This window comes from Bradyrhizobium jicamae (assembly GCF_001440395.1).
Lineage (GTDB): Bacteria > Pseudomonadota > Alphaproteobacteria > Rhizobiales > Xanthobacteraceae > Bradyrhizobium > Bradyrhizobium jicamae.
Map to the genome: position 1 here is coordinate 99,936 of NZ_LLXZ01000064.1, position 57,671 is coordinate 157,606.

The following is a 57,671-nucleotide window of genomic DNA, read 5'->3' on the forward strand; positions in this document are numbered from 1 at the left end:
TGGATACTCCGCTATTGGCAAAAGGTGACCCTCTAAGATACTTGCGAGCGATACGCGTCGCTCCGGGGCATGCAACCCCTGAACAAGCGGCCGGTGCCGCCGCTCTCTCCACCGAATCCTTGGCCATCATGGTCGGGGAGCCTGCGACGTATGTCCAGGTTCTCCGGAACTAAAGGTCGTAGGGGCCGGCTTCTTCGATTTTCCAACTCCCCGATCACCAGAGGTCAAGAGGCTTGGCCTGCGGGAGCGCACCGTGGGCAACCCTTCGGGAGTTGGATAGTGGACGCAACAGCATCAGCAATCACCGATAGAAGGAAGCATCGGGCCGGACCACCTCGCTACTTTGGCTCGCAATGACGACCGAGACGGCGTCTTTCCTATCGTGGCAGGTGGCCGTACTCTTCGCGGGCGGTCGCGGCGGCCCTCGTTTTTGGCGCCAAGGCCCGCAACGCGGACATTACTCATGAAGGCGCAGGTCGGCCTTTTAGAGTCTAAGCAGCAGTTCTCTGCTCAATCGAGCATTTTGCCGGTTTCGACTCTTAGCCGATGTCAGAGCTAGGCCTGTTAGGCCTGCAACTTCTTCAATACCATCTCAGCGTCGCCGCGAACCATGGCCGCTCGGATGTCAAAAGACGAGTCGAACACCTGCTCGTGAACAAGCGAGACGAAATCACCTAGGTCTTTCCAAAACTGCTCCCACTGTGACCAAGTTGCAGCTCCCAGCGGCTCGCCGGACATTATCGTTTCTCGGTCAGCGTGAGCAGTCAATTTGTGTCGGGCTTTTTCGATGCGGCTCCGATGTTCGTCCATACTGGACTGGAGCTGAGTCAGTTTTCGGTGCAACGGCGCAACCCTTACGAAAGCGTTCGTAAAAAGTTCAATCACGAAATTCTCACTACCGCGCCTGCCTGTCCAAGGATCAGTGACCCGGCAGGCGGCCAAGATCACAAACTCCGCAAAAACCTGCGCCAAATCTTCAAAAAAGTAGGGCGCAACAGACTTCATGGCTGCTCGTTCCGCCTCGTTACTCTGCGAGAACAGTCGGCGAGCATATTCATAAATGGACCGTATGTAGACACAGTGATTGGCGAAAAGCCTCACCTCGTCGGGTGAAACGAAGACGAACTTGATGCGCTCGACGCTGCTTCCAACGATGTCGCTTAGCAAAAAACCGACGAAGAGGATGGCAACGTTGTGGTTAGTGAAAATGAAGTCATGCCAATCGGTCGGCTGAGGCTTCCACCAAAACTGGCAACCATTGCTCGCGGCCAGATACGATGCCTTGACCCTCACACCCTCGAAATCGCTTCCCAGCGATCGAACTGAAATCGCGTACGTCGTGACCATTCTGAAAGTCCCGGATGATAGCGGCGATCTTCATAACATCATACGTTGCTATTGGCCGTTTCGGACCTCGTCCAATGTACACCTCAGCGCCGCTATTGGGAGAACAAGCGGACATCGCGCATTTGTCCTAGCTCCCGATACCGAGGGCCGGCGTTAGGCGTCGCTCAATGCCGCGTGCCTCGGGGTCTCCAGGATAGGGCCGTCGAGGGGAGCACGGGGCAGGTCCTCTAAGTGGGGCGGTGATCACTCACCCTCCCTCTAACGCCAACCACGAAGAGGCCCCCCTTCCCCCGGCCCCCCCCCAAGTCTCCCCCTCTACCGCTCCTCCTCCATTAGCGGAGGCATAAGAAACCAAGCCATTGTTTTCACGAGGGAAACTTGATGGAAACAATCGCGCACGGCGAGCGCGTCCATCGCTCAAAAACGTCCCGCATACCCTCCGCTGCAACGTTGGCTTTGGATTCTGCTACGAGCACAGCGTCATGGAGCGGCAACGCGGTGACTCCGACGCCTGCTAGATAGCTGACCACCTCGATCAGCATGTCGCTTTCAATACGCATCAGTTGAAAACCGAGGCCGGTCCCGAAGAGATGCGCGATGGGTGCGTGCTTTGCCGCCAACATCTCGATCGCTGCCCGCAACTTTGTGCCAGAGGGAAAATGCTGACGCGTGTCCTCGGGCCAGTTCCTTAGCGGCCCTTCCGAAAACAGCATCGCGTTCATCAGCTTTTTCCAACCATCACGGCCTGTGCCGTGCCAGCCCACGTTGTAGATATCGCCCTCGGGCTGCGTTTTGTTCGCCCGCACGTAGGCCAGACGCGGGAAGAGTTGGCGATAATCAACGTCCGCGACCCTTTCACCATCGATTCGTATGCGCTTGCGCTGAGCACGCTCCATTGACATCCAAAAGCCGCCCGCGAGACGACCGCCATGCTGCCATGTGCCATTGTTAAAGATGCGCCGCAGCGAACGGCGATAGCGCGCAATAATATGCCCATCCTTGCCTAAAGAGAGGCCCGTGTCCTGGCCCGTTACCTCGATGTCCGCCTCGCGTAGGAATTTGTTTATGCGTCGGACTTGGTTCGCAAACTTCTTGCTTTGAGGGCTCTCGGCATAAGGGATGGCGGCGGCGCGTCCGTCCGCGTCCTTGCCTTCCTTCAGAATGACCAACACAGGATCATGAGTTTGGTAGATGCTGCGCCAGTCTGGCGGTGCCAGTGGGAGATGCTCTGCCAGTCGGGTTGTCGGCCCAATGAGCGACGGCACCTTCAACTTGGTGGAGATCCTGTAGCCGCGCTGCTCTTTCGCAATGAAGTCGAGCGATGCCATCAACTCAATGGCCGTCAGGAAATGCTGACCGAACACCGGATTTGCACTAGGGGAGCCCTGCCAAATGAAGCCGTGTGACCGGGGCACGGCCAGCCGAGCATCGGTGCCGGTGGCCTTCAGCAGGATCAGGTTGCAGGCCAGCGCTTCAACCGCGAGGCCGAACTTTTCCCTGTCTTCTTCCTTCCGCCTTCGCCTGCGGAGGCCGTTCGCCCTCTCGTGCTCGCGCAGAGTGTCCGTCAGTCCCGTGATGGCGCTCCGAAGCTCAACGCTCTTGGCGCGTAGCTGCGGGTCGAACCACATCGGCTTGGGTTGGGCGATCATCGGCGGCTGCTTGTCGTCTTTGTTCAAAGTGACCGACTCAAACCTCGAATATGTACGCACCTTCGCGGTCCCACCTGATCTCTCGCGAGCGATGCCATAGCTGAGAATATCGCGGCGGGGAGACACCAGCCTAACGTGACCTTGGGCGCCGTCCGTAGCGCTGCTTATAGGCGAGCACGCCCGCGAGGTGCTTCTCGACGACCAATTCGCACGGTTCTTCCAGCATCCGGCCCATCAACCGCAGCACCGGCCCAGACGATCTAGGAAAGGCGTGGAGTTCGGTGCGCCGCTTCCGGCCCTGCCAGTCCTCGATCTCCCAAACTTTATGAGTGCCGCTCGAAAGCCGGTGGACGGCCTTGCAAATCTGGACCGTGCGAAACTCTTTCGTCCGGTGCGACTTGGGGTCGTCGTCGGTGAGTGCTGAGACGGCTAGGACGATTGAGATGATGCGCTCCGGCTTGACCTCCGCGACTCGAAGCCGAGCCAGCCCAATCTTCGCCCGCTTGCCCGCCGACATGCCCTTCAACCGCGTGGCAATCTCCACCGGCCCCGCTTCGTCCAACGTTGCTTGCACGGCGGCTCTCGCTGCGGCGATGAATCTGTCGGTCTCTGCCCAAAGCCGGACGTAAGAGGTCGCTGCCGAGAGATAAGGCTTCAACTCGGCGGCAGTGTACGTGCTGTGCCAGTAGCTGCCGTGCCGCGCCCGGTGTTCGACGTGCTTGCGGCAATGATGGGGAGCCAGTCCCTTTCTCGCAGCTTTCATGGTTGGCCGGCCGCAGCCAGGTATGGCGCACGTGGCAGCCGCGGTGAGCGGGCCAAGATCAATGCGCCGTCTTATCATCCGTCTCCGTCGCGAGCGGAGGGTCTGTGCTCCTAACAAGATCGGCCTCCCAAAGGCGGACTTTCTGAGACTGCCCGGCGAAGACAGCAAAGACAGCTACGGGCCCGCAAGCGCGGCAAGTGGCGCTGATAGGCGCAGTGCACATGGCGAAGAGCTTAGATCGAGCCGCTTGGATTTGGCCAATATGCTTGCGGATGCCCAAGTTCAAAAACCTATGCTGTCACTCCCGCATCGATCACGAAGCGTCCGCCCGACAGGCCTAAGCTTTCGCGCAAGGCTTTCAGTTCAGCCCGGCGCCTTGCGAAGATGTCTCGCTTGCTCGTGCGCAAATGTTTGACGAGAACGTTCTCGATCATCGCAAAGTTTGCGCCTCGAAAGGTCAAGAGGTACTGCGGCTGCACAGAGTGTCCGCTAGGCTTGCGCGGACCAGACGGGGCGCCTTCGTATCCAAGAGCACGGCAAATCTCGATCAACCTATCCAGATAAGCCGACTTGAACTCCATAACGAGAGTCGGAGTTTTATTGGTGCTTTCAATCTGAACCGCACCGAAACTTTCGAACAGCCCGACAAACCAGTGCAGGTCTTTCGACGTTATATTCTTCAGCATCGCTGACTTCCTTTCTCTTTGCCTTGATGGTCGCATCAGCGCTCCATCACTTCGCGATCTAATGCAGTAGATACATTTTTTCAATGATCAAAAAACAAAAAGTTGCAAAAAACACTATAAAACAAGGGGTCTCAGGGGATGTACTACCCCTCTTCGGGTAGGAGAAGATGATGTTGCCAGAGCAACTCCTAGACGAACTGGGGATGTCTCTCAGACGAACGCCACGGCTTTGATAGAGTAAGCCGTGGAGCAGCACATCGATGAATAGTGCAAGGGGGCGGCTGGAGCCGGAGTCTCTTCGGAGGAAGACCAGACCATGAGTGATACTTCACCGCCCTTGCCTGTTGAGGCGGCACCTGACGAAACGAGCAACAGCCATGTCCGATGAAGGAGCCATCGACCCCGGGAGAGGAATGACACCCCAACAAAACGAACGCCCCAGAACGGGTCCTCCAACCACCCCATCGAGCCGGGGGCAGAAAGCAAAGAAGCTCGGAAGCGCTCGCCTAACGTAGGCAGAGGCCCCACTAGGCACCGGTGGTGCTAACGGCCCCGAAGCCACCCAGCACACCAACCTCTTGGGTGGGACGCCAAGGGCGTGGGTGACCCGGTAAGGAATGCCAGAGGCACTGGGGAGCATCGGCGCCGGGGGGCGTCAATGCGGTCTCAGCAGCCGGACAGGGCTATATGCGCTGCTGCTCCAAGGCAGCTAAGCGACGCTGTAGGTTGATGACGGCCTTCGCGTCCCACTGGAAGCCGCGCGGCGTCAACACCCCTCGATCATTGAGAGCAGCCGCGATGCTGCGAGCGGATTTTGGCCCCGCTTGCATAACAGCCTGAAGGCTCGCGCTCAGGCGCCTTGCCGTGTCGTCGGCCCTAGATTTCAGCGCTGAGACTGCGGCTCGATTGCCATACTGCTTTAGGTGGGCTGCACCGTTCGGGTTACCTAACCGCTTGACTTCAGGATGTCCTAGCTGCCCGGTCTTGCTGATCCTTTCCTTGGCGACTGCGAGAGCAGCCCTTGTGCGTTCCGCAATCATCTCGCGCTCGTGCTCAGCGACTGCGGCTAGAATTGTGATGGTCAACCTATTGGCGTTCGGCAGATCACACGCGATAAACTCGATGCCGGCCCGCTCTAGCCCAGTGAGAAAGTGAACGTCGCGAGAGAGCCGGTCGAGCTTAGCGATAACCAGTGTGGCCCGCGCATTGCGAGCGTGATCGATGCTCTTGATCAACTGCGGGCGTTCATCCCGCTTTCCGCTCTCGACCTCCACATACTCTGCTAGCAGCGCCCCGGTCGCAGCGACCCGCGAGAGATAATCCCTTACAGCTCGCCTTTGCGCTTCGATGCCCAACCCATGGAGGCCCTGGGACTCTCGCGATACGCGGAGATAGGAAATGAAACGAGGCGCATTTCGACCGTTCTGAGCTTGTTTCGCCATGTGATCCTCACTGTGCGGCGAATACGCTACTGAACGTTTGGCGATTGGCCATGCGATAAAACGACTCAGCTCCGCGGCCCGCGCGGTACCTCATTGTTATGAGGCGCCGAGAGCACGCGAGACGATCGCGGCTGCTTGGAAGCTAGCGGCGAGGTCCATTTCTTGCGGGGCCACGGGGGGAATGCACTCTGCCGCCGCCGCGAGGTCACCTCTCAGCTAAGCTACCCCAATCGAATTGCGGCCGGAGACGGCACCATCTGAATAGTCAAGGACAGACAACGATTGGATGCGCCCGCGGAAATGGCGTGCCGTTGTGAGCACTAAAAACAACCTTACTGCCCACCTTCGCGGGCGCTGCGCCGTAAAGGCTATCATTATGATAAAAGATTTTCGCTCCGCGCGACGAAGTGACAAAACCGGTTGACCATTTCACTTCGCTGACTACCCCAAATTCGCGTGGGGCAAAATGAAAGCACAGTTCTTCGCAGGAACGCACTACGTCCAGAGCAACAGGCCGCTGCGCCTTATCGTACACAAGGCACTTCTCAACGATGCCAATGATTGAATTTGAAAGTGGCGTGTACTGAGCCTTCCCAGTTAAGAACCGTGGCCAGCTGAGCGGCTGCCGCTTCTCGACATTCACCGGAACCATCATGCCCTCACCAAAAGGGTATGCGCCTGTCATTAAGCGAAACATGAGTGCACCTAGTGACCAAATATCAGCTTCGCACCCAACGAGGTCGCCGGGCTTCCGAAACATCATCTCGGGTGCCATATATGGCAATGCCCCCTTGACCGTTCCAGACGTTGAGCGCGTTAGGTCTCCGTTCTTCGCGATGATCTCTTCAAAAAGTTCATCGGCGAGCGTCGCGATCCCAAAATCGGTGATTTTGACCGCAGAGAAATTCGAGTCTACTAGTATGTTGCTCGGCTTCAAATCACGATGCGCCACTTGGGCTTGGTGTGATGCGGCCAATCCCTTTGCAATGCGAAGCATGAGGTATGCCGCTAGATGGGGGTCGATCTGAGGAATGACGTCTAGCGTCGCTGCCTCCAGCGTCGTCCCATCAACGTATTCCTCAATCAAATAGCAAGCATTACCCTCTTCAAAATAATCGAACGTCTTAGCGACATTGTAGTTGCTAATCCTTGCGGACAAAATCGCGCTTTGCTTGAACCGCTTATTTGTCTGACCGGCCTGGGGGGTTTTCAGGGCGACAACTTCACCTGTTAAACTATCGTTTGCCTTGTAGACGTCCTGCATCCCGCCAGAGGCAATGTAAGAGACTATCTCGTACCGCGAAGCAAGCTGAGTGCCCGGTGCAATCACGCCATCACCTCCGGATTGGAAATGTCAAAAGTAACGAAAGCTCGTGGAGCTGCTGAGCCAATAGTTATGACGCATGCGGACAACATAGTCATGCCTACTGAAGCCTTCGTGTTGTTCACATAAACGTTGCCAGTCAACGCGGTGATCTTGAAGTCGTACCCATCATATCTGATCGACAAGCTGCCCTGATTCTTGAAAGTAAGATTCACGGTCCTTTTGCTGGCGTTCAGCTCGTATGCCTGCTTCTGCGTGCCTACCCGAGCTCGGTGCTTGTCTCTCAACAGATCGCGACCCAATAATTTGGCAACCTCGAACATAGGAGGTCTAGCGGCGGGTGACATGTCAAGGCAGGCCTCCAAGGTCCTTGCGACCTCAGCATTTAGACCGGGCTGCGCAGCGATAACGGAACCAGCGACAATCGCCTTGGGCTTTTCGTTATGAGGCTGAACACCAAGGAGAGCCAAAGCAGTACGAGCGAAAGAAAACGTATCAATAGCAGCAGTGAATGAAATCGTCTTCGTGCCGAACAGCTCAGGAGCCATGTATCCTATGGTCCCGGTGATGCTCTTGGTCTTGTCGTCTTTGCCTGCCTCTCTCGCAAGCCCGAAGTCAAATATCTTTATGATTCCGTTTTGGTCGCGCCTAATGTTTTGGGGCTTAATATCGCGATGGATCACTCCCGCGGCATGTATCTCAGAGATGCCCGTCGCAATTTGCCATAAGGTTTTCTGGTAATCCTCGTCGGCCTTGAAGTTCAACTTGTCTAGGTCAGTCCCCTGTATGTGCTCTAGCACAAGACAGCGGATGTCCTGGTTGTTCCACTTAAAGGAAACGACATCCAACAACTGCACGACGTGCTTGGAGCGAAGACGTATGAGGGCTTTTTGTTCGTCCAAGAGCCGCGGCAAGTCGGACGGTTTAAACACACGTTTCAGCATCACCTTGCGGGACAGATTCCTATCCTCGCATTCGTTTAGCTCGCCCATCCCTCCCCAAGAAGCGTTTCCAGTCGGCTCATACCGATTAGCTATCAGCGGCATCCTCGCCCTCATCGGAAGAGATTTTAATTTCAAGCTGGCCGTCTTGTGCGGCCTTTTTTGAAGCCTTGCTCTTCCGTTTGGTCGCCGTCCGTTGCTTCTGGGCGGGTGGTCGGGCCTGCACGTCGGCCGGCTCGCTCGGCGGAGCATCAACATTCGCGATCTTGTCAGGGGTTCGCTGAAGGTGAAGCTGAGAGTGCCCGCTCCAGACCGTGGGTAGCGAGCCTTTCTTGTTAAGCGTATTCAAAAGGTGCGACACGCTGAACGCCGCGACGGACGCGTTGTCGGGACCACCAAGCCAACGAGCCAATGCCAGCAGTCTATCTGTTGCCCGAAGCGGCTCCGAAGCGGATAGCAACAGCTGCTCGAATATTTTTTCATCAAAATAGTGCGCTCCGTCGGACGTAATAAAAAACGAATCCAAGTCGGCGGAAACCTGTTGAACGTTAGGAACGAGCGACTTTCCTATACCGATGAACTGAACGAGACCTTTGTCAGCGCCACCGAATGCCTCTTTGAGATTGTCATCTACGGTTAAGCGGCTCAATTTTGTCCACCTGCCATCGAGCGCATAAACGCGACTATCTCCAACATTAGAAACATGAACAGATCGACTACCTTCAATCAGGACGGCCGAGAGCGTCGCACCACCACGCCCTTGCCAGATGTTGTAGACGGTCTCATTTGCCACATTGGTCGCGATATGAAGTTTTCGTTGGGGCTCTAGCTCTGACGTGGCGAGTAGTGCGGAAAAAAAAGAGGCAATGCCGACAGTCGCACACTGCCCTCCATCTTTCATTCCCCCCATGCCGTCGCTGAGCGCAAAGCAAAGAAAGGGCCTGGAACTGTCGTTGACCCGCAACACAGATACCCGATCTTGATTCTCTGTTCGCAAGACGCCTACGTCGCTCGCAATTATTGCTTGGTCATCAAGCAGCACTTGGCGTGACCGCTGAAGAACGGTCCCGGCCATCCACTCTGCTAGGAGGGCATATTGCTCAGTAATGACGGACTCCCGCTAGAGTTGTTGCAGAGACGATCACATCTTCCCTGCTTATTGCAATTGATATTTCGTCGGCTGTGGAAATTCAGCCGCCCGATGGAAGCTCTAATAGCATACATAATTTTGAGTGGAATCATATAGTTATCCCAAAGCTCGCGCCGTCAACAGAGATCGCCAAGAACGATTTTCGGAAAAACCCTCTCTTGTCGCTCCAAATGGGCCGCCAGAGTCCGGGCCTCACACCATCCCTGAAGATAGCCGATGACTTGATCTCCCGCGTGAGTTGCGGGAAGCTTCGGCCCGGTTCGGGGGAGCCTGATGCGCGGTCTGCTTTTTCTACTTTTTGGCATCGTCTTTTTTGCCTATGCCGTAACGCGACCGGCCGCCGATCCCACGTTGACCAAGTCTACGTTCGCGGAGTTGCCAACGGCGCACGTAGCGACTGGCTCATCAAAGGTCCAAGCACCCCTCCAGCCGTCCCTAACGGCGCGAGCGCCTAGCAGAGACAGCTATATTGAGCCCGCCCCAGCGAAAGCGAATGTTGCGGCCATCTCTTCCCAATCAACGCGAGCGTCAAACTCTGGTGTCGGGAGTGTTTTTGTCGCGAAACCCGAACCAGCGCCGTCGTCATCGACCAAGCAAGCGGCCGAAATCCTAACTGCGGCGGCAATCGCAGCTTTAATTGTCACAGAAAGTCGTCGCGCCTATCACGCCCGCGGGCCGCCCCTGTGCTTATCCAGATGACCGAATGCGCAACGGTCGGAGCTGCGGCAGCCGTAGCGCCTACAGCCGGCCAGGCGGGGCAGCCCCGCTTTGCTATCCGACCGACATCACGGCTGAGATGATCAAAAGCTATCGTGCTCGGATAGCTCAAAGATGAACTCGCCTCTCAAATCCAAGCACAAACCGCACAACTGATTTCCCTTCGACCAAGCCTCTTCAGTAGTATTCCCCCGCCGCTTTCACAAAGCCGATTGAAAAAACCATGACGATCCTCACGTTGACAGCACAACAAGATCACTTGGAGAAGGTCGCCAAGACACGCGATCCCGTAAAGGCGCTCTCGGAATTCGTTTGGAACGGCCTGGATGCCAATGCGACCAATGTTGATGTACGCTTCGGGTTCAATAGCCTTGGAGGAATTGAATCGATAAGTGTCACTGACAACGGTGATGGCATCACACCTCTACGCGCCAGTACGGACTTTTCTAACCTTGGAGATTCTTGGAAAAAAACTGCGTCTCGCACCCGATCACAGCGGGCGCTGCACGGAAAAGAAGGCCGCGGACGTCTGCGCTTTTTCTCGCTGGCCCAAAAGGCTATTTGGCACTCGACGTTCGCTGTCGAAAACAAACTCGTCGATTTGAGCATTGAGATTGAAGCCGCGTCACTCGGGAAGTCAACAGTGTCCGAGACGACTCCCTCGGCACACGACCACACCGGCACGCACCTACTGCTTTCGAATCTGAAGGAAACTTTCGATTGGCTTGCTTCGAGGAAAGCCTTTCTGGAATTGAGCGCGGTCTTTGCTCCGTACCTCTTACGCTATCCGTCCGTGTCCATCTCATACAACGGTGAAAGAATACGTCCCGCTGACACGATTTCCGTCTCGTACGATTTTCCCACTGAGCCAATAGTTTGCCCGCATCGCACCGTCAAAGATTTGGCGATCTCGGTAGTCGAATGGAATTCTCACGTTGAGAGCCGACGTATACACCTGGGTGGCGAGAACGGCATCGTCCTCGGCTCGCAGCCAGCAAATGTTGTGGCGCCGGGATTTGAATATTCGGCTTATGCATATTCCGCCTTTTTCCAAGAGATCGCTGACGCCAATCTTCTAGAACTGGACGACCTGACCGACCCAGACTTTTCTTACATTGTGGGCTACATCCGCGATGCCCTAACCGACTATTTTCGCCAGAGACACGCCGAGCGATCAAAAGGCCTGATCGAGGAGCTAAGAGCGGAAGGCGCGTACCCCTACGATGGAGAACCGCGAGACGAAATAGAGCGGAAGGAACGCCAAGTTTTCGAGATTGCCACTTATGCCGTCTCATCTTACTCGAAAGATTTTTCAAAAGCAGACGCCTCATTGCGAAAGATGACGCTGACGTTCCTAAAGGAAGCCATCAGACACAATCCCGATTCACTATCGACGATCTTGCGAGCGGTTGTGAACCTCCCAAAAACGAAGCAGGACGAATTTTCTTCACTGTTAGAGAAAACTAAGCTTGGGAGCATCATCACCGCGTCAAGTCTCATCGCTGAACGCGTCGTGGCCTTGGAAGTTCTGAAAGGAATGGTCTTCAATCCCGAATACCGACACAGCACACGAGAGCGTGGGGAGTTAGACGTCATAATCAGGGACAACACCTGGATGTTTGGCGAACGTTTTCATATCGCCCTTTCTGAAGTCGGGCTTACCCGAGTCATGGAGCGGGTCTCGCAGGAGCTTCGCAGCAAATCTCCTAAGAAGCGCATCATGAAAGTGGACGGTTCTTCAGCTAGGCTTGACAGTTTTCTGGGGCGGATCGTGCCGCACCCCGATCAAACCAAGCGTGAATTTATCGTGATCGAACTGAAGCGCCCCTCACTGAAAGTAGGCCGCAAGGAACTTGATCAATTAGAAGATTACGTGAATGCACTAATCACGCAGCCTGACTTTTCTCATACAGACACTCAGTGGACGTTTTTCCTTGTTACCGGAGAGTACGACGCTTCGATTGTCCCCAGAATAACGCAGAAGGATCGGCCTGTTGGATTGTTTTTGGAGACCGCGAACTCTGCTGTTTGGGTGAAGACGTGGGCCGAACTCACTCGGGACTGTGATGCACGGCTACATTTCATCCAGGACAAATTGAGGATTGAGGTATCTGCCGATGAAATCAACTCCAAGATTGCTGCGCTGCGAGCGTCGGTTCTGAAGGAAGATCGCACAGTGACGTCACGATTTGCGCGGCAGGCCCCATCGCGTGAGACTGACAAACATCCATAACGACCGCGAATACGAAACGTTCAGTGATGCGGACCTCATTCTTTTTGACACCGGGACGATACTCTATGAACGCAGCGCAGTCACTAGGCAAACACGTTGCCATCGTTGCCTTGGCTTTGGTCGGGCCCGCTGTATTGTTGAGCGCAATCCCAACTGATGCGCAGGAATTACCCTCCTTGGAGCAACTCCTTACAAAAGAGGAACAAGCGAAGCTCGGCGTCACATCGATGTCGCCAGAAAAGCGTGAAGTGATGCGGGGCGCACTGATTAGGACGTTTAGGCAGGGCTATCGGGCGGCGCAGAGTGCAGACCGTCCTGGCGGTGCGGGGACTGGAACGAGTGTTGTTGAGACGCAAGTAGATGGTGAATTCAACGGTTGGGAGGGCGAGACAATAATCAAGTTGATGAACGACCAAATTTGGCAACAGACTGAATATCACTATGAATACCGCTACGCCTACATGCCCAAGGTTCTGATTTATCCGTCGGGCGGTGGGCACAAGATGCGTGTTGACGGCACTTCCAAGCCTATTGGTGTGCAACGCTTGCGGTAATCTTCTTCATTTCCCCTTCGAGCCATCGATCCGCTAAAAGCTACTTTTGTTAACGGAAGCTATTAAAGGGGAAGTTTGACCGACTCCACGCAGGCCCTCTTCAGCCGCTTCAGCTGAGCATTAGAGTACAGCCCGAACGTAATTCCGACCTCGCTCTCGTGGCCCATGATGTCCGCCACGACGTTCTCCCGGTGACCTGCATCCTCAGCCTTCGTCGCGAACCAACGCCGAAAGCTATGGAAGTTGACCTTGGACCGACGTGCCCCCGGCCTCTTGTCATGGACGCCAAGCTTCTTGCGGTAGTAGGTAAACCGCTTAGAGAGGGCCATGGTGCGGTTACCATCCCAGCCGGTGTCCTGAAAGTCGGGAAACAGGTAGGCGGCTGTATCGCTCTTGCCTACGAGTTTAGCAATCATCGGCCGCAGCACTGAATGAATCGGAATGGTCCGCACGCCCGCCGCGGACTTGCTGCGAGTGACGCTGAATGTGTTGTCGCGGCAATCACCGACGCGAAGCTGACCGATCTCATCGAGGCGCATCCCCGACAGAGCAGAAATCCTCATAGCGTTGGCCATGTCGGTGTCTGCCGGGCCACCGAGCAGGATGCGGACCTCATCATCCGTAAACGGCCGCTCGGGACCCATCGGGCCGTCCGGGGCGATCCTGTGCGCCTTGGTCTTGGGGAGCGACTTGCGCATCCAAGGATTCGACTTCACGCCGAAGCTCTTCTCTAGCCACGTCCAGTATTGCCGTAAAGCGGATAGCTTTTTGTTGGCCGTCTTGAAATGCACGCCCGCCTTTACGAAAGCCTCGTCGCGAAAATCCGCGGCGACCCGATCGGTAGTGGTCTCGATGAAAAAGCCTTGGCTTGACCTTGTGCACCAGTCTTTGAACTGTGTGAGCGCCGTGCGGGCGTCGGCCTTAGTGCGCTCGCTATACGTTGAGGCAGCAAGCCACCGTTCAACGTAGAGGTCGGCGGGGGTGACCTTTGCGGACGCTAGTTGGACGAATTGGGAGGCCTGCTTGGTGGCTGCCCGGGGTTCTGCAAACGGCTCGTAGTCGTCCCGGGTCCCGCCAGCTGCCAGATCGATTTCTTCGGCCCGGTCCGTGATCTGATACATGAGGTCATTGCGCCGCGCGGCATCGGCCCGGACGAATTCCTCCCGGAGAGCCATGGCTTCCAAGAGAAGCGGGTCTTGATCCTCGGGTCCGGGCGTCCGGTGTTTGGCGATCTCGGACTTCAAATCCGCAACGGCATTCCAGCGAGCTATACGGGCCACCCGGAGGTCTGTGGTCTCAAGGGACTTCAGGAGCCGCTTCTTTCCGAGGGCCCGCCGTAGCGTCCTAGGGACCTCAGCGACGGCATACCAAGTCGTTCCTTCGCCCCGGGGCTGGGTCAGGTAGCGCCGATCACCGCCACCTTTTTCCGCTCGCAAAATAACGTTCACTCGGCCTGCCCCTAACGGTGCCCCCAACGGGTCGCCCCCAACGCAGGTGTTGATATAGGGCTGTTTTCGCAGTATTTCTAGGCCTTCCGACGCACTGGCGTAGGGTCCAGGTTCCCCAGCCAGACTCCGAAAAACCGCAACGATGCTGACAGCTTAGATCGACCGATCTGAAAGCCGGCAGACGATGGTCCAACGCCATGGTCCACGGGAGCCAGATCGTGCCGTCCTATCTGCGCCGCCGAGCCCATACATGGTTTTTCAGGTGGAAATGGCCCAAGCGCCTTGCGGCCAGCGGCTTCCCGGGCGAGCTTATTCGCAGCCTCAAGACGAGCGATGTCCGCATCGCCCGTCGCCAAGCTCTCATGCTTGCCCTCAAAATCGAGATGATGATCAGTTCAACCAGCAATCCGAGCCGAGCCGAATTGGAGAATGCGGTCCGCAACTGGATCGACGAGTGCATCTGGCGCCGGGAGGTCAGGCGGGCGGATCGCGGAGCCGGCGCCTTTCCCACGCGAGCTGGAGGCGAGTGGCTGCGAGGCTGCTCGCGCGGGTCGACTTGAGCGGAGTGAGCGTTTCCGGGATTCTAAGCCTTTGATTGAACTTTCGAATGCCTTCTTGCTTTCCTCTCGTTTGAGTCGAGCTGCGACGACACATGCAATCGAGCTCCGCTCACAACGATCGGGCGATCAAGAGCTTCATGATCTCATTGGTGCCGCCGTAGATCTTCTGGATGCGGGAATCGATGAACATCCGCGAGATCGGATATTCCTGCATGTAGCCATAGCCGCCGAACAATTGCAGGCATTCGTCGGCGGTCTGCACCTGCTTTTCGGAGCACCAGTATTTCGCCATCGACGCGGTGACGGTGTCGAGGTCCTTTGCGACGAGGCGCTCGACGCACCAGTCGACGAAGACACGCGCGATCATCGCTTCGGTCTTGCGCTCGGCGAGCTTGAAGGCGGTGTTCTGGAAATCCATCAGCGGCTTGCCGAACGCGGTGCGCTCCTTCGTGTAGTCCACGGTAAGCTTGACCGCGCGCTCCATCGAGGCGACGGCGCCGACCGCGAGCGCGAGGCGCTCCTGCGGCAATTGCTGCATCAACTGGACGAAACCCTGCCCTTCCTCGTTGCCGAGCAGGTTCTCGGGCGGCACGACGACATTGTCGAAAAATAGTTCGGATGTGTCGGACGCGTGCAGGCCGATCTTGTCGAGGTTGCGCCCGCGCCGATAGCCGTCCGCGCCTCCAGTCTCGACAACGATCAGCGAGAGGCCCTTGGCGCCGGCTTCGCCGGTGCGCGCGACCACGACGACGAGATCAGCGGCCTGCCCGTTGGTGATGAAGGTCTTCTGGCCGTTGATGACGTAGGAATTGCCCTGCTTCTTCGCGGTGGTCTTGACGCTCTGCAGGTCGGAGCCGGTTCCGGGCTCGGTCATGGCGATGGCGCCGACCATCTCGCCGGAAGCCATCTTCGGCAGCCAGAGCTTCTTCTGCTCCTCGGAGCCGTAGTTTAGAATGTAGTGGGCGACGATCGCGCTGTGCACGGAGACGCCGGTCGTGACCTCAGGCACCGTGCTTTCGATATCCTCAAGCACCGCGGCATCATAGGCGAAGGTCGCGCCTAACCCGCCATAGGCCTCCGGCACGCTCGGCAGCAGCGCGCCCATCTCGCCAAGCCCGCGCCAGGCAAAGCGATCGACCATCTTCTGCTCGCGCCATTTCTCGGCATGCGGCGCCAGATCCTTCGCGAGGTACTTCCGGAACTGGTGGCGGAAGACGTCGAGCTCCTCGGTCATCCAGCAGGAACGGTATTCCATGGAACCCTCGCTATCAGATGAGCAGACCGCCGCCGGCGACGATCACCTGGCCGCTGATATAGTTCGATTCCGGACTGCAGAACAGATAGACCGCGTCGGCCGCCTCCTCCGGCGTACCGCCGCGGCCGAGCGGGATCATCTGCCCCATCGCTTCCAGCATCTCCGGCCGCACGCCGACCTTGATATCGCGGCCGGCGACGTCAATGGTCTTCTGGCTCGCCTCGATCGGCTGGGTCAGGCGGGTGTTGATCAGACCGAAGGCCACGCAATTGACGTTGACCTTGTAGCGGCCCCACTCCTTGCACATCGTGCGGGTCAGCCCGACCAGCGAGGCCTTGGCGGAGGAATAGCTCGCCTGCCCCGCGTTGCCGTACAGGCCGGCGATCGAGGAGATGTTCACGACCTTGCGGAACACCTCGCGGCCGGCCTCGGCTTCCTTCTTCGCCATCACCCGGATCGGTTCGGCGGCCGCACGCATGATGCGGAACGGTGCGACGAGATGGACGTCGAGCATCGCCTGGAACTGCTCGTCCGTCATCTTCTGGATCGTGGAATCCCAGGTGTAGCCGGCATTGTTGACGATGATGTCGAGCCCGCCGAAGTGCTCGATCGCAGCACCGACGAAGCGATCGGCAAAGCCCGCTTCCGTGACGCTGCCGTTCACCGCCACCGCCTCGCCGCCCGCCGCCTTGATCTCTGCGACCACGGCGTCGCCCGGCCCCGCATCGAGATCGTTGACCACGACCCTGGCGCCCTCGCTCGCAAGCTTCAGTGCAATCGCACGGCCAATACCGCGGCCCGAGCCCGAAACGAGCGCGACCTTCCCCTTCAGTTTCGACATGATCTCTCCTAGATCGCGATGATGGCTTCACCGGCAAGCTTGATCTCGCCGTTCTGGTCTCTTGTGGTGAGCGCGAGCTTTGCGCGCTTCTCGCCTTCTTGCTCGAAAACCTCGGCGACCGTACCCTCGCAGGTCAGCTCCGCGCCGAGTTGCGTGATGGCAACGAAGCGGGTCGAGAACGAACGGACGCGCGACGGCGCCACGGCATCCGTCAGCGCCTGGCCGAGATAGGCCATCACGAGCATGCCGTGCGAGAACACATCCGGAAATCCGGCCTGCCTTGCGAAATCAAGGTCGACATGGATCGGGTTGTGGTCCCCGGAGGCGCCGCAATAGAGCGCCAGCCGGTGGCGCGTGATCGCCAGGAATTCCTTGTGGACGATGCGATCGCCGATCGAAGGCTGGTCGACGCTCATGACGGCCTCGCATTGCGTACCACGACCGTGCGCGAGAGGTCGGCGACGTGAACCCCGTCCTGGTTGGTGACCTCGGTTTCGACGACGATCAACGTCATCGCCCCGCCCTTCTTCTCGGTCACGCTGGACACGCGCGGCTTGAACGTCACGGTGTCGCCGACCACGACGGGTGCGCGGTAGTCAAAACGCTGCTCACCATGCAGCACGCGGGCGAGATCGATGTCGAGCGCCCTCAGGAATTCAAAGGGCTCGGTGGCATCCATCATCTCCAGGCAGAATAGGTAGGTCGGCGGCACTGCCGCCGCCGCATTTCCGGCCGCCTGCGCGGCCTTCTCGTCGCGATACAGCGGATTGGCCTCGCCGATCGTATCGAGGAAGAAGCGCAGGCGCCCCGGCTCGACGCGTGCGGTGACCGGCGTGAAGGCACGCCCGACGGCGGATTGATCGACCATCGCGGCCTCAGGCGCGTTCGTAGAGCGTGACGACGCAGGCGCCGCCGAGGCCGAGATTGTGCTGCAGACCGATCCGCGCGCCTTCGACCTGGGTCGCCTGCGCCGTGCCGCGCAACTGTCGCGTCAGCTCGTAGCACTGCGCCAGGCCGGTGGCGCCGAGCGGATGGCCCTTGGAGAGCAGGCCGCCGGACGGATTGGTCACGATCCGGCCGCCATAGGTGTTGTCGCCGTCATCGATGAAGCGCGCCGCGTCGCCCTCTCCGCACAGGCCAAGGCCTTCATAGGTGATCAGTTCGTTATGGGCGAAGCAGTCGTGCAGTTCGACGACGTCGAGATCTTCCGGGCCGATGCCGGCGGCCTCATAGACCTTCCTCGCGGCGTCGCGCGCCATGTCATAGCCGACGACCTGCATCATGTCGCCGGCACCGAAGGTCGAAGCGGTATCCGTCGTCATGGCCTGCGCCGCGATGCGGACGTTCTTGTTGAGGCCGTGCTGGTCGGCGAATTTCTCCGAAACCAGGATCGCACCCGCGCCGCCGCAGGTCGGCGGGCACGCCATCAGCCGGGTCATCACGCCCGGCCAGATCACCTGGTCGTTCATGACGTCATCGGCCGTGACTTCTTTCCTGAACAGCGCCAACGGATTGTTTTTTGCGTGGCGGCTGGCCTTCGCGCGCACCTTGGCAAAGGCCGAGAGCGGCGTGCCATGCTTCTTCATGTGGCTGAGGCCCGCGCCGCCGAAATAACGCAGCGCGAGTGGCACGCCGGGCGCTTCGACCAGCTTGTCGGCGGCCGCGTCGAAATCGTCGAATGCGCTGGGGCGATCGGTGAAGACGGCGCCAAGCGCGCCGGGCTTCATCTGCTCGAAGCCGAGCGCCATCACGCAATCGGCGGCACCCGACTCGATCGCTTGCCGCGCCAGGAACAGCGCGGTCGAACCGGTCGAGCAGTTGTTGTTAACGTTGACGATCGGGATCCCGGTCATGCCGACGCCATAGAGCGCGCGCTGGCCGCAGGTGGAGTCGCCGTAGACATAGCCGACATAGGCCTGCTGCACCTTGCCGTAGTCGAGACCGGCATCGGCGAGCGCGAGCTTCGCCGCCTCCGCGCCCATCACGTGATACGGCGCGTTGGCGCCCGGCTTGACGAACGGGATCATCCCGACCCCGGCAACATAGGCGCGTGACGTCATCGTCTCCTCCCGAAAATTACCCGCTGGACTATTTATTACCTATGGGTAATATATGTGGTGTTACGAGTCAACGCGGCAAAGCTTCACGACATAAAGCTTCAAGACATGGACGCCCGCTCCCCCTCTTCCAGCCGTCAGTCCCCGTGGCTGCCATTCGAAAGCCGGCGCCGCGCCCGCGACGAGAAGCGCGAGGCGGTGTTGCGCACGGCCGTGCAGCTCTTCCTCGAGCAGGGCTATCATCGCACCACGCTCAACGACGTCGCCGATCGGCTCAACATCACCAAGCCCGCGCTCTACAATTACTTCGGCGGCAAGGACGAGATCCTGTTCGAATGCTGGGCGATCGGCAATGAACGCGTCGACGATTGCATCAACGAGATCGCAGCCGGCGGCGGTACGGGGCTCGCCAAGCTGCGGAAGCTGATCGTCAGCTACGCCGAGGTGATGACCACCGACTACGGCAAGAGCCTGGTCCGCTTCGACGTCCGCGATCTCACCGAGCACAATCGCAGGGTCGTCAACACCGCCAAGAGGAAGATCGATCGCGCCTTCCGCGACTATATCGCCGAGGGCATCGCCGACGGCACGATCAAGCCGTGCGATCCAAAGCTGTCGGCGTTTGCGATTGCGGGTTCGCTGAACTGGATCGGCCACTGGTTCCAGCCGGGCGGACCGATGACGGCGGAAGCCATCGCCGAAGAGTTCGCAATCCGCCTCACCGCAGGCATTGCCACGACATCGACGCGCAAGAAGGCGGACAAGCCGCCCGGCAAGATCAAGACATCCAGGGAGGATCGAGATGAACATCACGCACGGACTGCGCCGCGCGCTGCAGGTCAATCCAAACGGACTCGCGATCGTCTGCGGTGAACGGCGACGCAACTGGCGCGAGGTCGGCGACCGCGTCGCTCGCCTCGCCGCCGCGATCCGTGGACTCGGCTCCAAGGATGGCGATCGCGTGGCGGTGCTGTCAATGAACTCCGACCGCTACCTCGAGCTCTATCTCGCGGTCGGCTGGGCCGGCGCCGTCATCGTGCCGCTGAACATCCGCTGGAGCCCGCTGGAGAACGAGGACGCAATGCGCGACTGCCGCGCGGAAATCCTGTTCGTCGACAAGGCATTTGCACCGGTCGGCGCCACGCTCGCGAAGGCCATCCCCGGCCTGAAACTGGTCTATGCCGATGACGGCGAAACGCCCACCGGCATGGAGAACTACGAAGCGTTGATCACGCAGAACCAGCCCATCGCGGACGCCATGCGCAAGCGCGACGATCTCGCCGGCATTTTCTACACCGGCGGCACCACCGGCCGTTCCAAGGGCGTGATGCTGAGCCATGGCAACCTGATGGCCAATGCGCTGAACGCGCTCGGCGAAGGCCTGTGGCCGAGCACGACGATCTATCTGCATGCGGCCCCGATGTTTCACCTCGCCAACGGGGCTGCGATGTATTCGGTGCTGCTGTCGGGAGGCTCCAATGTTGTGATCCAGGGTTTTACACCCGACGGCGTCGCGACCGCGATCCAAAAAGAACGCGTGACCGACGTGCTGCTGGTGCCGACCATGATCCAGATGTTCGTCGATCATCCGACGCTCGGCAAATTACGACCTGTCGTCTTTGAAGCGGATTGCCTACGGCGCCTCGGTGATCAGTGACGCTGTGCTGATGCGCGCCATGAAGGCCCTGCCGCATGTCGAGTTCACCCAGGCCTACGGCATGACCGAGCTGTCGCCGATCGCAACGTTGCTGCATTGGAAGGAGCATATCGGCGACGGCCGCGCCAAGGGCCGGCATCGCGGCGCCGGACGCGCCGCCTTCGGCTGTGAGGTCAAGATCGTCGATGCCGGCGACAAAATTGTCCCGTCAGGCACCGTCGGCGAGATCGCCGTGCGCGGCGATGTGGTCATGATGGGCTACTGGGAGCGTCCGGAAGAGACTGCACGCGCCGTGATCGACGGCTGGATGCACACCGGCGATGGCGGCTATATGGACGAAGACGGCTTTGTCTACGTGGTCGACCGGGTCAAGGACATGATCATCTCCGGCGGCGAGAACGTCTATTCCGCAGAGGTCGAGAACGCGCTGGCGCAGCACCCCGCCGTGGCGCAATGCGCTGTGATCGGCATTCCGAGCGAGCGCTGGGGCGAGCAGGTTCACGCCGTCGTCGTGCTGAAAGGCGGCGCCGGCGCGACAGCCGACGAGCTGATGGAATTCAGCAAGACGCTGATCGCCGGGTACAAATGCCCGCGCAGCGTCGACATTACATCGACACCGCTGCCGCTTTCCGGTGCCGGCAAGATCCTCAAGCGCGAGCTGCGCCGACCGTTCTGGGAAAACCAGACACGGCGCGTCAGCTAGGACTTAGGTGCGTGCGGAGGCGCCGGTCGCAAGGTGCCTTGACACCACGGGGCTTGCGATTCCGTACAGGAACTGATCGACGACCATGTCGGCAAATTCGGCAGGTCCTATTCCCCCTTTGGGATCGTACCAAGTGTGGCTGAAGTTGAGCGTGCCGAAAAGCATCATCGTGTAGACCTTCTTGGTTCGCTTGACGATCTTTCCCTTGCTGTCGAGCTGAAGAATGAGGCCAGTAATCAGATCTACGATCCGCCGCTCCAGCGATTTGATCGTCTGCTGGTCATCTTCGCCAAGGAAGGTCAGGTCGTTGAGGATCAGGCGCTGTTCCTGCGGCGAACGCGCATTGAGATCGACAATGGCACGGATCGCTGCGCGGAATTGATCGAGCGTCGAGGTGTGTTCTGCGATGGCCGCCTCCACGTCTGCGATCATCTGCCGCACATGCTGGTCGAGGATAGCGAACAGAATGGCTTCCTTGGAAACGAAGTAGTGATACAGCGCGCCGCGCGAGAGCTTGCAGGCTTCCGCAAGGTCGGCGATCGAGGCGCGCATGTAGCCCTGCTTGGCGAACAGGCCGCACGCCGCGGACAGGATTCCGCGCTGAATGTCATCGTAATTCTCTGAGCGCGTTCGCGCCATGCCGTGCCTCTCATGCAATGCTGCGCTGTCACCGGATCCGGCGACTCCCGACTCTCTATACTACCGGCGCGTGCGAAGCGCGCCGTTCGCGGACAGTCCTTTCCACCAGAACCGTTCGAGCCGCCGGTCCAAATTTGATCTGGATCAAAAAATAATTTGAACGGCCGGTCGGATTATAATATCCTCTAGCCAACTGGCAAGCAGATCACGCACGCGGGACCAACCCGGCGGCATCGAGGGAGGTTGTTCGTGAACAGTCGAAAGGTCGATGCCGTCGTAATCGGAGCTGGCGCCGGCGGGCTATGTGCTGCGGCGCGGCTCGCTCACGCCGGGCTCTACACGGTCCTGGTCGACGACCACGACCGGCTGGGCGGCCGCGCATCTACCGAGGAGATCGACGGCTTCAAGGTCAATATCGGCGCGATAGCGATCGAGTTCGGGGGCGTGTTCGAGGAGACGTTCCACACCGTCGGTGTGCCGCTCAATATCCGTGCGCCCGAGCCCGCGAGCTCCTTCTTTATCGACGGCAGGCTGATCGACGTCGGTCGCGGAGGCTGGTCGCTCCTGCTTGGACAACTGACCAAGCAGGCCTCCCGCATCCTGGAGAAATTCGCCGACGCACGCTCAGGCAACCTGCCCGACGGCCGGCAATCCACCGAGGACTGGTTGAAGGGCTACACCAGCAACGCCACCGTTCATGCACTCTTCCGAAATCTCTGCGCAGCGATCTTCGCCTGCAACGCGGCCGAGCTGCCTGCCCGCGCCTTCCTCACTTATTTCACCAGCAAGGGCGCCTTCAAGAAGTTCGGCTTCTGCCCGGAAGGGACGATCGGTGTTTGGAACAGCCTCGCGACCGCGGTCAGGCGCAACGGCGACGTCTGGCTCGGCACACCGGCTACCGAAATCCACACGACAAACGGGCGCGTGAGCGGCGTGACCCTGCTGCGGGACGGTAAGCCGGCGCGGATCGACACCGATCTAATCGTCAGCAATGCCGGGCCGAAGGCAACGGTCGCGCTCGCCGGCGAAACCGCTTTCCCTGCCGATTATGTGGCAAAGGTCAGGAATGATCTTCGTCCGGCCGCCAACATCGTCGTCAATGTGGCCAGCCGGGAGCCGCTGGTGAACCATCCGGGGATCGTGACCTTCGGCAGGACGCGCAGGCTCTGCAACATGGCGAACCTCTCAGCCACCTGCCCCGAGCTCGCGCCGCCCGACTGGCATCTTTACGTCGCCTATGCCGTCCCGGTCCCGGCACTCGGCGAATTCGACTCCGACGCCGAGATCGCGCTCGCGCTCGCGGACCTCCGCGAACAATTCAGCAATTTCGATCAGGCCAAAATCCTCTCCATCCGCGTTATGCGCGATGATTGGCCGGCGCAACGCAGTTGCGCTGGATACGACCTGCCGCGCGAGACCGGCATCGAAGGCCTTTGGTGCGTCGGCGACGCGGTCAAGCAGTATGGCAATGGCGGCACGCAGGCCTGCGCGGAGACGGCGAAAATCGTGACCGATGCCATCCTCGCCGCGCGGTCGCCGGTGCCGCAGGCAAGCCGGGTCTGAGCGCGATGCCGACGACGATCCGGACCCCGAAATCATCCGCCGCACCGCACGCGATGCCCGCGCCGGAACACCTGCTCGAATTCCGCAACATCCGCATCGTCTATGACAACGCCATTGAGGCAATCCGCGACGTCAGCATCGCCGTTCCCGAAGGCGGCATCGTTGCCCTGCTCGGCTCCAACGGCGCCGGCAAATCCACGCTGCTGAAGGCGATGTCGGGAATTCTCTACACCGAAGAGGGCGTGGTCGAGAGCGGCACGATCAGCTTCCGAAACGAGGAAGTACATCGGCTTGCGCCAGACGAGCTGGTGCGGCGCGGCATCGTCCAGGTGCCGGAGGGCCGCCGCGTATTTCCGGCACTGACCATCGATGAAAACCTGCAGATGGGCGGCTACACCAAAACGGCGGCCGAAGCCCGCGACCGCCGCGAAACGGTGTTCGCGCTGTTTCCCCGCCTGTTCGAGCGCCGCGACCAGGTCGCCGGCTACATGTCCGGCGGCGAACAGCAGATGCTGGCGATCGGCCGCGCCCTGATGACCGATCCCGTGCTGCTGGCGCTCGACGAACCGTCCCTTGGCCTCGCCCCGTTGATCATCGACCGCATCTATGAGGTAATCGCCAGGCTGCGCGACGAAATGAAAATGACGGTACTGCTCGTCGAACAGAACGCGCAGCGCGCGCTCGACATCGCCGACTACGGCTACATCCTGGAGACTGGTCGCGTGGTCCTCGACGGCACCGCGAAGAAACTCGCTGCCAACGAGGATGTGCAGGAATTCTATCTCGGCGTATCCCATGCGGGGCGAAAGAGCCTGCGCGATGTCAAACACTACAAGCGCCGCAAACGGTGGCTGTCGTGACCAGGCTCCTTACGGTCGAAAACCTCAGCAAGCGATTTGGCGGCCTGCAGGCCGTCGTCGATGTCAGCCTCGCCGTTACGCAAGGCGAAATCTGCAGCGTGATCGGTCCGAATGGCGCCGGCAAGACCACGTTGTTCAACATGATTTCGGGCGTGCTGCGCCCCAGCGGCGGCCGGATGACATTCGACGGTACCGACCTTGCGGCTGTTTCCCCCTCGCGCTTTGCCGCCATCGGGATTGGCCGGACGTTTCAAAATCTGGCGCTGTTCAAGCACGGCACCGTGGTCGAGAACATCCTGACCGGCCGGCACACCCATCTGCGCTCCAACGTCCTTGATGCCGTGATCTTCTTCGGCCGCACCCGGAGCGAGGAAATCGCGGCGCGGCAGCGTGTCGAACACATCATCGAATTCCTCGAAATCGAGCACATCCGTGACGCCGTCGTGGGCACGCTGTCCTACGGCCAGCAAAAGCGCGTGGAACTGGGGCGGGCACTCGCGTGCGAACCGAAACTGCTGCTGCTCGATGAAATGGTGTCGGGCATGAATCAGGAGGAGACCGAGGATATCGCCCGCTTTGTCCTGGATATCCGCGACGAGCTCGGCATCACCGTGCTGATGATCGAGCACGAGATGCGGATCGTGATGGATATCTCCGACCGTGTTCATGTCCTGAATTTCGGCCGCAAGATCGCTGAAGGCACACCCGCCGAGGTGCGCCGCGATCCGGCCGTGACGGAAGCCTATCTCGGCGGCCACCGCGCGGAAGCGGCACGGGTGGAGGCATGATGTCGGCCATCGATGCATTCCGCACCGAGCACCCGCCGATCCAGTCGAGTCAGGCGCGGGCCGCATCCGTGACCGACGCCGAGTCGCTGCGAACCGCGCTGAAGGCCGCCGCAATCACCATCCCCCAATTGCTGCGCCAACGCGCGGCCATGCATGGCGATGCGCTTGCGCTACGCGAAAAAGAATACGGCATCTGGAATCCCTATTCCTGGCGCCATTACTACGAGACGGCGCGCTCGGTAGCACTTGGCCTGCTCTCGCTCGGCCTCAAGCCCGGCGACCGGGTCGCCATTGCTGGCGAGAACACGCCTGAATGGTTTTATGCCGATCTCGGTATCCAGATGATCGGCGCGGTGGCGGTCGGCATCTACCCGACCAATCCCTGGGTCGAACTTCAATATATCGTCCGCCACTCCGGTGCGCGCGTCGTCGTCACCGGCGACCAGGAACAGACCGACAAGGTGCTGGACGCGCTCGCCAACAATGACGGCCTGCCCGCGCTCGAAGCCATCGTCTGCGTCGACATGAAGGGTCTGCGCCAGTATCGACAGTCGCAACTGCTGTCGTTCGAGAAGCTTTGCCAGCTCGGTAAGAGCTATGCCGCCGAAAACCCCGACGCCAATGCGACCCTCGATCGCCTGATTTCGCAGGCCTCGCCCGACGACGTCTCGATCCTGGTCTACACTTCGGGCACGACCGGTCCGCCCAAGGGCGCAATGCTGACGCATCGAAATCTGGTCTACGCCGCCTATATCTACGCCGAAGCGGTCGGGATATCAGACAAGCCGTTCGAGGCCGTGAGCTACCTGCCGCTGTGCCATGTTGCCGAGCGCTGCTATGGCGAGGTGACGCATCTCGTGCTCGGTGGCGCCGTCAGCTTTGCCGAATCGATCGACACCGTCGCGCTCAACATTCGTGAGATTGCGCCCACGTTCTTTGTCGGCGTCCCCCGTATTTACGAAAAGCTGCAGCAGGGATTTCTGTTCCGGCTCGGCGAGAGCGGGCAACTGCGCCAGCGCTTCGTCAAAGCCTGCATGGCCTGGGGCCGCAAACTGTCGGACCGTCGCCAAACGAGAACGATCACGTGGCATGACCATTTGAGCTATACTCTGCTCTACGTGCTGCTGTTCCGCAATATCCAGCGCCATCTCGGCTTCGCCCGCAGCCGTCATCGCCTGTGCGCGGGCGCTTCAATTTCACCGGAGACGCTGCGATTCTTCGACATCGTCGGCCGCCCGGTGTCGCAGGGCTATGGACTGACCGAAAGCGGCGGCGTCGCGTTCATCCAGACCGAGAGCCACCACCGGCTCGGCGGCTGCGGGCTGCCCCTGATCCACACCGAATGGAAGCTGGATAGCGACGGCGAGATCCTGTTGCGCAACCCCGGCGTCTTCAAGGGCTACTTCCTCGACGAGAAGGCCTCGAGCGCAACACTGGAACCGGGCGGCTGGCTGCGTACCGGCGATATCGTCGAGGTCTTGGACAATGGCGAGATCACGGTGGTCGACCGCAAGAAGGCGATCATCATCACCGCGGGCGGCAAGAACATCGCCCCCTCTGAGATCGAGAATGCGTTGAAGGACAGTGAGTTCATCAAGGAGGCGATCGTGGTCGGCGAGGCCAAGAAGTATCTTGGCGCCATCATCCAGGTGGACTTCGACAATGTCGGCCGCTGGGCCCGCGACAAGGCACTGCCCTACACCAACTACAAGTCGCTTTCGCAACTTGCCGAGGTACATGAACTGGTCGAACGCATCGTCAACGAGACCAACAAGCGCTTCGCCCGCGTAGAGAACATCCGCCGCTTCGCCATTCTTGAAAAGGAACTCGATCACGACGACGGTGAATTGACCGCTACGCAGAAGGTCCGCCGCGCACTGATCGAGAAGAAATTCGCGCGCGAACTCGCCATCATTTACCAATCGGAGGGCTGATGCAGTATTTCACTCAGCTACTGATCTCCGGCCTGGCGATCGGCGCCATCTACGGCCTGATCGCGATGGGCTTTGCCGTAATCTACAAGTCCACGGGTCTAGTCAACTTCGCGCAGGGCGAGATGACCATGATCACGGCCTATATTGCCTGGACCATATCGACCACGGTCAGCGGCAACGTATTCATCGTGGCCATCGGTGCCATCATTGCAGCCGTCGTGCTCGGCCTGGTGATCGAGCGCGTGGTGATGCGGCCGATGCTGGGTGAGCCGGTGTTTGCGACCGTCATGGTCACCATTGGGCTTGCCGTGATCCTGCGCTCGTCAATCAATTTTATCTGGGACGCTTATCCGCATGGCCTCGATGTCGGCTTTGGCCGGACGATCGTCCGGATCGGCACCATCGGCGTGCGCACCGGGCAAATCGCCGTCATCGTCACGCTTCTGGTACTGCTGGCGGCGATCTGGGCATTCTTTCGCTACAGCAAGGTCGGCGTCGCGATGCGCGCCGTCGCCGCCGACGACCGCACCGCCCTCCTCATGGGAATCAGTGCCACCAGGGTACACGCGCTGGCATGGGCCGCATCGTCGGTCATCGCCGGTATCGGTGGCGTGTTCTTTGCGCTGTCATACGACCTGTCGCCGGCCATGTTCCAGCTCGGGCTGAAGGCGTTTCCGGCCACGATCCTTGGCGGCCTCGACGCCGTTCTTGGTTCAGGCCTCGGCGGGCTCCTGATCGGCATTACCGAAAATCTGGCGGGCGGCTATATCGGCTCCGGCATGAAGGAGGTCGCCGGCTTTGTGATGATCATCGTGGTGCTGATGATCCGCCCGTTCGGCATCTTCGGCGAACGCGACATCGAAAGGGTTTGACGATGCGCACCGGCGATTTCAAGCAAACTTACGGCGAACTCGTTACCCTGATCGACTCACCGCCGATATGGCTGTGGTCCGTTGTGCTGGTGGCCGCGCTGATCGTCGCGCCCCATGTCCTGAACTCCTATGCGCTTTCCTTCCTGATGATCATCCTGATCACGGTCGTGGGCGCGCTCGGACTGAACATCCTGACCGGCTACACCGGTCTCATTTCGCTGGGGCATGTCGGCTTTCTCGTCACGGGCGCCTATGCCTACGCCATCCTGGTCTCCAAATATCAGATGCACCCGCTGATCGGGTTCCTCGGCGCTGGCGTCGTTCCCGCGCTTGCAAGCCTGGTCGTCGGCGCGCCGTCCCTGCGGCTGAAGGGCCTCTATCTCGCGATCACGACGCTGGCATTCTCGTTCATCATCAACACTCTGATCCTGGAGGCGCGCTGGCTGACCAATGGCGCCCGCGGCATCTCGGTGCAGCGGCCGGAGATTTTCGGGATCAGCTTCGACGGCGATGCGGCCTTCACCTACCTCTGCCTCGGCTTTGCCGTCCTGGCTCTATTCGCCACGCTCAACATTCGTCGCAGCCGGGTCGGCCGCGCCTTCGTCGCGATCCGCGACAACGACACCGCCGCCCGGGTCATGGGCATCAACCTGCACGCCTACAAGCTGTTCGCCTTTGTCACCTCGGCCTTCATCACTGGATTGTCCGGCGCGCTGTACGGCATCTATTTGTCCTTCGTCAGCGTCGAGGGCTTTCCGTTCCTGCTCTCCATCGAGGCGCTGGCGATCCTGATCGTCGGCGGGCTCGGCTCGGCGCTCGGCGCGGTGCTCGGCACCATCCTGATCGTCCTGCTGCCGGAAGCGACGCGAATGGTCTTCAGCCTGTTCAGCGCGCAGATGGACGCGATGTTCACGACCGGTGCGCAAGAACTCAAGAGCATGCTCTACGGCCTCGTCATCATCCTGTTCCTGCGCTTCCAGCCGCGCGGTCTGGTCGGGGCCTGGCACGATATCCGGAGAATGTGGGTGAATTGGCCGCTGCGTTACTAATCAGAACAAAACAAGAGGAGGAAACACATGATGAAATATCTGGCGACGGCGTCGCTGCTGCTCGCGAGTGCGCATCTTGCGACCGGTGCTGCACTGGCAGCCGATCAGGGCATTACCGACACCGAGATCGTGATCGGCGATGTCGAGCCCTTGACCGGTCCGCCGGCACTGCTCGGCGTTGCCGCCTCCATCGGCCACAAGATTGCGATTGCGGAAGCCAACAATGCCGGCGGCATCAATGGCCGCAAGATCAAGTATGTGCTGGAAGACGACGGTTACGTCACAGCCCGCACCATCCAGGGCGTCAAGAAGGTAATCGACGTCGACAAGGCATTTGCCATGCTCGGAATCTCTGGCTCGGGGCAGTCCATTGCCGTGATGCCAGTGCTGGAAAAGGCCGGCATCCCCACCGTCATCGACGTCGCACCGGTCAAGTTCCTATGGGAGCCGCCGCGAAAGAACGTCTTCGTCGTCGGACAATCCTACGAGGAGGGCATCATCCACCTTGTCAACTATCTCGCCGACAAGAATCCCGGCAAGAAGTGGGGCCTGATCACGCAGGACGACGATTACGGCATCACCGTGCGCGATGGTTTCGATACGGTCGTCAAGGCCAAGAAACTCAACGTGGTCTACAGCGGCAACTACAAGAAGGGCCAGCAGGATTTCTCGTCCGACATGCTGCAACTCAAGGAGTCCGGTGCCGAAGTGTTTCTGGCCGGCGGCATCATCGGCGAGAACATCGCCATGATGAAGGAACTGGAAAAGCTCAACATCAAGCCTGTGGTTGGCATCTTCTGGCCCGGCCGCGTCGAGCCGGTGCTGAAGCTGATGGGTCCGGCGGGAGACGGCCTCTACGCGGTCGACTATGTCGAGCCATTTGCGGGACCCGCCGGCAAGGCGTTCCTTGAAAAGGCAAAGGGACTGCTTTCCGAGGCCGAGATGAAAGGCATTAATCGCTATTCGATGACCGGCTATGCGGCAGCCAAGGTGCTGATCTCTGCGATCGAGCGCTGCGGCAAGCAGCCGACCTGGGTCTGTACCATCGCTGAGTTGGAGAAGACCAAGAACGTGGAAACCGGCATCATGGCGCCGATCAACTTCGGCACTGGTGTGCGCTTCTCGAACCAGAAGCTGCAAATCATGCAGTCGGACTTCTCGACGCTGAGCTTCAAGCCGGTGAACTGAGCAAGCTGAGAAGCTTGCCGGCACGCGACGTGCCGGCACGCCCTCACATCCTTTTCGCGACTTCCTCCAGCATGACCTCGGTGGCTCCGCCGCCGATGGTCAGCACCCGCGCATCGCGCACCATCCGCTCGATCGGCGTGCCGCGCATGAAGCCGGTGCCGCCGTGCAGCTGCAGGCAGCCGTGTACGACCTCATGCAGAACCTCGGGCGATAGCGCCTTCACCATCGAGACTTCGCGGGGACAAGGCTTTCCAGCCTCTACCAGTTCCGCCGCATGATAGGCCAGCGCCCGGGCGGCCGCCGCTTTCGTCGCGAGCGACGCAAGTTTCAGCCGCACCGCCTGCTGATTCCACAACGGTCCACCAAATGCCTGGCGGCTCTTCACGTAATTGGTGGTGAGTTCGATCGCCTTGGCCGACTCGCCGGCGCAGATGCCGCCGATGCAGATCCTCTCGTTCTCGAAGGTTTCCATGATCCCGTAGAAGCCGCGGTTCTCCTCGCCCAGCAGGTTTTCCGCGGGAATGCGAACATCCTGGAAGGCAATCTCGGCGGTGTCCGAGCAAAGCCAGCCGTGCTTGTCGAGTTTTGTCACGGAGATGCCCGGCGTGGTGCGCTCGACAATGAACAACGAGATGCCGCGGCTTCCCTTGGCCGCCGGATCGGTGCGGGCGGCCACGATCAGGATGTCGCCATAGACAGCATTGGTGATGAACATTTTCGAGCCGTTGATCAGCCAGGAATCGCCGTCGCGGCGCGCGCGCGTCTTCAGCCCGGCGACGTCGGAGCCCGCATCGGGCTCGGTCACCGCGATCGAACAGATCGTCTCGCCGCGGATAATCGCCGGAAGATACGTTCGCTTTTGCTCGGGTGTACCCCGCAGCGTAATATGAACCGCCGACATGTCGGTATGAACCAGAACCGACGAGGTGAAGCCGCCGAATGTCGAACGCCCGAGTTCCTCCGCCCACACCATCGACGCCAGCGGCCCCATGTCGGTGCCGCCATATTCGACCTCGTGGCGCATGCCGAGAAAGCCGAGCGCGCCCATGCGGCGGTAGATTTCGCGCGGAATCTTGCCGTCGCGCTCCCACTGCTCGCCATACGGCGCTACTTCCTTTTCGACGAAACGGCGAACCTGCTCGCGCAGCATCCGCAACTCCTCGGAAAGCCGCGGCTGCTCCGAGAAGTGGAATTCGCTATCGGACTGAACGCGGGGATCGGTGGGCTTAACGTTCATGATGATGCCTTCTCGCCCTTGAGATGGAGATGCCGGCTGAGAAATCCGGCGATTGATGCGATGGCTTGATGCGCGTCGGGAATCTCTGCGAACATCTGAAAGACGTGGATCATGCCGTCCCAGACCTGGAGATCGACCTCAACACCGGCGGCGCGCGCCTTGTCGGCCAGCACCACGGAATCGTCTCGCACGATTTCACGGTCGCCGACCTGAATCAGTAGCGGCGGCAATCCCCCGAGATCGGCATAGAGCGGCGACGCCAGCGGCTGTCTCGGATCGCCCTGCTCGCCCAGATAATTTTTGGCCAATGCCAGGATCATCGGGCGCTGGTGGATCGGATCCGCATCGGCGCGGTCGACGTAGCTCACACCGGTCGCGGCCAGATCGGCCCACGGCGACATCAACGCGGCCGATACGGGCAACTCAAGCCCTCGTTCGCGCAAGGCCAGCATCGCAGCAAGCGCGAGGTTGCCGCCGGCAGAATCCCCAGCAAAGGCGATATTGGTGGGCTTCAGTCCTTGACGCAGCATCGAGTCGTAGGCGGCGAGCGCATCATCCAACGCCGCCGGAAAACGATGTTCCGGCGCCAGCCGGTAGTTGATCCCCAGCACGCGGCAACCGCTGGCAAGGGCGATCCGCGCAATCAGGTCGCGGTGCGAAGACACTGAACCGATGCGAAAGCCGCCGCCGTGGAAATAGAGTACGGCCTTGTCCGGCGGCGGATGGGCCGGCGATATCCACTCCCCGGCGACGGCATCGGCCGAGACCCGTTCGCACGTCACGGGTACGGTCGTGCCGCCAAAGGCCGAATCCCAATCGCTGCGCATCTGGGTCACAGTGGTATCGCGGTTCCAGCCGCGATAGATCGCGCGAATGCGCGCGATCGCAAGATCGATCGGCGCCGTCGCGATGTCTTCGCCTGCGCGCGCCATGTCAGCCGCCAATTCCCATACCGCCCGACACGCCAATCGTTTCGCCGGTGATATAGGCCGCCTGATCGGAAGCCAGAAACAATACGGCCGCGGCGATCTCTTCGGGTTCGCCGAGCCGGCGCAGCAGAGTGGCATCGGTCATCGCGCGCAAGATCTTGTCGCCGCCCCGGGCTACCGCCGCTTCCAGCATCGGCGTCCGGATTGGCCCCGGCGCGATGGCGTTGGCCGTAATGCCGAAGCGCGCGTTTTCGCGCGCAATGCTCTTGGTAAAGGCGATAACGCCGCCCTTGGCGGCGGAATAGACAGCGCCCCCCTTGGAACCCAACCGCGCGGCTTCCGAGGTGATGTTGATGATGCGTCCGAACCCGGATGCCTGCATCGCCGGCAATCCCGCCTGGGTGCAAGCAAAGGTCGAAACCAGATTGACCGCGAGCAGTCTTGTCCAATCCTCCGGCGTCGTATCGGTAAAGAACGCATGCTGGTCGACACCAGCATTGTTGACGACGATATCGAACGGTCCGTGTTGCGAGATGACCGTCTGCACCATGCCGGTATCACCGACATCGAGATATACCGCTATCGCCTCGACCTGGCCGGCCAGACTCGCAGCCGCCGCCAGATCGAGATCACCGATCACGACCTGCGCACCGGCACCCGCAAAGCTGCGCACGATCGCCGCGCCAATGCCATTTGCACCGCCCGAGACGAAGGCGCGGCGGCCATCGAGCCGCCCGAACTCACGCGTAGCGGCGGCCGCCACGTACTAACGTCCTGTAAAGACGGGCTTGCGCCGCTCGATCACGGCGGCGAGCCCTTCCCGCGCATCGGCCATTCCCGACAATTCGGACACCGTACGCGCCTCCTCCGACAGGCATTGCTCGATGCTGGTGCCGGTCCCCGCCCACACCAGCCGCTTGGTCGCTGCGAGCGCCTTGGGTGCACCGGCTGCCAGTTCGCACGCCATCGCCAGCGATGCGTCGGCCAGTTCGGCATCCGGCACCACCTTGGTGACGATGCCCAGATCCAGCGCCTCAGGCGCCGATATCACCGGGTTGGTCAGCAGGATCGACATCGCCCGGCGCAGGCCGACCAGCCGGGACAGGGTGACCGAGACGCCCGCATCCGGTGCCATGGCAACCCGGGTTGCGCCCGCCAGGAATTTTGCAGATTCCGCGGCGATGACGATATCGGAGGCGCAAACGAGGCCGAAGCCGCCGCCGCCGGCAGCAAAGCCCTGAACCGAGGTGATCACGGGTGCTTCCAGCCGCAGCAATCCTGTCACCGCGTTCTGCAGATAGGCTGTGGCCTGCCTGATGTAATCAGGCAGCTTTTCGCCCTTGGAAGCGAAGGTACGCACGTCGCCACCGGCGCAAAAATTCGTCCCCTCGCCGCTTAGAAGCAGCACGCGCAAAGCCGGGTGACCATGGCAAACCATGATGGCGTCGCAAAGCGCGCTCAACAGTTCGGCGCTCATTCCGTTGGCCGCATCAGGGCGGTTGAGGCGCAGCCTCGCGATGCCATCGGCGATGTCGAGCAGAACGGGTCCCTTGTCAATCATCGCAAACCTTCCACCATGGTCCGGCTAGATAAGGAATGAGAGCGTAAAGAGCGCTTTCTCGTTGTTGACCAACATCACCTTCTTGTAGGCCATCCGCAACTCGCCATCGACATGGCGCAGGCGATACTCGTTGCGGGCGGCCCAGATCGTGTCGTCACGCAGGCTCGATTCGAATACAAGGCTGTTGCTGGCGACCGAGATGTCGCCGTCCGGCTGCTCGTCCATGAGTTCGATGTTGGAGACCAACCGCCGCAGCCGCGATTGCGGCGTCTGGGTATGACGCTTGCCGGTCAGCAACTGCTTGATCCGCAGCGAAATCCGCGACCGGTTGTCGTATATGATCGACATTTCCTTTTCGGGATCGATGTTGTCGCCATTGGCCGGCACCCAATAGACGCCGTCGTCGGTCCAGAGCGCCTCCCAGGCCTCATAGGCGTGTTCGTCCTGAAGACGTGCCTCTTTGTAGATGAATGCCGTTACCGCGCTCATCAACGTGGCGCTGCTCTCGCGCGACAGCATCACACGGCCTCCATCAGGCGCCGGTAATGGCTCCATATGCCGCGCGACGGGACCTCGTCGGTGACGTGGCCGACCTTGAAGCCGAGATCGTCGTGCCGCTCGCGCTTCTCGCCGCGACCGAGATAGATCCATTCGGGACTGCGCGCCAGCACACCGCGATGGCAACGCTCGTACATTTCGGAATCGTCGGCAAGCAGCAAGCCCGCCGGGCCGACCGAGCCCATAGTCTGCTGGCGCAGGCGACGGTTCATATCGGGCGCTCCCTTGAACTGCAGCGCCGTGACGTGCTGCACGCTGTCGTCGACTGCGAGCGGCTGAATCACGAACATCTGGATCTCGGCGATGAACAGGTTCGGAAAGATCATCACGTGCGGCGAGCCGTCGATCATGATCTCCCGTGCGGCCTGGTCGCCATAGGCGGCCTTCATCCGCGTGGTGTAGTCCGACAGCCGGGCTTCCGTGGTGCCGAACCAACTCATCGGCGCGTCGCGCTTGCGGAACTCGGGCCGCAAGTCGATCTCGGTGTGGCCGTTGCCATAATCGCGGGTCACTGCCGTGGATGCGCCACCATAGAGCTTGCCGATCGCACTGTCGGCGACACCAAAGATCGAGGAATGCACGAACGCTGGGTGATAACCGTCGCACTCGTTCTCCAGGATGAATTTCCAGTTCGCCTTGACGCGGTGCTTGAGAAAACCCGCAGTGATCTCGACCTCGCCTTCCGGCGAGAAGCGAACGAGGCGGTCGATCGTCTCAGTCGCGCCGCCGAGATGTTCTTCGAGGGTCGGACCATCGGCGGCGAATGAGCCGAATACGAAGCCGCGATAGGATTGCACCCGCGTCACCTGGCCCAGCGCCAGCTTTGACTTGTCCTGGCCTTCATAGCCGTCGGGGAAGGCGTAACCGACGAGGCGGCCATCATTGGCGAAGGTCCAGGAATGGAACGGGCACGTGAAGGAGCGCGCGTTGCCCCTGTCGTAGGAGCAGACCTGATTGCCGCGATGCGAACAGCGATTGAGCAGGAGGTTGACCTTGCCCTGCTCGTCGCGGGTCATGATGACCGATTGCGGGCCGATGGACTTGACGACGTAATCGTTGGCATTCGGTACCTCGCTTTCGTGCCCAACATAGACCCAGGTGCGATACCAGATGTTCTGCAGTTCGGCTTCGAAGATAGCTGGGTCGCTGTAGAGCGAACCATGGACGCGGTCCGGCCGGATCAATTCACCCCATTGCGACGCGCGCGGCACGACGTTCATCGCTGCATCTCCCATTGGATCCCACACGGCTGCCGGGCTCTCTTGCGGAGCCCCACGGCTTCGGTTAAAAATAATCCGACTGACCGTTCTAATAATAGCACCGGCGTTTGACAGCTTCAAGCGTATTTTCCGCGTCAGTTCGCATGCCGTTGAAAACAACGGGTTTGAAGGGAGTTTTGGATGGAAAGCCACACCCATGCTAATCTCGCCCGCGCGCTGTACGTTGCGCTTGCTGCCGGCGACCGTGCGCAGCTCGACGCATTGCTGCACCCGGAATTCTTCGGTCGCACCGCCGAGGGGATGCCGTTCGGCATCGGCGGCGAACACGACGGCCCTACTGCGATGCGCCGCAACGGCTGGGGCGCGATCGCCCGGCATTTCGACGCGCTCGCCGAGCCGGAAGAATTCCTCGATCTCAAAGACGGGCGCCTGCTGGTGAAGGGCCGTTATCGCGGGCGAGGCAAACAAGGCGGCGCCGTGCTGGACGCCGCCTTTGCCCACCTGATCGCAATCGACCAGGGACGCATCAAGTCGCTGGAGCAATATACCGACACCGCACGCTGGCATGACGCAGCCGGTCCGCTTCGAACCGTGCTGCTTGATATCAGAGACCATGTCGCGACCTTGCGGCTAAATCGCCCCGACAAGGGCAACGCAATCGACGCGGATATGGCCGACGATCTTGCCGAAGCCGCGACCCAGATTGCCGAGAGATCAGATGTCCGCGCCGTCCTGATCGCCGGCAACGGGCCGAACTTCACGGTCGGAGGCGACCTTGGCCTGTTCGCGGGAACAGCGCGCGAGCGACTGCCGAACCGGCTGCGCCGCATGATCGACAGCTATCACCTTGCGATTGACCGGCTTACCAGCATCGATGCACCCGTGATCGCCGCGGTACGCGGCGGCGCCGGTGGCGGCGGATTGGGGCTGCTCTACGTTGCCGACATCGTCGTGGCAGCCGACGATGCGCGGTTCGCGCTAGGTTATGGCGCGCTGGGCCTGACGGCCGATGGCGGCAATGCCTGGTTCCTGCCCCGGATGGTCGGGATGCGGCGCGCGCAAGAACTCTTCCTGCTCAACCGTCGCCTCACGGCGCAAGAGGCGCTCGCGTTCGGATTGGTCTCGCGCCTCGCGCCTGATGATGAAGTCGAGACTGAGGCGGTCGGCCTCGCCGTCAAACTGGCCGCAGGTCCCACACGTGCCTTTGGCGCGGTACGCCGCATGCTGAGACAGTCCTTCGAAACTGGCCTGTCTGACCAACTCGCCGCTGAGAAGGATTCCATTGTGGCCGCCAGCAGCACACAAGATGCGCAGGAAGGAATCGCTGCCTTCGTTGCCAAGCGCCGACCGCAGTTCCACGGCAGGTAACCACACCTAGCGAACGGCCCTGATCGGCGATTATCACGGGACCGCGCCAAGCCCCTCGCCACCAGTGTCAACTCGCGGTGAGTCGCTGGTCCAAATTAGCGTCGCAAACCGATCGCCTGCCGGAAAAAAGATAGGCTGATCAGCCTGTTAGGAATGCGCGGCAGTGTGGTTGGGAATCCAGGTTCCCCAGCCAGCCTTTCTCACTCGCCGCCATCTGGAAACTGCGCGCTGAGAATCTCGCCTGCAAGATTGAAGGCCCCGACGCCGCGAAACAGCGCAGCGATCGCCGCGGAGGCGTGTAATTCCTGCAGCGTGGCACCCGCCTTGATGGCCGCGCGGGCATGGTTCGCAGCCGCGTCCGAGGTCTGCACCAACAGGATGGCGAACGACATCAACTGCACCGTCTTTTGGTCGAGCGCCTGCGGAGTAAGCGCCGCAACACGCCAGTCTTCGAGTGCGGTAACGATGGCAGGATCGACCTGAAGTCCGAGTTTCAGCCGCTTGGCGACCTTTGGCGGGACCAGCCCGATCATGTCACGATAGCGGCGCTCGAGATCATCAAGCGTAGATGGCAGCTTGCTCATGCGGTGTTTCGCAGCCCTGTGTGGAACGTAGTTTCGTGACGGTGTATGTTGCCGCTATTCGAGCTTGACCCCGGCACTCGTCGCCACCTTGCCCCATTTCCCGGTCTCGGATCGGAGAAACGCGCCGAACGCAGCACCCGACAGCGTTCCAGGCTCGGCACCAATTTCTGCAAGCTTCTTCACCACATCCGGATCCTGCAACACTTTGCCGATCGACGCGGTGAGAGCGGTGAGCACCTCCGGCGGCGTGCCGGCGGGCGCCACCATTCCGAACCAGGATGACGCCTCGAAATCGGCAACGCCGGCCTCGACCATGGTGGGTACGTCCGGAAACAGCGGCGAGCGTGCAGCCCCCGCAACAGCAAGTGCCCGGATGGTGCCGCCGAGCACCTGCGGCCGTATGGCCGGCATGTTGTCGAACATCATCGGAATCTGCCCGGCGATCAGATCATTCATGGCAGGCGCCGCCCCGCGGTATGGGACGTGTACGATGTTGATACCGGCGCGCGCCTTGAACAACTCGCCGGCGAGGTGATTGGTCGAACCGTTACCCGACGAACCGAAGTTCAGTCTGCCGGGCGACGCCTTGGCGAGCGCGACCAACTCGCCGACCGTCTTCGCCTTTACATCGGGATGAACGGCAAGAACGATCGGAACCGAAGCGATCAGCGCCACCGGCACGAAATCCTTCTCCGGGTCGAAGGACAATTTGGCATAGAGGGCCTGGTTGATCGCAAGCGGACCCGGTGCCGTGAGCAGAATCGTGGCGCCGTCAGGCGCCGAGCGTGCAACGGCTTCTGCGCCAATATTGCCCCCGGCCCCGGACCGGTTTTCGACGATGACAGTCTGGCCCCACAGTTCGCCGAGTTTGGCGCCAAGCAATCGCGCGATTACGTCATTGGACCCGCCGGCTGGAAACGGCACGACGATACGAACTGACTTGTCCGGATACGACGCCGCCACAGCTGGCGAATTCAATTGCGTCGCCAAGACCAGGCCCAAGACCAGGCCCAGCACCGCCCGCAACAACAATGGCCCGAACATTGGCGCCCCCAATCATCGATTATTTTTGAATCATAGATTATTCTTGACACCTCCGGGCCTCGGCGTCAAATCGTCGGGCGCCCCCGGCCCCGGAAACGCCGAACGATGACCACCTCCGCTCGTCCGACCCATCCATGCCCTGGTCCCGACCGCCGTCCCAAGCGCCCAGCCTTTGCTGCCCCGCGCGGGGCCTGCGACTGCCACGTGCATGTGTTTGGTCCTCAGGCGGATTATCCCTTCAGCCCGCAGCGCAGTTACACGCCCGAGGACTGCACGTTCGAGGATCTCGAGCTGCTGCGTGCGGCTCTTGGCATCGACCGCGCTGTTATCGTGCATGGCGGCGCCCACGGCACCGACAATCGCGTCACGTTGGCGGCACTCGACCGTGCCCCCGACACGCTGCGCGGCGTCGCTGTGATCCCATCCGGTCTGCCACACACCGATCTTGAGGAGATGCACCGCCGTGGCATGCGCGGCTGCCGAATGTCGACCGTGGTCAGCGGTGGCGCATCGTTCGACCACCTGGAAGGGCTCGCCAGCGAGACTTTTGACCTCGGTTGGCATCTGGTGCTGCATTTCAACAAGGCCACCGAACTGGTCGAACTCGCGCCCCGGCTGCACGCGCTACGCAGTCACTTCATGCTCGATCATCTCGCCCGTATCGACGGTCGCGATGGCGTCGCTTCGCCGGCGTTCAACACATTGATGCGGCTGCTCGACACCGGCCGCTGCTGGGTCAAGCTTGCGAGCCTTTATCGGCTGTCCGCCGATCCCTATCCCCATCCGGACATGCTGCCGATGATTGCCAGCGTGGTCGCCCACCGACCCGACCGGGTGATCTGGGGAAGCAATTGGCCGCACCCGATCTGCCCGGTGCCGATGCCGAACGACGGTGATATCGTTGATTTGATTCCGCTGTGGCTCCCGGACGTGCATATGCAGCGGCAAGTGCTGGTCGACAACCCCGCCGCGCTGTACGGCTTTCCCCCGATCGACTGAACATGACGCAGACCGACAGGATACACCATGACGGACAGAACGGCCGAGGCTCCGAGCTCCGCAACGCTGTCGTCCACGCTCGTTGGCCGACTGCGCAACGCAATTATGCGCGGCGACCTGATGCCTGGCACCAGGCTTAACCTCGACCGCATGCGCGCGAGCTTCGGCGTCAGCCTGAGCCCGTTGCGCGAGGCATTGTGCCGGCTCGAGAACGACGGCCTCGTCACCATCGTCGATCAACGCGGCTATCGGGTAACGCCGGTATCAGCAGAAAACCTGGCGGAAGTTATCCGGCTTCGCGTCGAGCTTGAGGGCATGGCGCTAAGGGAAGCAATACAGCACGGCGACATCGCGTGGGAAGGTCGGATCCTGGCTGCGCTGCATCAGCTCAACCGCTGCAAGCGCAGTGCGCGTTCCTCGATCGAAGAGCAAGAGGTATGGGAGCTCGCCCACCGTGCGTTCCATGCCGAGTTGATTGCCGCATGCCGCATGCCGCTGCTGCAGCAATTTTGCGCTACGCTGCACGACCAGAGTGATCGGTATCGTCGCATCTTCCTGAAAACGCATACCCCGGACCGGAACGTGGCGGAGGAACACGCCGCCATCGCCGACGCCGTCATCAAGCGACGCGTTCGCGAAGCCAGCGCCATTTTGCGTGCCCATATCGAGCGTACCGGCCGAAATATCCAGACCGCGCTTGATCACGGCCTTTGCAGCACATGATGAACTTGCGCAGTGCCACCTGCTCGTTTTCGTGGCGGGACCATCAGGTCCCCGGCGGCTCAGCGTCCTTTCTGCCAAGCAAGCGATCCCTCAAACCCACCTCTTCCGCCGCCGGTACGACTTGATGTCGCGAAAGCTCTTGCGGCCTTCGGAAGACATCCCGAGATAGAACTCCTTGACGTCCTTGTTGTCCGCCAAGGCCTTGGCCGGCCCGTCCATCATGATGCGGCCGCTTTCCAGGATGTAGCCGTAGTCGGCGTATTTCAGGGCCACGTTGGTGTTCTGCTCGGCCAGCAGGATGCTGACGCCCTCCTTCTGGTTGAGGTCGCGGACGATCTCAAAAATCTCCGCCACGATCTGCGGGGCGAGGCCCATCGACGGCTCGTCCAGCAGCAGCATGTTCGGCTTCGCCATCATGGCGCGGCCGATCGCCGTCATCTGCTGTTCGCCGCCTGACGTGTAGCCTGCCAGGCTGCTCCGTCGCACCTTCAGGCGTGGGAAATAGGCGTAGACCTTGTCCAGCGCGTCGCGCAGTTCCGCGCCCCTGATGGGCCGCGTATAGGCGCCGGTGATCAGGTTCTCCTCGACGGTGAGATGGCCGAAGCAGTGTCGCCCTTCCATCACCTGCACCATCCCCATGCCGACGAGATCGCCGGGGGTTAGCTGGTCGGTACGCTCGCCGCGGAACTCGATCGAGCCCTTGGTCACTGCCCCGCGCTCGGAAGCAAGCAATGTCGAGATAGATTTCAGCGTCGTACTCTTGCCGGCGCCGTTGCCGCCGAGCAGAGCGACGATCCCACCTTGCGGAACCTCGAGCGACACGCCGCGCAGCACGAGGATCACGTGGTCGTAGATCACCTCGATGTTCTTCACGGCCAGAATCGGGCCGGCGCCGGTGGCGGCGGGACGATCGGCAGCCGATTTCACGGCGACGTTCATGGCGATTTACCTCGGTAAGACTTCGCAGAGTTGGAGGGTGGAAGGGCACGGCCCTCCCACCCGACGCCTTGTTCAGCCGATCAGTTCGGGCAGTCGCGCAAAGTGATGTTGTTTTCCTTGGCGTACTTTTCCGCGGAATCCTCGATCAGCTGGCGAATAAACTTCGGATCGTTTGCTCCCAGCCAATCCTTGCTCACGATCTGGAACTTGTTGCCGTCCCACTGCATCATGTGGAAGGTGCCGGCACCCTCGTGGTTGCGGCAGGTCAGCTTGTACGGCGGAATCATGCCGTCGATGCCGAGCTCCTTGCGCCTCGCCTCGCTAGTGTAATCGAGCGCTTCGTAGCCGTCGCGGAATTCCGCACCGGTGACCGGCTTGCCTACCTTGTTATGTATCCTTTGCGCATTACGCAGCGCCTCGACGTAGTTGACCGCCGCGATGACCCCGCGATTGTAGTAGATCGTACCGACGCGGGCCGGATTCTGCATATTGCCCTTACCTGCACCTCCGCTGTACAGGACCTTCTCGATGTCGGCGATCAGCGGGAACTGCTTGCCCGGCAAGACCATCGCGACAACATGGGTGTCCTTCGCCTGCGCGCCGCCGGCGATCATGTCTTCTTCGGCGCCGCCGAAGGTGACGAAGATGATCTTGTTGCGCGGGAAGCCGACGCGCGCCGCACTCGTGATGGCCGTGCCGCTCATGCCGGCGCCCGCGCCCCAGAACGTAACCCAGTCGGCCTTCGCCTGGCGGATCTGCAGCCATTGCGACTGCTGTTCCAGGCCCGGAGGAGCAATCGGGATTTCAATCAGGTTGACGCCCCAGTCTTTCGCGATCTGGCGCATCGCCGGCAAAGGCTCGCGGCCGTAAGCGGTATCGATGTGAAGGTGGACGATCGTCTTGCCCTTCATCTTGTCGATGCCGCCTTCCTTCTGCTGGATGAAGTTCAGCTTCATGGCGATCTGCGACCAGTAATTGGCGGTCGCGCCGAACACCCACGGCCAGACGCGACCGTCGGCGGCGTCGGTACGGCCGTAACCGGCCTGCGCCAGCACCACGTTGTCGGCTGCCACGCGGCCGATCACCGCGTAGGCCAGCGGCGTGCCGTAGGGATCCCACAGCAGCATCTTCTGATCGCCTCTGTTCAGAAGGCGCTGGTAACATTCGACGCTGCGGGCCGCGTTGTATTCCGTCTCGCACTCTTCGTAGACGAGCTTCACGCCGTTCACGCCGCCGTGCTTGATGTTGACGTAATTCAGATAGTCGATAACCCCGCCGAAAATACCGGTGCCCATGGCGTTGTAGGGACCGACGCGCATGCTTGCCACCGGGAAATACTGTTCTGGCTGCTGGGCCATCGTTGGCGTGGACACAATTGCCGCCGCCATGATGGCGCCCGCAGCCGCGACACCGGACAACCCCCGGCGCAGTATGTTCTTGCTAGACATCCTTGTTCCTCCCGACGTTGCGATTAGTGACATGTGTACCGTTTCTTGTTGATGCGCCGAATCATCTAGTGCTTGAACGGCCACAAGCGCAGCCGCTCCTTTGTTAGCTGCCAGACCCGCGCGAGCCCCAGCGGCTCGTAAATCAGGAATGTGATAATCATCACCCCGAAGATGACTTGCTCCACCGCCGAGATCACGCCCGCGTCGACGGACTGACCGAAAACGCCGTGGAAGAAGACGTTGAGGAAAATCGGCATGAGCAGGATGAAGCCTGCGCCGAGGAAAGATCCCATGATCGTTCCGAGGCCGCCGATGATGACCATGAACAAGATTCGGAATGACAGCTCGATCGTGAACGCAGAGGGCTCGACCGTTTGAAGATAGGCGAATGCAAACAGCGCGCCGCCAACGCCGCAGTAGAATGAGCTGATCGCAAATGCCTGCAGCTTGGTGCGCAGCAGCGACAGTCCCATCGCCTCGGCGGCGACGTCCATGTCGCGCACCGCCATCCAGCCGCGGCCGACGCTGCCACGGGCCATGTTCTTGGCCAGCAGCGCCAGCACCGCGACGATCGCCAGCACCACCCAGTATTTCTCGCGGGGACTGGCGAAGTTGTGGCCGAACATGATGATCGGCTGCGCGGTGATGACGCCAGCCGGATCGTAGTTCTTGAACCAGGGAAACTTGTCGAGCGCCCAGACGATGAAGAACTGCGAAGCTAGCGTTGCAACCGCCAGATACAGCCCTCGGATGCGCAGGCTCGGCAACCCGAAGACGATGCCGACCAGCGCGGCGCATACGCCGGAAAGCGCAACCGCGACCACGAAGGGAATGCCCTCGACGCGCAGGATCAGGTTGTAGCAGGCGAAGGCCCCCACCGCCATGAAGCCCGCCGATCCCAGCGAAAGCTGGCCGGCATAGCCCATCAGGATGTTCTGCCCGAGCGCCACCAGCGACAGCACGAGCCATGGAATGAGAATAGCGCTCAGCCAGTAGGCGTTGGCGACGAAGGGCAGCAGCACCGCCGCGATCAAGATGATGGCGATGCCGATGCGGTCCTGGCGCAGCGGAAAGATCTGCGAGTCCTGCGCGTAGGAGGTGCGAAACTGACCGGCTTCTCGGTAGAACATTAAGGATATCTCCAGTTTGCCGGATCGTTAGACGCGCCGAATGATTTTTTCGCCGAACAGGCCTTCGGGCCGCACCAGCAGGAACAGAACGGCCAGGACGTATGGAAACCAGACTTCAACGCCGCCGCCGAATTTTGGACCGATATAGACTTCGACAACCTTTTCAGACGCTCCCACCAGAAGCCCGGCGACGATCACTCCGGGGACCGAGGTGAAGCCGCCGATAATCAGGACGGGCAGCGCCTTCAGCGCCACCCACACCAGCGCAAACTGCACACCGCTGCGCGCGCCCCACAACATGCCTGCAACCAGCGCAACGACGCCAGCAGTCGCCCAAACGAGCATCCAGATATGCTTGAGCGGGATGCCGATCGAGAGCGCCGCCGTATGGTCGTCTGCCACCGCACGCAAGCCACGGCCGACCTTGGTACGTGAAAACAGCAGCGCCAGCGAAGCCACCATCACGGACGCGACGATGCCGGCCGTGATGTCGAGCTGGCTGATCAGCATGCCGGTCTTGTCCATGACCCAGTTGATCGGCTCGTCGCGGATACCGAGATCGAGGTTTCGGACGTCCACGCCCCACGCGAGCTGCGCGACCCCCTCGATTACGAACGAAAGGCCGATTGTCGCCATCAACAGGGTGTCTTCGCTCTGGCTCACCAGCGGGCGCAGCACGAAACGCTCGGTTGCCATGCCGACAAGCACCATCACGCCGATGGCGACCGGCAGCGCCGCCCAGAACGGCAGCCCGAGCTCCATAACGCCGACGAAGGTAAGGACGGCGAAGAACACCATCGCGCCTTGCGCGAAATTGAACACCGACGAGGCCTTGTAGATCAGCACGAAGCCGAGCGCGACGAGCGAATACATGATCCCCGACAGCAGGCCGCCGACCAGAACCTCAATGAAAAACCAAATGTCCGGCATTGCGATTCCTCAGTGGGCCACGCCAAGATAGGCGTCGATTACATCCTGGTTGGACCGCACCTCATCGGGCGTGCCGTCTCCGATCTTCTTGCCGTAGTCGAGCACGACGACGCGATCGGAGATGTCCATCACCACGCCCATGTCGTGCTCGATCAGCACGACGGTGGTGCCGTAGTGGTCGTTGACGTCGAGGATGAAGCGGCACATGTCCTGCTTCTCCTCGATGTTCATGCCGGCCATCGGCTCGTCGAGCAGCAATATCTTCGGCTCGGCTGCAAGCGCCCGGCCAAGCTCCACCCGCTTCTGCAGGCCGTAGGGAAGGCGCGAAACCGGGGTCTTGCGGATGTGCTCGATCTCGAGGAATTCGATGATCTCTTCGACCACGGCACGGTTCTCGGTTTCCTCCCGACGGGCACGGGGCAACTGCAAGGCCACTTCCAGGAAAGTTGCGTGCGTACGCAAAATGCGGCCGGCCATGATGTTGTCGAGCACCGACATGCCGCGGAACAGCGCGATGTTCTGGAAGGTGCGCGCGATGCCGAGATGGGCAGCGTGTGTCGGTGTCATTTCCGACAACCGTTCGCCGGCGACGGTGATGCTGCCTTCCTGCGGCACATAGATGCCGTTGATGACATTGAGCATCGAGCTCTTGCCGGCGCCGTTCGGACCGATGATGGCGCGAACCTCGTGCTCGAGCACGTTGAAAGAGATATTGGTCAGCGCCTGCACGCCGCCGAACCGCAGCGAGATCGATTCAAGCTCTAGGACCGGCGGACCGAAGGGAAAGGCGCGTTCGGCGGATTGCAGAATGGAGGATGGCACGGTAATCGTCATGTTTCAGGCAACTTTCCGGGTCTGCGCGGGCGCCGTGACTTTCGCGTCGCGGATTTTCACTTCATCGGGTTCTGCGCCGAAGCGTACACCGGCGTGGCCGCTGTACATCGCGTCAACCAGCGCACGGTATTGCTCGGCGATGACATGACGCCGTAGCTTGCCGGTGCGCGTGAGGGCGCCGTCATCGGCGCTCAACTCCCTGCCCAGAATGGTAAAGCGGTGGATCTGCGATTGCGCCAGCAGCGGCTCAGACGCGAGTTGCGCATTCACCTTGGCGATGCAATCCGCAATCAACGCATAGACCTCATCATGCGCGGCGAGATCGGCGTGTCCGATGTAGGAAACGCCCTGCCTGTCAGCCCAGCGGCCGGCGGCGGCCATCTCGATGTCGATCAGTGCGCACACCATGTCGCGCCCGTCCCCGAACACGACGGCTTCCCTGATGTAGGGCAGGAACTTCAGCTTGTTTTCGATCACCCGCGGTGCATAGGGCGAGCCGTCCTTTAGCGCGCCGACATACGCCATGCGATCGATGATCCGCAGCTGTCCGTCCTGGTCGAGGTCGCCGGCGTCGCCCGTGTGAAACCAGCCTTCGGCGTTCTTCGCCCGCGCCGTCATTTCGGAGTCGGCGTGGTATTCCCTGAAAAGACCGGGCGAACGCACCAGGATCTCGCGCTGCGGCGTCAGTTTCAGCTCCACGCCTTCGAGTGGAGCCCCCACCGTATCCGGCTTGATGACGCCGTCGCGCTGCATGGCGACGAAGAAACCGGTCTCGGTCGAGCCGTAGAGTTGCTTCAGATTGATCCCGAGCGTGCGGAAGAACATCAGGAGATCGGGATCAATCGCGTCGCTCGCCGAGTAGGCCACGCGCACCTTGCTCATGCCGAGCATGTCGCGCAGCGGGCCGCGGATCAGGAGATCGCTCGCCAGCGACAGCACGCGATCGCCAACGGAAACGGCCTTGCCGGCAAGCCGCTGCTCGCTCATCCGTGCGCCAACCGCCATGCAGGAGCGATAAAGCCACTGCTTGAAGCCGCCGGTCTCCTCGATCCGAAGCGACACCTGCTTGAGCAGCGCCTCCAGCACGCGCGGCGTGACGAGCAGGTATGTCGGGCCCATCTCACGCATGTCTGACAGCATGGTGTCGGGGGATTCGGGGCAACAGATGCAGTAACCGACCACCATCGGCTGGACGTAGCCGAACAGGATCTGGCCGATCCACCCCGGCGGAAGATAGGCCATCGCCACGTCGGTGTCTTTCAACTCTCCTATTGCCGCGGCCAGACGCGCACGATCGATCAGCGCGGCATAGGCGAGAACGACGCCCTTGGCAGGGCCGGTCGTGCCCGATGTGAAGAACAGAAATGCCGAATCCTCACCCTTGCCGCTCGCCACCTCTCCTTGCAGGAAGTCGGGCTTCTGCGCGGCGAGCTCCCTGCCCTCCTGCAGGAGCGCGTCGTAGCTGACGAGCTGCGGCTGCTTGTAATGGCGCATGCCGCGGTCCTTGTCGTAGACGATGCATCGAACCGTGGGGCAGCGCGGCAATATTTCGAGCAGCTTGTCGACCTGCTCCTGGTTTTCGGCAAAGACGTGGGTAACTTGCGCGCGCTGGATCGAGGTCGCGATCTCGTCAGCCGTCGCATCCTGATAGAGCGGCACCACGATGGCGCCGAGCCACTGCGCCGCGCACATCGCCACATACAGCCGCGGCCGATTGTCGCCCAGCAAGGCGACATGCGCACCGCGCTGCAAGCCTCGCTCCGATGCTGCTACTGCAAGCGCCGCAGCTTCCTCGCCCAGTTCGCGCCAGGTGATGGTGCGCCAGATGCCGCGGTTCTTTTCACGGATGGCCGGACGTTCACCTCGCTCGCGAGAGTGATGCAGGAGCAGCTTTGGAAAAGTATCCAAGCCGGAAGTCCCAGTTGTCATTTGCCGCTTTTCCCCTTGCCCCCATGACTGCCTTGGCGCACACGACGCGCCTCGGCAGACCACCCACAGAATGTCGGAATGCAGTGATCTGATGTGCCGCGATCAGCGTGCAGGAATCGACCCGACGTCGACGCCTTGACGACGCGCCGTTATCGGCAACAGCAAGAAACGAAACGTGCGCAGGCTGCGACCCAAACCCAAGGTCGGCTCGCCTTTCCAGATTCGTTCGCCCCGTTTCCACCCGCATATGTTTTCCTCTGGCCAATGCTCGCCCAGATCCGCCAGTCGTTTTTTGTCAGCATGCAATATCAATCGAGCGAAGTCGATTTCAGATTGGATCTATTCCAGATTGAGTGCGATTGAATGACATAGGGACGACGACATAGGCTAAGCCTATGGGTCTATCGCGTTAGGCTAAGCCTATGGATCCGCAAAACTTCGCGGCAACCAATCACTTTTCTCGATGATTTCATTTGAATAATTGATCGAGCGCCGAACTTTAGTCTGATTTCATCGATCTGAGTTGCTGCTTCGCATTGCATCCATGTCAGTGACATCCTGATCCATCAACTGCCCGCCACCACCGGCAACTCCGCAATCATGCGAATGCCGGGCCGCCTCCGCCAATGAATTTGCGACGGCTCGACCGCCAGCTTCAATCGCGGCCAGCGCGTGAACAGCGCCTGCAATGCGCAAATCCCCTCGATCCGTGCGAGCTGGTGGCCGAGGCAGAAATGGATTCCGGTGCCGAACGACAAATGCCGGTTCGGCCGCCGCTCGAGATCGAGCCGTTCGGGACACTCGTTCGCCAGCGGGTCGAGATTGGCGGCGACGAGCATCGCCATCACGCGATCGCCTTTTTTCAATTTCACGCCCTCAAGATCGACGTCGTGGCGCACGTAGCGCGGCTTTGAGAACTGCACCGGCGAGACGAAGCGCAGGAATTCTTCCACCGCCAGCCCCGCGCGGCTCCAGTCCGCCGCGAGCCATTCGCGCCGGGCCGGATCCTTCAGCAATTCGAAAACCGATCCGCTGATCAGATGCGTCGTGGTCTCGGAGCCGGCGTTGAGCAGCAGAAGCATCATCGCGACCATCTCGTCCGGCGTGATGCGCCCGCCCTCTTTCTCGACGCGCACCAGCTCGGCGATCAATCCTTCGCCGCCTTCTTCGCGCACCGCCTGCAGCCGTTCCTGCAGATAGCGGCGCATCCTGAACAGTCCGCCGATCAGCCGCAGAAAGCTGAATGCGTTGGTCATATGCGCCAGCGAATTGGCCCAGGCGATGAATTTCGGCCGGTCCGCCAGCGGCAGGCCGAGCAGTTCGCAGATCACCGCCAGCGGCAGCATCCGCGCATAACGCTGTACCAGATCGGCGGGACTGCCTTGCGCAAAGAGTTCATCGGCGAGGCGATCGGCGATGGCGCGGATATGCGGCTCCATGTCGAGCACGGCGCGGCGGCGGAACGCCTCGTCTACGATGTCGCGCAGCCGCGTGTGATCCGGCTCGTCCATCGTCAGCATGTTGTTGGCGACGGTGCCGATGACACGCGGCATCCACCAGGGCAACCCGACCAGCGCCCCGCCCTCCTTGCGCAGCGTGAATCTCGTGCCGTCCTTCAGCACGCGCGCGGCCGCCTCATGGGTCGTGGTGACCCAGACGCGGCCGATGATCGGAAATCGCGTGAAAACGGCAGGACCGATCGAGCGCAGTTGGCCAACACCCGCCTCGGGATTGCGAAAGAAGGCCTCGCTGGTGAAATCGAAATCCACATGCTGTGCCATCGCGCCATTCCACGCCGCCGCTTCGCCACCCGAAAGATGGTGCGCAACAGTGAAGCCGCAAGGCTCGGGCTTTCGATCGTCCTCGCCATCATTTTTTCGCGATCGATGATCTTGCCGTTTCTCATAGCGCCGTCAGGCGTAAGCCGGCGGCCGCTGCTTGAAGAAGCCGGAACAGCCAAGATGCCGATCGGCACATCGGAGCGCGCCGGGGCAATGAGAAGCAGCAGGATTCCCAACGCTGCGAGAAGGCGGCCCTGGATCGAAAGGACCTTCGAAAGCCACCTCCTCCTTCAAATCCTGGCTCAGGCCTCCGGCGCGAAGATGCTCCAATCCAGCTCGGTGTCGAGTGCAGGCGTGAAGATGCCGTCGCTCCGCTGGGTGCGCGTGCGCTGACGGTTGTGCAGCGCTTCCGCGGTGGCAGGACCAAAATCGCCATCCGGCGCAGCGATGCCGAGCCGATCCTGCAGACGCGTCACCCGGGCGCCCTGCGAGCCAAAACGCAAACGCCGCAAGCCGGACATCTCCTGGAGGCCCCGCCCGCGGCGGCGCGCCTCCGAGGCCATCAAGACCTCATCCCCCGTAAGCAACAGGTAGAGATAGGGCCGCCCCGGCTCGCCGTTGGCATCGAGCAGGCCGGCTGAACGACGGAATTTCGCCCACTGTCCGGAGTGCTGGCCCGATGATGTCGCGGAGCCAATAATGACCTGGCAGCCGAACGACGAAAACCAACCACTCTCGCTGGAGAAGGACGGATGGATGTTGTCGCCGGGGGCCATGTTCTGAAATATGTCGCCGGACTCGTAGGTGAGATCATCGGCGGTGCGCCGCACGATTACCTTTCGCTTCGAAGCGATCGATTTGCGCAGCAGGAAACAGCCCGGCCGTCCATTGTGTTCGCCGCAGATATAGCGGTACAGCCCCGACGGCAGCAGATTGCCCGCCTCCCGTGTCCGGAACCACGACACCACGGCTTCCGCATGCGGCACTGTGGAGCCCGAATACACCGCGATCTTTCCCTGCTGGCGATCCCACACGCCCATCACGCAGCGTGTCTCCTGATGGTTCGGACGGATGTTCTTGAGCACGGCTTCTTCCCGCCACAGGCCGTCGCTGCCCGATCCGCCGCTGACGATGGTGGCGCCGCGCAGACCGAACAGCACCGGCGTGACGCCGGCTTCACCGACCGGAAAATCGTTCAAGGCGCAGAGCATCTCGATATCAGCCGCGGTGAACGGGAACTGCATGCCAACGGGAAGGTCAGCCCCGAGATGCGCGTAGTCGCAACAGTCCGCGTCGCGCGCCCAGCTCACGGTCGACTGCGAGCGCGCCCGAGTGACGGTTGCGTCCATGCTTTCGACGGATTGACGCGCGATTTCGTCTTCGGGCGAACGATCGACCCAGAAATCCTCATCGCTCGGAATTTCGGCGGGCGCATCGGCCGGAGGCGCTCCGAACGTGCCCCTGAACTGATCGTACAGACGCATTACCTTGGGCTTGTAGTTCGGATTTTCGGCAGGCGGTGCCCAGATGTCGGCGATGAAATTCAAAAATCGTTCGGGCGCTGCGGCCGCGCCGCGCCACCCCCGATAACTTGGATGCCGATCAAGCCGAAGCCAGTATCCGGCAATGAAATCTTCCAGGCTTGCGAACTTGCAGTAGAACTCGCCGCCGTCATGTGCCTCGTACCAGACCTTGGTGGCGATGCCGCTCATGAACGGCCGCCATTTCATGCCCGCGAAATTGAGGTGCCGCGTTGCGAGCTGTGACGTGCCCGTTCCGGACTCCAGCGCCCATTGCGAGAAACTGATGTCCTTGAGATGCGGAAACTCGATCGTGGCGGTCGCATAGGCCTGCTGCAAGGAATTCCACAAGGCCGCGCTCGTTGCAGCTTCCGCCGATTCCACATCCGCCGCCACAGCGTCCGCGGTCTCCAAACTCGCGGGCGCCGGCAGGCCGACCAAAGCGGCAAACGCGTCTACCACCGCCCTCGCAAGCCCATCCTTGCGCGCAATGCCGAGTTCAGCGTCCTGCTGGTTCGATCCGAAAAACGGCTCAATCAGCGCGGAGGGCTGCACCTCGTTGGTGAGGCTGGCAATGCCGCGTCCGGTTTCGTTGGCGTCCTTCAGGCCGCGATCCTGGAGTCCGACCCGTCCGTAGAGGCTGACAAGCTTGTCCTGCAACGCCCGCGCCCAGGGAATGGAGCCGCTGCGGCCGTACAGCGTCTCGCTGCCGCGGGCGGACGCCGTTGCGGAGTTGAAGTGCAGTTCAACGCTAGCTTGCGGTCGCCACCGCGCCACCAGCCGATAGGCATCGCGGACCCCGGCGGTGCCGTTCTGTCGCCGGCGGAACGTAGCGACGCGAATGCCGCGCGCATTGGCCTTCTCCTCGATCCGCCTTGCCAGATCCTCGTTCCAATAATATTCCGCACGCCCAGCCGATGCCGCGGCAGGAAACGGAGGCGAGACGCCGAGAGCGCCCTTGTCGGTGCCCTCGGAGCTGTGGCCGATAACTATCGCAAGACCGTTGGGATTAGCGCTGGCCTCCTCCGCGGCGTCGAATTCAACGGTGCCGGAAGCTTCTCCGACCATCTCCAACTCCTGGAGATCGCCCATCAGCTCGTCGATGTATCGGCGTCTTTGGTCGATCTCTATTTCCAGCTCTTGCGTCATCTCAACACGCGCCGCCGCCTCCCGCGCGGCCAGCTCCTGCCTGAGCTTTCCAATCAAGCGGCGATTGTCGTCAACGTCATTGCTGCTCATGATTCTACCTCATCCATGGTGGTGACCTCGTCGGAACGATCGAGATCGGATGGATCACATGCGCGATTGCCGTCCCACGCTTTTCGTCAACACCGAAAGAACCGGCCATGGCCGAGGCACGGCGTCATTTCGGCGCCGGCAAGGTCAAGGCCCGAAAAGATTTCTCTAGCTTGTCCGCGTCCTTACACTTTTTGGTCCCATCGTCGGACAGCAGCATCATGTTTGAACTGCCGGGAATTGCGAACACCGCTTCGGGAGCAAAATCGTCCGGGAGTTTGGCGTTCATCATGACCGGTTCGGTATCGCGCTCCTTGCCACTCCAGGTGAACAGGGCGAATGGCGGCTTGATCTCGGAATCCTTAGCCTCGCCGTGCGGGCCCGCGACGATGACATAGGTGTTGTTGACCCATTCGATGCTGCGGATGCCGCGCCCTTTAAGCTTGCCGAGCTGCCACGGATTGCCGAAAACAGGCGTCTTGCCCGCATCCACCACCTCGGCCGGATTATCGAGTGAAATCACCAAGGCTTTCTTGCCGGGGCGCGGATTGCGGAATCCGATCAGGAGGCGACCATCCGGCGTCGCCGCAAGGCCCTCGATGTTGAAGCCTTTCTTCGATTCCGGAGCCGGCCCCTCCTCCTTTCCGGGCGCATAGGCCTCGGACAATTTGAACGGCTTCAGCTTTCTCTTCAGCTTCGCATCGTCGAACATGGCCTCCCGCAAGTCCTTGTAGGCGCCGGATCCGATCGGCTCCAGCCGAGGACCGTCCGCCTGCGGCACGATACGGGTCGCAAACAGGCGCGATCGGCCCGGCTCGGCCTCGCCCTTGGAATCGCGGGCGTGTGAAGCGATCCAGTAGATGCGATCGTCGATACGCGCCACCCCCTCGAGGTCGGCCTCCTTGAAGACGGGTTCGCCATCCGGTCCCGGCTTCTTCTTCGTCGGCGCCTCAAGGAACGCATCCAGGGAAAGCTCGTGAACGGCGGCCGCCTGCCCCATGCGGTAGACGTTGAGCACATTGCTCTCGTCATCCGCCACCGCAAAAAAATTCTGATCGAGCGCAATCGCGGCCGAGCCATCGCAGGCACCGCGATATGTCGTGATCTGGTCTGCGGCCTGTGCTGCCGCCACGAAGAAAGTCAGGGAGGTGGAAAGGGTGGCGATGGCCAACAAGCGCGATGCAGGGATGAACTGAAACATGCGTCATCTCCCAAAACACTTATATAAAGCGACCAAACTGCACCTGCAGCCAGCGCATCAAATCTGCAAATGCAAACTGCTAAATGTATTGCGGCGCAATACCTGCGGCACTTTATCTCTTAGAGGTTGCGCGATGTATGAAGCCCGTCACATGTTGACGAATAGTTGCCGCGTCATGCCGCCCTCAAAACCGGTAACGTAGCTTTGGCGTGCAAGATCTCGCCATGTGAGGGTTGCCGGATCGAGTGAGGTTGCGGAGCAAGCCGCTCCTCACACCGGCGGCGTACCGTGGGTGTGAAACGACTCGATGGTCTTCAGCCCCCACGCCTGGCCTTTCTTGCGCTCCTCCTCGGTCCAGACAATCGGCTTCCAGTCGGGTGCGAGGATCAGGCGGGCGCCGGCGTTGGCGACTTCGACGCGGTTGCCGCCGGGTTCGTAGACATAGAGGAAGAAGGTCTGCTGGATCGCGTGCTTGTGCGGGCCGGTCTCGATGTGAATGCCGTTTTCGAGAAAGATATCGGCGGCGCGCAGAATTTCCTCGCGGCTGTCGAGCGCGTAGGTGACGTGGTGGAAGCGGCCCGGCTTGCCGTAATGATCGCGCGTGTAGGCGAAATCGTAGCTCTTGTTCGACATCGTCATCCACATTGCCGCTTCCGTGCCGTCGTTGAGCACGATCTGCTCGGTGGTGCGCAGGCCCAGATAGTTCTCGAAGAACAGACGGTTGGCCTTGATGTCGACTGCGAGGCAATTGAGGTGATCGAGCCTGCGGACGTTGACGCCGCGCGCGGGAAACCGCTGCGCCTGGTTCTTGAGCGCAGGCTTCAGCTCCGGCGGCGCCTGGTACCATTCGGTCTCGTAATAGAGCTCGACAATATGGCCGTCGGGGTCGCGGCAGCGGAACGCCGGTCCCTGCCCCATATCGCCGTCGGTCCAGCCGATGTCGAAACCGGAGCCCTTCAGCGCCGCTACGCGGCGCTCCAGCGCCTGCGGGCTGCGGGCGCGCAACGCCATGTGCTCCATTCCCGAAGTTTTCGAGGCCGTTAGCTTGAGCGAATAGCGCTCGTAATCGTCCCAGCCGCGCAGGTAGACCGATTCACCCTTCTGGCCGCTGACCGTCATGCCCATGACGTCGACGAAGAATTTCAGGCTCTCGTCCGGCTTCGGCGTCAGCAATTCCATGTGGCCGAGATGGGCAAGATCGAAGATCGGCTCTGATGTCATTGTAGGCCTCTCTCGTAGGGTGGGCAAAGCGCAGCGTGCCCACCGTTGCAAAACACATGGCGGGCGCGGCGCGATGCGCCTTTGCCCACCCTACAAAAGTGTCCGCGTGGCATCGTCGAACAACTCGTCCACGGTGAACGCGCGCGGTATCAGTTCTTGCTGCGCGGAGTACTCGATGATCAGTCGCAGCGACCGTCGCATTTCGTCACGGCCGAAGCGCGGCGCCGACGGCGCCGCACCAGCGGATTCAGTGAGCAGGCGATGGACTTCCTTCACCGCGTCGGGATGCTTGTCGGACATCGCCTGGCTCACCACCACCATGTGGTTGATCGGCACCACCCCGTGCTTTTCAAACCATGCCTTCTCTTCCGCGGCGACATCGGCAAACAGCGGCTTCAGATCCGGATGATCGGATTTTTCGCCGAGCACCGCATCGAGCTCGCCGTCGACCAGCATCTGCACGATCTGCTTTCCCGCCGGCGCCCGCTTGGTTGCATCAACGAACTCGGCGACATGGGCATCCTCGAACGTCACCCATTCGATCGAACCGAGATCGACACCGTAGTCATTGGCGAGAATGCCACGCAGCCATGCGCCGGTCGTGGTGGTGAAGGAGCGAATGCCGACGCGCTTTCCCCTGAGGTCGCGCGGTGTGAGCTTTCCCTCCTCCGCATTGTACAGCGCATGGCCATGCTGAAACCGCGCCAGCACCACATCTGGCAGCAGCACCATCGGCTTGCCGAAGGATCTTGCCATCAGATAGGTGACGATCGCCATCTCCGAGACGTCGAACGCGCCCTCGCGGACCATCGGCTTGAAGCCCTTGTTGGTCGGCGAATACTGCGCGAAATCGAACTCGACCAGATCGGACCTGACTGAGCCGTTCTTGAGTGCTGATGTGCCGGAATGGTCGCCGAGCAAGGTCCGCAGGCGCATCGCCACCTCAGTCCTCCTCCAGTTCGTCGACATAGACGAGCCCGGCCTTCGCCAGCGGCTCGCGCATGTTGTACATGTCGAGCCCGAGCACGCCGGCAGCGAGCTTCTGGCGCTTGCCGTCTTCGTCGGCGACGCGCTTTTCGCCTTTGGTGGCGACATCCGCCGCGTCCTTGCGCCCGATCACCACCACGCCGTCGTCATCGGCAACCACCGCGTCACCCGGCCTGACATTGATGCCGGCGCAGACCACGGGCACGTTGACGGCCCCCAGCGTCGCCTTCACCGTGCCCTTGGCCGAGATCGCCTTCGACCATACCGGGAAGCCCATCTCGCGAAGCGATTTGGCGTCGCGGACGCCGGCATCGATGACGAGCCCCTTGACGCCGCGCGCCATCAGCGAGGTCGCAAGCAGATCGCCGAACATGCCGTCGGTGTTGTCGGTGGTGCAGCCGACCACCAGTATGTCGCCTGGCTTGCATTGTTCCACCGCAACATGGATCATCCAGTTGTCGCCGGGCTGCGCCAGCACGGTCACGGCGGTGCCGGCGGCTTCGGCGCCGCTCCACACCGGGCGTAGATACGGCTTCATCAGGCCGAAGCGGCCATAGGCCTCGTGCGCGGTGGCGACGCCGAGTGCGCCGAGCCGCTTCACGAGGTCAGGCTCGGTGCGCTTGATGTTGCGGACGACGACCGTCTTCATGCCAATTCCTCCATCGCCATCGGGAACAGACGCTGGTACGCCTCGCCATAGGTCATCGGCTTGCCGGTATTGCGGCCGCCTTGCACGCCCCGCTGCAGCGCGACGCGTTCATAATAGGCCCACAGGTGCTTTTGCGCGGCGAGAATCTCGAACGTCTTGCGCTTGATGTCCCAGACCTCGTCGATGTTGAGGATCACCTGCGGCTTGAAATTGCACATCTCCGGCTGGTGCGGCTCGAACAGGAACACCGGCGGCGCGGAATAGGTGTATTTGGCGCCGGGCTTGTGGCCCATCGCCTGCGCGACCACGCGGGTTTCCTGGGCGAAGTGCGCCGCGTTCGGATGATCGAAATTATAGGGATCCTCCAGCGCATGGGTCAGCACGAAGGACGGGTTGAGTTCGCGGTAGATATCGACCATGCGGTCGAAATGCGCCTCCGTCAGCCGCAGCGGATAGTCGCCGGCGTCGAAGAATTCGATTTCCGCGCCCAGCATTTCCGCCGCGCGCTGCGCCTCGTCGCGCCTTCCGGCCTTCACCTTCTCCATCGTCGCGCCCGCCTCCTTCCAGGCGAACTGGCTTTCGCCGCGCTCGCCGAACGACAGGCAGGCGATCTTGACGCGATAACCCTTCTTCACATGCAGCGCGATCGCGCCGCCCGCGCGCCAGACGAAATCGCCGGGATGCGCCGTGACAACAAGGCCCGTTTTGCCAGCATTGCTCATGATCGGGATCTCCTCCTTGGCTTGTTACGCGTGGCTGGCCGCACCGGCATCGCGACTATTGTTTGGCAATTCCCGCCCGCTCGATTACTTGCGCCCATTTGTCGATGTCGGCCTTCAGGCGCGCGAGGATTTCCTCGGGCGAACTGGCCTTGGCCTCGATGCCGAGCTCAAGCGCACGCTTCTTCAGGTCGGGCGCGTCGAGCACCACGCGCAGCGCGGCGTTGAGCGTATTGATCACGTCCGGCGGCGTGCCCTTGGCTGCAAAGATCGCATTCCATGACCGCGCCTCGAAATCGCCGCCGCCCGCTTCCTTCACCGTCGGCACGTCCGGCAAAAATGTGGTGCGGACAGGTCCCGAAGACGCGACCGCAATAGCCGCCTTGTCTGCAATATGCGACTGCACCGCGCTGTAGTTCTCGATCGCCAACTGGATATCGCCGCGCAACAGCGCGATCAGCACGTCAGGCGAACTGCGGAACGGCACGATCGTGACATCGACGCCGGCAGTCGATTTGAACAATTGCGCGGCGAGGTTCTGGGTCGATCCGACATTGATGGTGCCGACATTGAGCGCGCCGGGCTTTTGCTTCGCCGCCTTGATGAACTCCGCCAGCGTCGGATAAGGCGAGGCCGCCTGGGTGGTGAAGATGAAGTCGAAATAGCCCATGCTCGAAACCGGCACGAAATCGGTGACCGGGTTG

51 protein-coding genes and 1 pseudogene (1 of these 52 only partly in view) are annotated in these 57,671 nt (G+C 61.0%); 15 read left to right on the plus strand and 37 right to left on the minus strand.

Translation table 11 applies throughout. The features are described 5' to 3' along the window. Positions 1-564: 564 nt before the first annotated feature. From CQ12_RS10740 to CQ12_RS44970, 8 genes are all read right to left on the minus strand, one after another. Positions 565-1,347: an AbiU2 domain-containing protein gene (locus CQ12_RS10740; protein ID WP_057835276.1), complete on the minus strand. Its 783-nt coding sequence runs from the start codon at positions 1,345-1,347 to the stop codon at positions 565-567. 365 nt (positions 1,348-1,712) lie between these two features. Next, positions 1,713-3,023, minus strand: a complete 1,311-nt coding sequence (locus CQ12_RS10745; protein ID WP_245309844.1) for a hypothetical protein — start codon at positions 3,021-3,023, stop codon at positions 1,713-1,715. 103 nt (positions 3,024-3,126) lie between these two features. Next, positions 3,127-3,759 (minus strand): hypothetical protein, encoded by a 633-nt coding sequence (locus tag CQ12_RS10750; RefSeq protein ID WP_245309845.1) that lies wholly within the window; start codon positions 3,757-3,759, stop codon positions 3,127-3,129. A gap of 290 nt (positions 3,760-4,049) precedes the next feature. After that, positions 4,050-4,445, minus strand: coding sequence for a hypothetical protein (locus CQ12_RS10755; RefSeq protein ID WP_057835277.1), 396 nt, complete (start codon positions 4,443-4,445; stop codon positions 4,050-4,052). Between the two features lie 683 nt (positions 4,446-5,128). Further along, positions 5,129-5,887 (minus strand): recombinase family protein, encoded by a 759-nt coding sequence (locus tag CQ12_RS10760; protein ID WP_057835278.1) that lies wholly within the window; start codon positions 5,885-5,887, stop codon positions 5,129-5,131. Positions 5,888-6,152: 265 nt separating this feature from the next. After that, positions 6,153-7,217 (minus strand): serine/threonine-protein kinase, encoded by a 1,065-nt coding sequence (locus tag CQ12_RS10765; RefSeq protein WP_057835279.1) that lies wholly within the window; start codon positions 7,215-7,217, stop codon positions 6,153-6,155. Continuing rightward, positions 7,214-8,257, minus strand: a complete 1,044-nt coding sequence (locus CQ12_RS10770) for a serine/threonine protein kinase (RefSeq protein ID WP_063799718.1) — start codon at positions 8,255-8,257, stop codon at positions 7,214-7,216. The genes CQ12_RS10765 and CQ12_RS10770 overlap by 4 nt, the downstream gene beginning before the upstream one ends. Beyond that, complete coding sequence (locus tag CQ12_RS44970; protein WP_057835281.1) at positions 8,241-9,227, minus strand: PP2C family protein-serine/threonine phosphatase; 987 nt, start codon at positions 9,225-9,227, stop codon at positions 8,241-8,243. The genes CQ12_RS10770 and CQ12_RS44970 overlap by 17 nt, the downstream gene beginning before the upstream one ends. A gap of 1,015 nt (positions 9,228-10,242) precedes the next feature. Between CQ12_RS44970 and CQ12_RS10780 the strand changes: the two genes are divergently transcribed. Together CQ12_RS10780 and CQ12_RS10785 are read left to right on the plus strand one after the other, a co-directional pair. After that, complete coding sequence (locus CQ12_RS10780; RefSeq protein ID WP_063799715.1) at positions 10,243-12,252, plus strand: ATP-binding protein; 2,010 nt, start codon at positions 10,243-10,245, stop codon at positions 12,250-12,252. 65 nt (positions 12,253-12,317) lie between these two features. Continuing rightward, positions 12,318-12,806, plus strand: a complete 489-nt coding sequence (locus CQ12_RS10785; RefSeq protein WP_057835282.1) for a hypothetical protein — start codon at positions 12,318-12,320, stop codon at positions 12,804-12,806. A 62-nt stretch (positions 12,807-12,868) separates the two neighbouring features. Here CQ12_RS10785 and CQ12_RS10790 read toward each other — a convergent pair whose 3' ends face one another. Then, complete coding sequence (locus CQ12_RS10790) at positions 12,869-14,254, minus strand: tyrosine-type recombinase/integrase (RefSeq protein WP_057835283.1); 1,386 nt, start codon at positions 14,252-14,254, stop codon at positions 12,869-12,871. Positions 14,255-14,472: 218 nt separating this feature from the next. On the opposite strand from CQ12_RS10790, the gene CQ12_RS10795 reads away from it, so the two are divergent. Beyond that, positions 14,473-14,814, plus strand: coding sequence for a DUF6538 domain-containing protein (locus tag CQ12_RS10795; RefSeq protein WP_157088126.1), 342 nt, complete (start codon positions 14,473-14,475; stop codon positions 14,812-14,814). Positions 14,815-14,923: 109 nt separating this feature from the next. Here CQ12_RS10795 and CQ12_RS10800 read toward each other — a convergent pair whose 3' ends face one another. Genes CQ12_RS10800 through CQ12_RS10820 form a run of 5 tightly spaced genes read right to left on the minus strand, consistent with a single transcriptional unit; the run spans position 14,924 to position 18,970 of the window. Beyond that, positions 14,924-16,069, minus strand: a complete 1,146-nt coding sequence (locus CQ12_RS10800) for an acyl-CoA dehydrogenase family protein (RefSeq protein ID WP_057835285.1) — start codon at positions 16,067-16,069, stop codon at positions 14,924-14,926. A 13-nt stretch (positions 16,070-16,082) separates the two neighbouring features. Beyond that, positions 16,083-16,910, minus strand: a complete 828-nt coding sequence (locus CQ12_RS10805) for an SDR family NAD(P)-dependent oxidoreductase (RefSeq protein ID WP_057835286.1) — start codon at positions 16,908-16,910, stop codon at positions 16,083-16,085. An 8-nt stretch (positions 16,911-16,918) separates the two neighbouring features. Further along, complete coding sequence (locus tag CQ12_RS10810) at positions 16,919-17,326, minus strand: MaoC family dehydratase (RefSeq protein ID WP_057835287.1); 408 nt, start codon at positions 17,324-17,326, stop codon at positions 16,919-16,921. Continuing rightward, positions 17,323-17,778 carry a MaoC family dehydratase N-terminal domain-containing protein gene (locus CQ12_RS10815; protein ID WP_057835288.1) on the minus strand — a complete coding sequence of 152 codons (456 nt, stop codon included), beginning with the start codon at positions 17,776-17,778 and terminating at the stop codon, positions 17,323-17,325. Before CQ12_RS10815 ends, CQ12_RS10810 begins: the two co-directional genes overlap by 4 nt. 7 nt (positions 17,779-17,785) lie before the next feature. Then, entirely contained in the window at positions 17,786-18,970 is a 1,185-nt protein-coding gene (locus CQ12_RS10820) for a lipid-transfer protein (protein WP_057835289.1), read from the minus strand. A gap of 105 nt (positions 18,971-19,075) precedes the next feature. Between CQ12_RS10820 and CQ12_RS10825 the strand changes: the two genes are divergently transcribed. Beyond that, entirely contained in the window at positions 19,076-19,840 is a 765-nt protein-coding gene (locus CQ12_RS10825) for a TetR/AcrR family transcriptional regulator (protein WP_057835290.1), read from the plus strand. Next, a pseudogene (locus tag CQ12_RS47415) lies at positions 19,770-21,327 on the plus strand (acyl-CoA synthetase). Before CQ12_RS10825 ends, CQ12_RS47415 begins: the two are co-directional and overlap by 71 nt. A gap of 3 nt (positions 21,328-21,330) precedes the next feature. Here the strand turns inward: CQ12_RS47415 and CQ12_RS10835 are convergent. Continuing rightward, complete coding sequence (locus CQ12_RS10835; RefSeq protein ID WP_057835291.1) at positions 21,331-21,966, minus strand: TetR/AcrR family transcriptional regulator; 636 nt, start codon at positions 21,964-21,966, stop codon at positions 21,331-21,333. 249 nt (positions 21,967-22,215) lie between these two features. Here CQ12_RS10835 and CQ12_RS10840 point away from each other — a divergent pair, with 249 nt between their 5' ends. The 7 genes from CQ12_RS10840 to CQ12_RS10870 are packed head-to-tail and all read left to right on the plus strand — an operon-like array spanning position 22,216 to position 30,220. Continuing rightward, on the plus strand, positions 22,216-23,529 hold the full coding sequence (locus tag CQ12_RS10840) for a phytoene desaturase family protein (RefSeq protein WP_245309848.1): 1,314 nt from the start codon (positions 22,216-22,218) through the stop codon (positions 23,527-23,529). 5 nt (positions 23,530-23,534) lie between these two features. Further along, a complete protein-coding gene (locus CQ12_RS10845; RefSeq protein ID WP_057835293.1) occupies positions 23,535-24,389 on the plus strand; it encodes an ABC transporter ATP-binding protein in 855 nt (284 codons plus the stop codon). Next, positions 24,386-25,177, plus strand: a complete 792-nt coding sequence (locus tag CQ12_RS10850; RefSeq protein WP_057835337.1) for an ABC transporter ATP-binding protein — start codon at positions 24,386-24,388, stop codon at positions 25,175-25,177. The genes CQ12_RS10845 and CQ12_RS10850 overlap by 4 nt, the downstream gene beginning before the upstream one ends. Next, a complete protein-coding gene (locus CQ12_RS10855) occupies positions 25,177-27,111 on the plus strand; it encodes an AMP-dependent synthetase/ligase (protein ID WP_057835294.1) in 1,935 nt (644 codons plus the stop codon). The genes CQ12_RS10850 and CQ12_RS10855 overlap by 1 nt, the downstream gene beginning before the upstream one ends. Next, on the plus strand, positions 27,111-27,983 hold the full coding sequence (locus tag CQ12_RS10860) for a branched-chain amino acid ABC transporter permease (protein ID WP_057835295.1): 873 nt from the start codon (positions 27,111-27,113) through the stop codon (positions 27,981-27,983). Before CQ12_RS10855 ends, CQ12_RS10860 begins: the two co-directional genes overlap by 1 nt. A gap of 2 nt (positions 27,984-27,985) precedes the next feature. Next, a complete protein-coding gene (locus CQ12_RS10865) occupies positions 27,986-29,032 on the plus strand; it encodes a branched-chain amino acid ABC transporter permease (RefSeq protein WP_057835296.1) in 1,047 nt (348 codons plus the stop codon). A gap of 27 nt (positions 29,033-29,059) precedes the next feature. Continuing rightward, a complete protein-coding gene (locus CQ12_RS10870) occupies positions 29,060-30,220 on the plus strand; it encodes an ABC transporter substrate-binding protein (protein WP_057835297.1) in 1,161 nt (386 codons plus the stop codon). A gap of 43 nt (positions 30,221-30,263) precedes the next feature. Here CQ12_RS10870 and CQ12_RS10875 read toward each other — a convergent pair whose 3' ends face one another. Genes CQ12_RS10875 through CQ12_RS10900 form a run of 6 tightly spaced genes read right to left on the minus strand, consistent with a single transcriptional unit; the run spans position 30,264 to position 35,725 of the window. After that, complete coding sequence (locus tag CQ12_RS10875) at positions 30,264-31,457, minus strand: acyl-CoA dehydrogenase family protein (protein WP_083519228.1); 1,194 nt, start codon at positions 31,455-31,457, stop codon at positions 30,264-30,266. Then, complete coding sequence (locus CQ12_RS10880; RefSeq protein WP_057835298.1) at positions 31,454-32,389, minus strand: alpha/beta hydrolase; 936 nt, start codon at positions 32,387-32,389, stop codon at positions 31,454-31,456. The genes CQ12_RS10875 and CQ12_RS10880 overlap by 4 nt, the downstream gene beginning before the upstream one ends. Before the next feature lies 1 nt (position 32,390). Further along, on the minus strand, positions 32,391-33,149 hold the full coding sequence (locus tag CQ12_RS10885) for an SDR family NAD(P)-dependent oxidoreductase (RefSeq protein ID WP_057835299.1): 759 nt from the start codon (positions 33,147-33,149) through the stop codon (positions 32,391-32,393). Between the two features lie 3 nt (positions 33,150-33,152). After that, on the minus strand, positions 33,153-33,947 hold the full coding sequence (locus CQ12_RS10890; protein ID WP_057835300.1) for an enoyl-CoA hydratase/isomerase family protein: 795 nt from the start codon (positions 33,945-33,947) through the stop codon (positions 33,153-33,155). Positions 33,948-33,971: 24 nt separating this feature from the next. Then, positions 33,972-34,466: an aromatic-ring-hydroxylating dioxygenase subunit beta gene (locus CQ12_RS10895; RefSeq protein ID WP_057835301.1), complete on the minus strand. Its 495-nt coding sequence runs from the start codon at positions 34,464-34,466 to the stop codon at positions 33,972-33,974. Beyond that, positions 34,466-35,725, minus strand: a complete 1,260-nt coding sequence (locus CQ12_RS10900) for an aromatic ring-hydroxylating oxygenase subunit alpha (RefSeq protein ID WP_057835302.1) — start codon at positions 35,723-35,725, stop codon at positions 34,466-34,468. The genes CQ12_RS10895 and CQ12_RS10900 overlap by 1 nt, the downstream gene beginning before the upstream one ends. 180 nt (positions 35,726-35,905) lie before the next feature. Between CQ12_RS10900 and CQ12_RS10905 the strand changes: the two genes are divergently transcribed. Next, entirely contained in the window at positions 35,906-37,093 is a 1,188-nt protein-coding gene (locus CQ12_RS10905) for an enoyl-CoA hydratase-related protein (protein WP_057835303.1), read from the plus strand. Positions 37,094-37,293: 200 nt separating this feature from the next. Here the strand turns inward: CQ12_RS10905 and CQ12_RS10910 are convergent, their stop codons facing one another. Then, positions 37,294-37,677 carry a carboxymuconolactone decarboxylase family protein gene (locus CQ12_RS10910; RefSeq protein WP_057835304.1) on the minus strand — a complete coding sequence of 128 codons (384 nt, stop codon included), beginning with the start codon at positions 37,675-37,677 and terminating at the stop codon, positions 37,294-37,296. 54 nt (positions 37,678-37,731) lie between these two features. Next, positions 37,732-38,721, minus strand: a complete 990-nt coding sequence (locus CQ12_RS10915) for a Bug family tripartite tricarboxylate transporter substrate binding protein (RefSeq protein WP_083519229.1) — start codon at positions 38,719-38,721, stop codon at positions 37,732-37,734. A 105-nt stretch (positions 38,722-38,826) separates the two neighbouring features. Between CQ12_RS10915 and CQ12_RS10920 the strand changes: the two genes are divergently transcribed. Both CQ12_RS10920 and CQ12_RS10925 read left to right on the plus strand, forming a co-directional pair. Further along, positions 38,827-39,720, plus strand: coding sequence for an amidohydrolase family protein (locus CQ12_RS10920; protein ID WP_063799716.1), 894 nt, complete (start codon positions 38,827-38,829; stop codon positions 39,718-39,720). A gap of 27 nt (positions 39,721-39,747) precedes the next feature. Next, the gene (locus tag CQ12_RS10925; RefSeq protein WP_057835306.1) at positions 39,748-40,443 is read left to right on the plus strand and encodes a GntR family transcriptional regulator; all 696 of its coding nucleotides are present in this window, start codon (positions 39,748-39,750) and stop codon (positions 40,441-40,443) included. Between the two features lie 90 nt (positions 40,444-40,533). Here CQ12_RS10925 and CQ12_RS10930 read toward each other — a convergent pair whose 3' ends face one another. From CQ12_RS10930 to CQ12_RS10995, 14 genes are all read right to left on the minus strand, one after another. Next, positions 40,534-41,382, minus strand: coding sequence for an ABC transporter ATP-binding protein (locus CQ12_RS10930; protein ID WP_057835307.1), 849 nt, complete (start codon positions 41,380-41,382; stop codon positions 40,534-40,536). An 80-nt stretch (positions 41,383-41,462) separates the two neighbouring features. Next, positions 41,463-42,800: an ABC transporter substrate-binding protein gene (locus tag CQ12_RS10935; RefSeq protein WP_198164119.1), complete on the minus strand. Its 1,338-nt coding sequence runs from the start codon at positions 42,798-42,800 to the stop codon at positions 41,463-41,465. A 95-nt stretch (positions 42,801-42,895) separates the two neighbouring features. Beyond that, positions 42,896-43,960, minus strand: a complete 1,065-nt coding sequence (locus tag CQ12_RS10940; protein ID WP_057835309.1) for a branched-chain amino acid ABC transporter permease — start codon at positions 43,958-43,960, stop codon at positions 42,896-42,898. Positions 43,961-43,987: 27 nt separating this feature from the next. Further along, entirely contained in the window at positions 43,988-44,896 is a 909-nt protein-coding gene (locus tag CQ12_RS10945; protein ID WP_430642200.1) for a branched-chain amino acid ABC transporter permease, read from the minus strand. 3 nt (positions 44,897-44,899) lie between these two features. Then, entirely contained in the window at positions 44,900-45,724 is an 825-nt protein-coding gene (locus tag CQ12_RS10950) for an ABC transporter ATP-binding protein (protein WP_057835311.1), read from the minus strand. 3 nt (positions 45,725-45,727) lie between these two features. Further along, entirely contained in the window at positions 45,728-47,632 is a 1,905-nt protein-coding gene (locus CQ12_RS10955) for an AMP-dependent synthetase/ligase (RefSeq protein WP_198164120.1), read from the minus strand. Positions 47,633-48,219: 587 nt separating this feature from the next. After that, the gene (locus CQ12_RS10960; RefSeq protein WP_057835313.1) at positions 48,220-49,434 is read right to left on the minus strand and encodes a cytochrome P450; all 1,215 of its coding nucleotides are present in this window, start codon (positions 49,432-49,434) and stop codon (positions 48,220-48,222) included. 302 nt (positions 49,435-49,736) lie between these two features. After that, the gene (locus CQ12_RS10965; protein WP_057835314.1) at positions 49,737-52,193 is read right to left on the minus strand and encodes an N-acetylmuramoyl-L-alanine amidase; all 2,457 of its coding nucleotides are present in this window, start codon (positions 52,191-52,193) and stop codon (positions 49,737-49,739) included. A 124-nt stretch (positions 52,194-52,317) separates the two neighbouring features. Further along, positions 52,318-53,391, minus strand: a complete 1,074-nt coding sequence (locus CQ12_RS10970; protein ID WP_057835315.1) for a DUF3616 domain-containing protein — start codon at positions 53,389-53,391, stop codon at positions 52,318-52,320. Between the two features lie 270 nt (positions 53,392-53,661). After that, complete coding sequence (locus tag CQ12_RS10975; RefSeq protein ID WP_057835316.1) at positions 53,662-54,612, minus strand: catechol 2,3-dioxygenase; 951 nt, start codon at positions 54,610-54,612, stop codon at positions 53,662-53,664. A 90-nt stretch (positions 54,613-54,702) separates the two neighbouring features. Then, positions 54,703-55,548, minus strand: coding sequence for an ABC transporter substrate-binding protein (locus tag CQ12_RS10980; RefSeq protein WP_057835340.1), 846 nt, complete (start codon positions 55,546-55,548; stop codon positions 54,703-54,705). Positions 55,549-55,555: 7 nt separating this feature from the next. Further along, positions 55,556-56,248, minus strand: coding sequence for a 4-carboxy-4-hydroxy-2-oxoadipate aldolase/oxaloacetate decarboxylase (locus CQ12_RS10985; protein ID WP_057835317.1), 693 nt, complete (start codon positions 56,246-56,248; stop codon positions 55,556-55,558). After that, positions 56,245-56,970, minus strand: a complete 726-nt coding sequence (locus tag CQ12_RS10990; protein ID WP_057835318.1) for a PIG-L deacetylase family protein — start codon at positions 56,968-56,970, stop codon at positions 56,245-56,247. The genes CQ12_RS10985 and CQ12_RS10990 overlap by 4 nt, the downstream gene beginning before the upstream one ends. A gap of 55 nt (positions 56,971-57,025) precedes the next feature. Next, positions 57,026-57,671 carry the 3' portion of a Bug family tripartite tricarboxylate transporter substrate binding protein gene (locus tag CQ12_RS10995; RefSeq protein ID WP_057835319.1) on the minus strand. Its footprint extends 359 nt past the window's final position, so the window shows 646 of its 1,005 coding nt (coding positions 360-1,005); the start codon falls outside the window, past its right edge; it ends in the stop codon at positions 57,026-57,028.

Bases quoted from the DNA above. Each gene is read 5' to 3' on its own strand.
- CQ12_RS10740 (WP_057835276.1), bottom strand. From the start codon at position 1,347: ATGGTCACGACGTACGCGATTTCAGTTCGATCGCTGGGAAGCGATTTC.
- CQ12_RS10750 (WP_245309845.1), bottom strand. From the start codon at position 3,759: ATGAAAGCTGCGAGAAAGGGACTGGCTCCCCATCATTGCCGCAAGCAC.
- CQ12_RS10755 (WP_057835277.1), bottom strand. From the start codon at position 4,445: ATGCTGAAGAATATAACGTCGAAAGACCTGCACTGGTTTGTCGGGCTG.
- CQ12_RS10760 (WP_057835278.1), bottom strand. From the start codon at position 5,887: ATGGCGAAACAAGCTCAGAACGGTCGAAATGCGCCTCGTTTCATTTCC.
- CQ12_RS10770 (WP_063799718.1), bottom strand. From the start codon at position 8,257: ATGCCGCTGATAGCTAATCGGTATGAGCCGACTGGAAACGCTTCTTGG.
- CQ12_RS44970 (WP_057835281.1), bottom strand. From the start codon at position 9,227: ATGGCCGGGACCGTTCTTCAGCGGTCACGCCAAGTGCTGCTTGATGAC.
- CQ12_RS10780 (WP_063799715.1), top strand. From the start codon at position 10,243: ATGACGATCCTCACGTTGACAGCACAACAAGATCACTTGGAGAAGGTC.
- CQ12_RS10785 (WP_057835282.1), top strand. From the start codon at position 12,318: ATGAACGCAGCGCAGTCACTAGGCAAACACGTTGCCATCGTTGCCTTG.
- CQ12_RS10800 (WP_057835285.1), bottom strand. From the start codon at position 16,069: ATGGAATACCGTTCCTGCTGGATGACCGAGGAGCTCGACGTCTTCCGC.
- CQ12_RS10805 (WP_057835286.1), bottom strand. From the start codon at position 16,910: ATGTCGAAACTGAAGGGGAAGGTCGCGCTCGTTTCGGGCTCGGGCCGC.
- CQ12_RS10810 (WP_057835287.1), bottom strand. From the start codon at position 17,326: ATGAGCGTCGACCAGCCTTCGATCGGCGATCGCATCGTCCACAAGGAA.
- CQ12_RS10815 (WP_057835288.1), bottom strand. From the start codon at position 17,778: ATGGTCGATCAATCCGCCGTCGGGCGTGCCTTCACGCCGGTCACCGCA.
- CQ12_RS10820 (WP_057835289.1), bottom strand. From the start codon at position 18,970: ATGACGTCACGCGCCTATGTTGCCGGGGTCGGGATGATCCCGTTCGTC.
- CQ12_RS10825 (WP_057835290.1), top strand. From the start codon at position 19,076: ATGGACGCCCGCTCCCCCTCTTCCAGCCGTCAGTCCCCGTGGCTGCCA.
- CQ12_RS10835 (WP_057835291.1), bottom strand. From the start codon at position 21,966: ATGGCGCGAACGCGCTCAGAGAATTACGATGACATTCAGCGCGGAATC.
- CQ12_RS10845 (WP_057835293.1), top strand. From the start codon at position 23,535: ATGCCGACGACGATCCGGACCCCGAAATCATCCGCCGCACCGCACGCG.
- CQ12_RS10855 (WP_057835294.1), top strand. From the start codon at position 25,177: ATGTCGGCCATCGATGCATTCCGCACCGAGCACCCGCCGATCCAGTCG.
- CQ12_RS10860 (WP_057835295.1), top strand. From the start codon at position 27,111: ATGCAGTATTTCACTCAGCTACTGATCTCCGGCCTGGCGATCGGCGCC.
- CQ12_RS10865 (WP_057835296.1), top strand. From the start codon at position 27,986: ATGCGCACCGGCGATTTCAAGCAAACTTACGGCGAACTCGTTACCCTG.
- CQ12_RS10870 (WP_057835297.1), top strand. From the start codon at position 29,060: ATGATGAAATATCTGGCGACGGCGTCGCTGCTGCTCGCGAGTGCGCAT.
- CQ12_RS10875 (WP_083519228.1), bottom strand. From the start codon at position 31,457: ATGAACGTTAAGCCCACCGATCCCCGCGTTCAGTCCGATAGCGAATTC.
- CQ12_RS10880 (WP_057835298.1), bottom strand. From the start codon at position 32,389: ATGGCGCGCGCAGGCGAAGACATCGCGACGGCGCCGATCGATCTTGCG.
- CQ12_RS10890 (WP_057835300.1), bottom strand. From the start codon at position 33,947: ATGATTGACAAGGGACCCGTTCTGCTCGACATCGCCGATGGCATCGCG.
- CQ12_RS10895 (WP_057835301.1), bottom strand. From the start codon at position 34,466: ATGCTGTCGCGCGAGAGCAGCGCCACGTTGATGAGCGCGGTAACGGCA.
- CQ12_RS10900 (WP_057835302.1), bottom strand. From the start codon at position 35,725: ATGAACGTCGTGCCGCGCGCGTCGCAATGGGGTGAATTGATCCGGCCG.
- CQ12_RS10905 (WP_057835303.1), top strand. From the start codon at position 35,906: ATGGAAAGCCACACCCATGCTAATCTCGCCCGCGCGCTGTACGTTGCG.
- CQ12_RS10910 (WP_057835304.1), bottom strand. From the start codon at position 37,677: ATGAGCAAGCTGCCATCTACGCTTGATGATCTCGAGCGCCGCTATCGT.
- CQ12_RS10915 (WP_083519229.1), bottom strand. From the start codon at position 38,721: ATGTTCGGGCCATTGTTGTTGCGGGCGGTGCTGGGCCTGGTCTTGGGC.
- CQ12_RS10920 (WP_063799716.1), top strand. From the start codon at position 38,827: ATGACCACCTCCGCTCGTCCGACCCATCCATGCCCTGGTCCCGACCGC.
- CQ12_RS10925 (WP_057835306.1), top strand. From the start codon at position 39,748: ATGACGGACAGAACGGCCGAGGCTCCGAGCTCCGCAACGCTGTCGTCC.
- CQ12_RS10930 (WP_057835307.1), bottom strand. From the start codon at position 41,382: ATGAACGTCGCCGTGAAATCGGCTGCCGATCGTCCCGCCGCCACCGGC.
- CQ12_RS10940 (WP_057835309.1), bottom strand. From the start codon at position 43,960: ATGTTCTACCGAGAAGCCGGTCAGTTTCGCACCTCCTACGCGCAGGAC.
- CQ12_RS10950 (WP_057835311.1), bottom strand. From the start codon at position 45,724: ATGACGATTACCGTGCCATCCTCCATTCTGCAATCCGCCGAACGCGCC.
- CQ12_RS10960 (WP_057835313.1), bottom strand. From the start codon at position 49,434: ATGGCACAGCATGTGGATTTCGATTTCACCAGCGAGGCCTTCTTTCGC.
- CQ12_RS10965 (WP_057835314.1), bottom strand. From the start codon at position 52,193: ATGAGCAGCAATGACGTTGACGACAATCGCCGCTTGATTGGAAAGCTC.
- CQ12_RS10970 (WP_057835315.1), bottom strand. From the start codon at position 53,391: ATGTTTCAGTTCATCCCTGCATCGCGCTTGTTGGCCATCGCCACCCTT.
- CQ12_RS10975 (WP_057835316.1), bottom strand. From the start codon at position 54,612: ATGACATCAGAGCCGATCTTCGATCTTGCCCATCTCGGCCACATGGAA.
- CQ12_RS10980 (WP_057835340.1), bottom strand. From the start codon at position 55,548: ATGCGCCTGCGGACCTTGCTCGGCGACCATTCCGGCACATCAGCACTC.
- CQ12_RS10985 (WP_057835317.1), bottom strand. From the start codon at position 56,248: ATGAAGACGGTCGTCGTCCGCAACATCAAGCGCACCGAGCCTGACCTC.
- CQ12_RS10990 (WP_057835318.1), bottom strand. From the start codon at position 56,970: ATGAGCAATGCTGGCAAAACGGGCCTTGTTGTCACGGCGCATCCCGGC.